Annotated in this window: 40 protein-coding genes, 1 rRNA gene, 1 other RNA gene, 1 pseudogene and 1 riboswitch; of the genes and pseudogenes, 17 read left to right on the forward strand and 26 right to left on the reverse strand. The window is 65.6% G+C overall.

Going from position 1 to position 51951, the window contains the following annotated elements:
- From H582_RS0124345 to rpoE, 15 genes and pseudogenes are all read right to left on the reverse strand, one after another.
- Positions 1-290 (reverse strand): 16S ribosomal RNA (locus tag H582_RS0124345); the annotation flags it as partial.
- A 211-nt stretch (positions 291-501) separates the two neighbouring features.
- Positions 502-765 carry a pro-sigmaK processing inhibitor BofA family protein gene (locus H582_RS0124350; protein WP_028600626.1) on the reverse strand — a complete coding sequence of 88 codons (264 nt, stop codon included), beginning with the start codon at positions 763-765 and terminating at the stop codon, positions 502-504.
- Complete coding sequence (locus H582_RS0124355; protein WP_052333636.1) at positions 762-1052, reverse strand: YaaL family protein; 291 nt, start codon at positions 1050-1052, stop codon at positions 762-764. The genes H582_RS0124350 and H582_RS0124355 overlap by 4 nt, the downstream gene beginning before the upstream one ends.
- A gap of 180 nt (positions 1053-1232) precedes the next feature.
- Complete coding sequence (gene recR, locus H582_RS0124360) at positions 1233-1829, reverse strand: recombination mediator RecR (protein WP_028600628.1); 597 nt, start codon at positions 1827-1829, stop codon at positions 1233-1235.
- A gap of 122 nt (positions 1830-1951) precedes the next feature.
- A complete protein-coding gene (locus tag H582_RS0124365) occupies positions 1952-2263 on the reverse strand; it encodes a YbaB/EbfC family nucleoid-associated protein (protein WP_028600629.1) in 312 nt (103 codons plus the stop codon).
- 77 nt (positions 2264-2340) lie between these two features.
- On the reverse strand, positions 2341-4119 hold the full coding sequence (gene dnaX, locus H582_RS0124370) for a DNA polymerase III subunit gamma/tau (RefSeq protein ID WP_028600630.1): 1779 nt from the start codon (positions 4117-4119) through the stop codon (positions 2341-2343).
- Positions 4120-4423: 304 nt separating this feature from the next.
- An RNA gene (ffs, locus tag H582_RS31495) (signal recognition particle sRNA large type) lies at positions 4424-4689 on the reverse strand.
- A 147-nt stretch (positions 4690-4836) separates the two neighbouring features.
- Positions 4837-5250, reverse strand: coding sequence for a hypothetical protein (locus H582_RS0124375; protein WP_028600631.1), 414 nt, complete (start codon positions 5248-5250; stop codon positions 4837-4839).
- Positions 5251-5327: 77 nt separating this feature from the next.
- Complete coding sequence (rpmE, locus tag H582_RS0124380; RefSeq protein WP_021882051.1) at positions 5328-5525, reverse strand: 50S ribosomal protein L31; 198 nt, start codon at positions 5523-5525, stop codon at positions 5328-5330.
- Positions 5526-5631: 106 nt separating this feature from the next.
- Positions 5632-6888 (reverse strand): radical SAM family protein, encoded by a 1257-nt coding sequence (locus tag H582_RS0124385; RefSeq protein WP_028600632.1) that lies wholly within the window; start codon positions 6886-6888, stop codon positions 5632-5634.
- A gap of 997 nt (positions 6889-7885) precedes the next feature.
- Positions 7886-9170 (reverse strand): annotated as a pseudogene (gene rho, locus H582_RS29470) (transcription termination factor Rho); the annotation flags it as partial.
- Between the two features lie 342 nt (positions 9171-9512).
- A complete protein-coding gene (locus tag H582_RS0124395) occupies positions 9513-10766 on the reverse strand; it encodes a UDP-N-acetylglucosamine 1-carboxyvinyltransferase (RefSeq protein WP_028600633.1) in 1254 nt (417 codons plus the stop codon).
- 203 nt (positions 10767-10969) lie between these two features.
- A complete protein-coding gene (locus H582_RS0124400) occupies positions 10970-11371 on the reverse strand; it encodes a response regulator (RefSeq protein ID WP_028600634.1) in 402 nt (133 codons plus the stop codon).
- 229 nt (positions 11372-11600) lie between these two features.
- Positions 11601-13202 (reverse strand): CTP synthase, encoded by a 1602-nt coding sequence (locus tag H582_RS0124405; protein WP_028600635.1) that lies wholly within the window; start codon positions 13200-13202, stop codon positions 11601-11603.
- A gap of 367 nt (positions 13203-13569) precedes the next feature.
- Complete coding sequence (gene rpoE / locus H582_RS0124410) at positions 13570-14124, reverse strand: DNA-directed RNA polymerase subunit delta (protein ID WP_028600636.1); 555 nt, start codon at positions 14122-14124, stop codon at positions 13570-13572.
- Positions 14125-14524: 400 nt separating this feature from the next.
- On the opposite strand from rpoE, the gene H582_RS0124415 reads away from it, so the two are divergent.
- Complete coding sequence (locus H582_RS0124415) at positions 14525-15643, forward strand: S8 family peptidase (RefSeq protein ID WP_373864138.1); 1119 nt, start codon at positions 14525-14527, stop codon at positions 15641-15643.
- A gap of 44 nt (positions 15644-15687) precedes the next feature.
- On the opposite strand, the gene argS is transcribed toward H582_RS0124415, so the two are convergent.
- The 6 genes from argS to speE all read right to left on the reverse strand — a co-directional run bounded on the left by argS (position 15688) and on the right by speE (position 22006).
- Entirely contained in the window at positions 15688-17364 is a 1677-nt protein-coding gene (gene argS / locus H582_RS0124420) for an arginine--tRNA ligase (protein WP_028600638.1), read from the reverse strand.
- The gene (locus tag H582_RS30570; protein WP_052333637.1) at positions 17361-17909 is read right to left on the reverse strand and encodes a YwiB family protein; all 549 of its coding nucleotides are present in this window, start codon (positions 17907-17909) and stop codon (positions 17361-17363) included. Before H582_RS30570 ends, argS begins: the two co-directional genes overlap by 4 nt.
- A 1429-nt stretch (positions 17910-19338) precedes the next feature.
- On the reverse strand, positions 19339-19869 hold the full coding sequence (locus tag H582_RS0124430) for a DNA-deoxyinosine glycosylase (RefSeq protein WP_028600639.1): 531 nt from the start codon (positions 19867-19869) through the stop codon (positions 19339-19341).
- 47 nt (positions 19870-19916) lie between these two features.
- A complete protein-coding gene (locus H582_RS29480) occupies positions 19917-20180 on the reverse strand; it encodes a DUF7667 family protein (RefSeq protein ID WP_028600640.1) in 264 nt (87 codons plus the stop codon).
- A gap of 128 nt (positions 20181-20308) precedes the next feature.
- Positions 20309-21178, reverse strand: a complete 870-nt coding sequence (gene speB, locus H582_RS0124440; RefSeq protein WP_028600641.1) for an agmatinase — start codon at positions 21176-21178, stop codon at positions 20309-20311.
- The gene (gene speE, locus H582_RS0124445) at positions 21179-22006 is read right to left on the reverse strand and encodes a polyamine aminopropyltransferase (RefSeq protein WP_028600642.1); all 828 of its coding nucleotides are present in this window, start codon (positions 22004-22006) and stop codon (positions 21179-21181) included.
- A gap of 446 nt (positions 22007-22452) precedes the next feature.
- On the opposite strand from speE, the gene H582_RS0124450 reads away from it, so the two are divergent.
- From H582_RS0124450 to H582_RS0124460, 3 genes are all read left to right on the forward strand, one after another.
- Positions 22453-24594: a transglycosylase domain-containing protein gene (locus tag H582_RS0124450; protein ID WP_028600643.1), complete on the forward strand. Its 2142-nt coding sequence runs from the start codon at positions 22453-22455 to the stop codon at positions 24592-24594.
- A gap of 295 nt (positions 24595-24889) precedes the next feature.
- Complete coding sequence (locus tag H582_RS30575) at positions 24890-25375, forward strand: phasin family protein (protein WP_052333639.1); 486 nt, start codon at positions 24890-24892, stop codon at positions 25373-25375.
- Positions 25372-27126 carry an ABC1 kinase family protein gene (locus tag H582_RS0124460; RefSeq protein ID WP_028600644.1) on the forward strand — a complete coding sequence of 585 codons (1755 nt, stop codon included), beginning with the start codon at positions 25372-25374 and terminating at the stop codon, positions 27124-27126. The genes H582_RS30575 and H582_RS0124460 overlap by 4 nt, the downstream gene beginning before the upstream one ends.
- A gap of 94 nt (positions 27127-27220) precedes the next feature.
- Here the strand turns inward: H582_RS0124460 and H582_RS0124465 are convergent, their stop codons facing one another.
- The 3 genes from H582_RS0124465 to H582_RS0124475 form a co-directional block, all read right to left on the reverse strand.
- Entirely contained in the window at positions 27221-28303 is a 1083-nt protein-coding gene (locus H582_RS0124465; RefSeq protein WP_028600645.1) for a glycosyltransferase family 4 protein, read from the reverse strand.
- Positions 28300-29541: a glycosyltransferase family 2 protein gene (locus H582_RS0124470; RefSeq protein ID WP_028600646.1), complete on the reverse strand. Its 1242-nt coding sequence runs from the start codon at positions 29539-29541 to the stop codon at positions 28300-28302. Before H582_RS0124470 ends, H582_RS0124465 begins: the two co-directional genes overlap by 4 nt.
- 98 nt (positions 29542-29639) lie before the next feature.
- The gene (locus H582_RS0124475; protein WP_028600647.1) at positions 29640-30074 is read right to left on the reverse strand and encodes a hypothetical protein; all 435 of its coding nucleotides are present in this window, start codon (positions 30072-30074) and stop codon (positions 29640-29642) included.
- 310 nt (positions 30075-30384) lie between these two features.
- Here H582_RS0124475 and H582_RS29490 point away from each other — a divergent pair, with 310 nt between their 5' ends.
- Positions 30385-33837 carry a discoidin domain-containing protein gene (locus H582_RS29490; protein ID WP_052333640.1) on the forward strand — a complete coding sequence of 1151 codons (3453 nt, stop codon included), beginning with the start codon at positions 30385-30387 and terminating at the stop codon, positions 33835-33837.
- Between the two features lie 182 nt (positions 33838-34019).
- Here H582_RS29490 and H582_RS0124485 read toward each other — a convergent pair whose 3' ends face one another.
- Positions 34020-35774 carry a family 10 glycosylhydrolase gene (locus tag H582_RS0124485; protein ID WP_052333641.1) on the reverse strand — a complete coding sequence of 585 codons (1755 nt, stop codon included), beginning with the start codon at positions 35772-35774 and terminating at the stop codon, positions 34020-34022.
- A 620-nt stretch (positions 35775-36394) separates the two neighbouring features.
- Here H582_RS0124485 and H582_RS0124490 point away from each other — a divergent pair.
- The gene (locus H582_RS0124490) at positions 36395-36982 is read left to right on the forward strand and encodes a GNAT family N-acetyltransferase (protein ID WP_052333642.1); all 588 of its coding nucleotides are present in this window, start codon (positions 36395-36397) and stop codon (positions 36980-36982) included.
- A gap of 1040 nt (positions 36983-38022) precedes the next feature.
- Here the strand turns inward: H582_RS0124490 and H582_RS0124495 are convergent.
- A complete protein-coding gene (locus tag H582_RS0124495) occupies positions 38023-38634 on the reverse strand; it encodes a YwhD family protein (protein WP_084137594.1) in 612 nt (203 codons plus the stop codon).
- A 186-nt stretch (positions 38635-38820) separates the two neighbouring features.
- Between H582_RS0124495 and H582_RS0124500 the strand changes: the two genes are divergently transcribed.
- From H582_RS0124500 to H582_RS0124555, 11 genes are all read left to right on the forward strand, one after another.
- Positions 38821-40773, forward strand: coding sequence for a M1 family metallopeptidase (locus tag H582_RS0124500; RefSeq protein ID WP_028600651.1), 1953 nt, complete (start codon positions 38821-38823; stop codon positions 40771-40773).
- Positions 40774-40801: 28 nt separating this feature from the next.
- Complete coding sequence (locus H582_RS29495; protein ID WP_043112041.1) at positions 40802-41650, forward strand: hypothetical protein; 849 nt, start codon at positions 40802-40804, stop codon at positions 41648-41650.
- A 253-nt stretch (positions 41651-41903) separates the two neighbouring features.
- Positions 41904-42131, forward strand: a complete 228-nt coding sequence (locus H582_RS0124510; RefSeq protein ID WP_028600652.1) for a hypothetical protein — start codon at positions 41904-41906, stop codon at positions 42129-42131.
- A 235-nt stretch (positions 42132-42366) separates the two neighbouring features.
- Positions 42367-42525, forward strand: a riboswitch (cyclic di-AMP (ydaO/yuaA leader).
- Between the two features lie 5 nt (positions 42526-42530).
- A complete protein-coding gene (locus H582_RS0124515) occupies positions 42531-43034 on the forward strand; it encodes a C40 family peptidase (protein ID WP_028600653.1) in 504 nt (167 codons plus the stop codon).
- Positions 43035-43166: 132 nt separating this feature from the next.
- On the forward strand, positions 43167-44678 hold the full coding sequence (locus H582_RS0124520) for a cryptochrome/photolyase family protein (RefSeq protein ID WP_028600654.1): 1512 nt from the start codon (positions 43167-43169) through the stop codon (positions 44676-44678).
- Positions 44679-44731: 53 nt separating this feature from the next.
- Positions 44732-45409 carry a M15 family metallopeptidase gene (locus H582_RS29500; protein ID WP_373864129.1) on the forward strand — a complete coding sequence of 226 codons (678 nt, stop codon included), beginning with the start codon at positions 44732-44734 and terminating at the stop codon, positions 45407-45409.
- A 104-nt stretch (positions 45410-45513) separates the two neighbouring features.
- Positions 45514-47583 carry an alkaline phosphatase gene (locus tag H582_RS0124530; RefSeq protein WP_028600655.1) on the forward strand — a complete coding sequence of 690 codons (2070 nt, stop codon included), beginning with the start codon at positions 45514-45516 and terminating at the stop codon, positions 47581-47583.
- A 14-nt stretch (positions 47584-47597) separates the two neighbouring features.
- Positions 47598-48644: a hypothetical protein gene (locus H582_RS32645; RefSeq protein WP_156876723.1), complete on the forward strand. Its 1047-nt coding sequence runs from the start codon at positions 47598-47600 to the stop codon at positions 48642-48644.
- Positions 48641-49336 (forward strand): ABC transporter ATP-binding protein, encoded by a 696-nt coding sequence (locus H582_RS0124545; RefSeq protein ID WP_174817718.1) that lies wholly within the window; start codon positions 48641-48643, stop codon positions 49334-49336. Before H582_RS32645 ends, H582_RS0124545 begins: the two co-directional genes overlap by 4 nt.
- Before the next feature lie 191 nt (positions 49337-49527).
- Positions 49528-50811 (forward strand): ABC transporter permease, encoded by a 1284-nt coding sequence (locus H582_RS0124550; protein ID WP_028600658.1) that lies wholly within the window; start codon positions 49528-49530, stop codon positions 50809-50811.
- A 262-nt stretch (positions 50812-51073) separates the two neighbouring features.
- Positions 51074-51844: an exodeoxyribonuclease III gene (locus H582_RS0124555; RefSeq protein ID WP_028600659.1), complete on the forward strand. Its 771-nt coding sequence runs from the start codon at positions 51074-51076 to the stop codon at positions 51842-51844.
- The last annotated feature ends 107 nt before the right edge of the window (positions 51845-51951 follow it).

Below are 51951 nucleotides of genomic sequence, written 5' to 3' on the forward strand. Positions count from 1 at the left end.
TACGCATCGTCGCCTTGGTGAGCCGTTACCTCACCAACTAGCTAATGCGCCGCAGGCCCATCCCCGAGTAACAGATTGCTCCGTCTTTCCCGATCTCCCCAGGTGGGAAGATCGCGTATCTGGTATTAGCATCCGTTTCCGGAGGTTATCCCAGTCTCGAGGGCAGGTTGCCTACGTGTTACTCACCCGTCCGCCGCTAACCTCACCCCGAAGGACAAAATCCGCTCGACTTGCATGTATTAGGCACGCCGCCAGCGTTCGTCCTGAGCCAGGATCAAACTCTCCATAAAGGTAGTTCGACTTGCTCATTTATGATGCTGACTTGCTTCACTCGTTGTTCAGTTTTCAAAGAACAAATTCGCTTTGTTTCCGTCCCGCCTCTCAGCGGCGACTTGGATAATATAACACGCCCGCCTAGATGGATGCAAGTCCTTTTTTAAACTTTTTTGATTTTCTTTTTGGACCTCGCCCGAAACGAAAAAGAGCCCCATTGGGGCTGTCTCAAAGAACGACGGCTTGAATGCCGGCCATGACGGCGACCCCCGGCAATCCGAGCACGACAGCCATACCGATCGTTGCTGGATTGAGAGGGATTTCGGCCCCGGGAAGCAAGCCGGAGCCGTTGAGCAGATACAGCCCCGCCGCAGCCGCCGTCAGATGGATGGCGAATCGGCTGAACCACGACCACGACATCTTCGCTCTCAGCAGCGTCAGGACGAGCAGAATCGACGAGAGGCTGAGCATGCTGAGCCAGATCCATTTCATCCCGGCATCCCTCCCTTCATCCACGCCGGCGACACCGCGCCGATCCGCTTCGCCTGACGAAGCAGCATCTCATAGCGCTTCTGCGCCGCCTCGATCGCGAAGACGGCATAATCGATCTGATCTTGGCCGGTCGCCTGCTCGAAATGATACTGCGCGTTCACCCAGTCCCGATGCGCCTCCCGGATCTCGTCAAGCAGCCTGTCCAAGCTGATCTCCGCCGGCTGCTCGGACTCGACGCTCAGCGCCAGAGCCTCGACTCGCCTGCCTTGAAATAGCCTCGCACCCATTCCGCACCTACCCCTTTCGGCTTGTCCTCGCCGCCTGCTTGCCTGCCTGTATTCATTCTATAAACGGGATTCGCCGTTTAGAACGCCGCAGAGGCGATTCGACGGCCGCTCGCGGGACAGCAGGGCCGAAAGCAAAAAGCGACCGGCCGGAAGACCGGCCGATCGCTCTCATTCAAAAACTCAAAGCTCGCGCCGTCCTTCCAGCGCCTTGGACAGCGTCACCTCGTCCGCATACTCCAGATCCCCGCCCACCGGCAAGCCGTGCGCGATGCGGGTGACCTTGATGCCGAACGGCCGAACGAGCCGCGACAGGTACATCGCCGTCGCCTCTCCCTCGATATTAGGATTGGTCGCCAGAATCAGCTCCTGCACCCGCTCGTCCTCCAGGCGCCGCAGCAGCTCCGCGATCCGGATCTCCTCCGGTCCGATGCCTTCGATCGGCGAGATCGCTCCCTGCAGGACGTGGTAGTGGCCGTTGAACTCCTTGGTCCGCTCCATGGCGACGAGATCCCGTGACTCCTGCACGACGCAGATCGAGGAAGGGTCTCGGGACTTGTCCTGGCAAATGCGGCAAGGATCCGTATCGGTAATGTTGCAGCAGATCGAGCAGAAGTGAAGATTGCGCTTGACGCTGACGAGCGCCTTGGCGAAATCGATCACATCGTCTTCCTTCATCTTGAGCACATGGAAGGCCAGCCTCGCGGCCGTCTTGGGACCGATGCCCGGAAGCCGGGTAAAGGAATCGATGAGCTTCGCGATCGGTTCGGGATAATACAAAAGCCCAGCTCCTTCCATAAAAATCGGTACGGCCCCCCGCGAATCGGGAGGCCGTACCGCCACCGCGCGCATCTCGCGCGGCCCAGGGGGCGCCTTATGAGGCGCCTAGGCGTTGATCGGGACTAGAACAGGCCCGGAATCTTCATGCCGCCGGTGAACTTGCTCATGTCCTTGTTGGCGAGCTCGTCGGCTTTGGTGATCGCATCGTTGACCGCGGTCAGAACGAGATCCTGCAGCATCTCGACATCGTCCGGATCGACCGCTTCCGGCTTGATCGCGATGCTGACGAGCTTCTTGTGTCCATTGACGACCGCAGTCACGACGCCGCCTCCGGCCGTGCCTTCGACCTGCTTCGTCTCGAGCTCCTCCTGCGCCTTCATCATCTGCTCCTGCATCTTCTTCACTTGCTTCATCATTTGGTTCATGTTGTTCATATCGGTCACCTCTATTCCGGAATTGGACTTGCACGTACGGTCTGGCTTCTCCCTCTGGAGTTCGAGGCTTCGGCGTCTTACTCCTTCTTGAGCTCAACCAGGTCCTCGCCGAACATCTTGAACGCTTCCTCCACCCATTCCGGCCGTGCCGGAGGGGCGATCGGATCATCATGGGAGAGCTCGAACGGCTCGGCTCCGCTCTCCGCAGCCGGCTCCGAAGCCGCCTGCTGCCAATCCTTCTGCATGACGGTCGCCAGCTGCAGCGGCTTGCCGAACGCCTCCTGCAGCACGCGCTCGATCAGCTCGCGGTTGGCCTGCTTCTCCGTCGTCTCGCGGTGGATCGTATTTTTGAACGCGATGAGCGCCGTGTCGCCCGCCCAGGAGACCGGCTCGCCGTCGACGAGCCAAGCGTGGACGGTGACGCGCGCATCCTTGACGCGCGCGAGCACTTCCGCCCACTTGGCGCGCAGCTGGGCGGTGTCGGGGCTGCCCGCGGCGGAGACGAAGGGATCGAGCTTGACGGTCCGGAGGCTGCCTCCGGACCGCGGGCCGAACCCGCCGCCGCCGCGGGCGGGAGCGCCGCGCGGCGGCGCGGCGGCGGCCGGAGCCGCCGCGACTGCGGCGCCTCCGCTGCGCTGAAGCTGCTCGAGCTTGCGCTCGAGCTGGTCGATCCGCTGCTGCAGCGCGGCGACTTCATGGCCGGAGGGGCCGGGGGCCGCTGCCCCCCGCCGCTCCGCCGCAGGCTGCGCGCCCGCGGCGGGAGCTCCGCTCTCCGGCAGGGTGCAGATCTTGAGCAGCGCGACCTCGAACAGCGTCTGCGGGTGGGCGGCGTGGCGCATTTCGTTTTGATACCGGTTGAGCTCGTCGATCATGCGGAAGATGCGCTCCGCGCTGAACCCCTCCGCCATGTCGCGGAAGACGGCGGGATCGGCGAGCCGCCCCATGCCCTGGGCGCTGTCCGGTGCGAGCTTGAGCACGAGCAGGTCGCGGAAGTAGTAGATCAGGTTCTCGAGGCACTTGTCCGGGCTCTTGCCGGCCTGCATGAGGCCCTCGACGAGCGGCAGCACCGCCGCCGCGTCGGAGTCGCGCACCGCGACGGCGATGCCGGCGAACTGGCGGGCGGCGAGGCCGCCGGTGACGTCGACCGCGCCCTCGAGCGTGATCTTCTCCGCGCCGAAGGCGGCCGCCTGCTCCAGCAGGCTGATCGCGTCGCGCATGCCGCCGTCCGACAGGCGGGCGATGTAGTCGAGCGCCTCCGGCTCGGCCTCGATGCCCTCCTCCTGCGTGATCTCGCGCAGCCGCTCGATCTGCTCCTCCAGCGACACCTGGCGGAAGTCGAAGCGCTGGCAGCGCGAGACGATCGTCGCCGGCAGCTTGTGCGGCTCGGTCGTCGCGAGGATGAAGATGACATGGCTCGGCGGCTCCTCGAGCGTCTTCAGAAGCGCGTTGAACGCTTCCGTCGTGAGCATGTGGACCTCGTCGATGATGTAGACCTTGTAGCGCACCTCGGACGGCGCGTAGCGCACGCTGTCGCGGATCTCCCGAATCTCGTCGATGCCCCGGTTGGAGGCGGCGTCGATCTCCACGACGTCCATCACCGTGCCGGAGGTAATGCCTCGGCAGGCCGCGCATTCGTTGCAGGGCTCGGGCGCAGGTCCGCGCTCGCAGTTGACGGCTTTGGCGAAAACTTTGGCCGCCGTCGTCTTGCCCGTGCCCCTCGGCCCGTTGAACAAGTAAGCATGCGCGATGCGCTGCTCGCGGATCGCGTTCTGCAGCGTCTGCCGAATATGCTGTTGTCCCACCATGTCCTGGAACGTCTGCGGACGCCAGGCACGGTACAAGGCGATATGAGTCAAAGGTCGGCTTCCTTTCGCGCCGCCGGATGGCGGCCGTTATCGTTCTTCCATTATACATGACCGGGCGGCCGGGCAAAAGGGAAACGCTCTCTGCCGAAGGAATCCGCAAAAGGCGCGGCAAGGACGGAAGGCGGGCCGGCAGATGAGCGCGCGAGCAATGGAAAACAGGCTGCGGGGCTCGGCGCCCGGCTTGCGGTCTTACGACTCCATCGACAGCGCGATCTGTCCCTGGACGGCATGAAAAAACGCCGGGCGACGTCTGGAATCAGACAATCGCCCGGCGTGCGGGATTGATCGAGTAGAACCGTGCACCTGCCCTCGATCCATGCGTCCCAGCCGGCACTCCTGCTCCCAGCTCGGGCCAGGCGTCCCTCCGGCACATGAACGGACTTGCTTACGGCTGCTTCCTTCCGGACCTGACCGGGTTCACAAGCGTCCATTGCGGAGGACCCGTCCGTCAACACTGTTCCTAGGCGCCAAACGCTGCAACGCATAACCTACGGCAGGAATTCAACCTCGCTATAGCGGATTGCGAGTTACAGGGCACCGCTACCTCCCCGTCTAGCACGGCAGGGTTTCAGTATAGCCGATTTGCGGGGCTTGCGCAACCGGACGAGACGAGCCTGAAGCGCGCGGCGCCGAGCCGAAGGAGCGAGCGGCCAGCCGCTGCGGAGCCTGCGCTGCGGCGAAGGGTCTTCTGCGGCGGCGGAGCCGCCTTTACGGCGCCAGCTCCGTCACGACATCGTAGCGAGGCATGTTGAAGGCGAGCTGGGACTGGACGCGGGCGCGCATCTCCTCGCGCTGAGCGGAGTTCATGCCGGGGCGCGGCTTCACATAGGCGCGCATCGTCGCGCCGTCGATGACGAGCCGGACGGAGCCGACGCCCTTGACCTCCTTCGCCTTCTGCTCGGCAAAGTTCGCGTCCTGCTGGATGTTCTGCGCATGCGGCGTATTGATGAGATGCGGATTCGTATTGGTCAGGCCGAGCTGGCCGTCGCGGCCGTAGCTCTTGCCTTTCATGGAGTTCGGGCTGCCTCCGCAGCCGGACAGCAAGGCGGCGCCAAGCAGAAGGGCGCCGGCGGACAGCGCGATGCGGCGGGCAAGCGGACGGATCGTAACCATGTGGTGCATGCAAAAAACCTCCCTTTGGCCATAGGATGGCGAAGGGAGGTTTTTCTATACTGCCAATGGCTGGCAGCTGAAGTCGATTAGATGCCGTATTTCTTTTTGAAACGGTCTACGCGGCCGCCGGCGTCCAGGAACTTCTGCTTGCCCGTGAAGAACGGGTGGCAAGCGGAGCAGATCTCCACGCGCAGGTTCGGTTTTACGGAACCGGTCTCGAACGTGTTGCCGCAAGCGCAAGTAGCCGTTGTCACGTGGTATTTCGGATGAATAGCCTCTTTCATCGTCTTTCACCTCTTTTGCCCTGAGCTTCATGCGAGCCCAGAGTTATCGCAATACTTGAATACTATATCATGCATGCCCGTACCGCGCAATGCCCTTCGGCAGCTCTCAGCGGCGGCGGGCCAGCTCGGCCGGAGGCACATGCGTGTACGAGCCGATGACGACATCCGGCAGCTCCTCGCGGAAGATTTCCAGCATCTGCTTCATGCCGTAAATCTCTCCGCGCGCCTTGGGGATGAGGTTCAGGTAGCTCTCCGGGTCGATGTTGAGGTTGCGCATCTGGATGAGCCGCAGGCCGGTCCGGCGCACGAACTCGATCATCGCCTCCATCTCCTCCTCGCGGTCGGTGACGCCCGGGAAGATGAGGTAGTTGATGGACGTGTAGACGCCTTGGTCGGCGGCGTAGCGGAGCGATCTCTCGACATTTTTCAGCGTGTAGGCCCGAGGCTTGTAGTAGGCGTTGTAATGGTCGTCGAGCGCGCTGATCGTGCTGACGCGCATCAGATCGAGGCCCGAGTCGACGATTGCCCGCATGAAGTCGGTCAGGCCGGCGTTGGTGTTGATGTTGATGTAGCCCATCGAGGTCTGCTCGCGCACGCGGCGGATCGCCTCGACGATGATCTTGACCTGCGTGGACGGCTCGCCCTCGCAGCCCTGTCCGAAGCTGATGATCGACTCCGGCGTGCGCAGCTGCTCCAGCATGATCTGCACGACCTCGTCGACGGTCGGCTTGAAGTTCATGCGCGTCTGCGGAGCCGGGAACGCGCTGTCCTCCGGCTGCTCGGAGATGCAGCCGAAGCAGCCGGCGTTGCAGGAATAGGAGACGGGAACCGCTCCTTCCCAGCGCTGCAGGAACGTATTGGAAGCGGTCAGGCATTCGTAGCCGAGCGCGCAATGGGACAGATGCTCGTACAGCCGGTTGTCCGGATACTTGGCCAGCAGCTCCTCCACCTTGACGTTCAGCTCGGTCCGGTCGCAGTTCAGCGGGTTCCATCGCTCGGGATCGTCGCAGGGCTCGGCGGCGGCCCAGAAGCGGCCGTCCTTCCAGACGACGGCGGTATAGCCGAACAGCGGCAGCACGGCCGTCTTGTCCGACTTGGCGTAGCCCGGCAGCGCGAGGCGGGTGAAGCCCTGCGGCAGCAGCGCCCCGACCGCCTGATACGGCCCCGGCAGCAGCTCCATCTTGCCGCTCGGGCCGATGCCGATCGGACGCGTGCCCGGCAGCCCCACCAGCGTGGCGCCCTCCGGCAGAGGAATCAGCTCCTCCTCCATCAGCTCGATGACGATGTCCCCGCCGCGGCCGAGGCCGGTCCAGTCGGGATGGTCGAACAATTGGCCTTGTTCGTCGGCATATACAAGATTCATGATGTCCTCCTAAAGTCTGTACGAAGCGCCGGCGGTCATTCGGCCGGCGGCGTATCGGTCGGCGCGGCCTTGGCGCGCGTCGTGCGGCGGGCCGGCGCGGCCGGCTTGTCGCCGGCCGCCGGTGCGGCTGCGCGCGCGGCGGATGCGGCGCGCGTGCGCTTCGCCGGCGCGGCTTCGGCCGCCGGCGCATCGGGAGCGGCCGCGGATGCGGCGGCCGCCTTGCTGCCGCGCGGCGAGCGCGGCGCGGCGCTGGCGCCGGCATCCGCGGCGGCTGCGCGCGTGCGCTTCGCCGGCGCGGCCGGAGCCTCCGCGGCTGCGCCGGCATCCGGCGCGGCGGCGACTCGCGCCGCCGCCGTACGCGCCGAGGCGGCGCGCACGCGCGGCTGCGGCGCTGCGGCAGCCGGCTCGGCCGCCGCCGGCGTGCCGGCGCTGGCCGCGACGCGCGGCGCCTCCGCCGCAGGCGCTGCCTGCGGCGCGGCTGCGCTCGCCCGCGGCAGCGCTGCAGCCGGCTCGGCCGCGGCGTTGCCGGCCTCGGCGGCACGCGCCGCCGGGCGCTCGCCGCCTGCCGGCTGCTCCGGCTGCGGAGCGGCGCCTGCGCCCGGACGCTGCGCCGGGCTGTACCCGCCCGCGCGCGCGCCGGCTGCCGACGCGGCCGGACGAGCGCCGGACGCGCCCGGACGCGATGCTGCGCCCGGACGAGCGCCCGTGCCGCTGCGGCCCGCGTAGGAGCCGCCGGCGGAAGCGCTCGGCCGCGATGCGCCGTAGCTGCCGGTCTCGCCCCGGCTGGCGTAGCCGCTCTCGGAGCGGGCCGAGCTGTTGGAGAAGCCGCCGGCGGAAGAGCTGGCCGCGCCATTGCCGCTGCCAGCAGCCGTTCCGCCGCTCCCGGAAGCGTAGCTGCGGTAGCCTTGTCCCGTCGCGCCATGGTTGCGGTAAGCGGACGTGTTGGAAACGATCGGGCTGCCGCCGGCCGGCGTGCCCGGAGCTTGTCCGCCGGAGCCGCTGCCGCCTGCGGAAGACTGGCTCGGCCGCTGGCCGTTCTTGGACTCCAGCGTCGTCAGGAATTCCGCGTTCGTCTTGGACTCGCCGAGCTTCTTGAGGAAGTTGTCGACAAACTCCATCGAGTCGTTCATGTTCTTGCGGATGACCCAGATCTTGTCCAGCTCCTCCTTGCTCAGCAGCAGATCCTCGCGGCGCGTGCCGGAGCGGCGGATGTCGAGAGCCGGGAAGATCCGGCGCTCGGCGAGCTTGCGGTCCAGGTGCAGCTCCATGTTGCCGGTCCCTTTGAACTCCTCGTAGATGATGTCGTCCATGCGCGAGCCGGTGTCGATCAGCGCCGTGGCGAGGATCGTCAGGCTGCCGCCTTCCTCGATGTTGCGCGCCGAGCCGAAGAAGCGCTTCGGCCGGTGGAACGCCGCCGGATCGATGCCGCCGCTGAGCGTCCGCCCGGACGGCGGGATGACGAGGTTGTAGGCGCGCGCCAAGCGGGTGATGCTGTCGAGCAGGATGACGACATCCTTTTTATGCTCGACCATGCGCAGCGCCCGCTCCAGCACGAGCTCCGCCACCTTGATATGGTTTTCCGGCAGCTCGTCGAACGTCGACGCCACGACCTCGCCCCGCACGGAGCGCTGCATGTCGGTCACTTCCTCCGGACGCTCGTCGATGAGCAGCACGAACAGCTCGATCTCCGGGTTGTTCTCGGAGATGCTGTTGGCGATCTCCTTGAGCAGCAGCGTCTTGCCCGCCTTCGGCGGCGCGACGATCAGCCCCCGCTGGCCGAGGCCGACGGGCGCGAGCAGATCCATGATGCGGGCCGACAAGCGATGCGGGGTCGTTTCCAGGACGAGCTTCTTTTGTGGGAAAAGGGGGGTCAGCGCCGGGAAATGTAGGCGGTCGGCTGCCGTTTCCGGACTCATGCCGTTGACGGCGTTCACTTGCAGCAAGCCGAAATAACGTTCGTTTTCTTTCGGAGGACGGCATTTGCCGGAGACGAGGTCGCCGCTGCGCAGGTCGAACCGGCGGATCTGGGACGACGAGATGTAGATGTCCTCGTTGCTCGGCAAATAGTTGATCGGACGGAGGAAGCCGAAGCCTTCCGGCAGGATGTCCAACACGCCCTGCATGAACAGCAGCCCTCCGCGCTCCGCCTGCGCCCGCAGGACGGCGAAGACCAGCTCTTTCTTCTTCATCTGGTTGAAGCTCGGCACCTCGAACTGCTTGGCGAGCTTGTACAGATCATTCAATGACATTGCTTCCAGATCGGCGATCTGAAATTCGCTCATGATCTCACCACTTTATTCAGTTTTCGCACCTTAATCCTTACCTCATGTCGGGACGATCCGAATCTATGACTTCGATTCTCTTATTGTGTCCGGGCGGGCTTCGCCCTAACCTTCGAATCAGGATGGCAGAGGAATCGCATTAGCTCTAGGAAGGTCTGGAAGAGGGCTTGAAGGCGGGTGCAGGGGAAAAGAAAGCGCCCTGGCCCGCGGGAGCGGGCCAGTCGACGTCTGGATAGAGATAGGCAAGCCGAAGGCAGGCGCGGCTCGCGGCCGCCGCCTCGGGCGGTTCAAGCAAAAGGCCTCATCCGCAGCCGGTGCCGGCGCGGATAGAAGGCAGGCGGCTTACTCCTGCTCCCGCCATACGTCGGCGCCGAGCCGCCGCAGGTTCTCGACCAAATTGTCGTAGCCGCGGTCGATGTACTCGACGCCGGTAATTTCGGTGACGCCCTCGGGCACGGTCAGTCCGGCGACGACAAGCGCCGCTCCGGCGCGCAGGTCGGCGGCGCGCACCTTGGCCGCGTTGAGCGGGCCGCCCTCGATGATCGCCGAGCGCCCCTCCACGCGGATGCCCGCGCCCATGCGCACGAGCTCCGGCACATGCTTGAACCGGTTGCTGTAGACGTAATCCGTCAGGATGCTGACGCCGGAAGCTTGCGTGAGCAGGCTCGTCATCGGCGACTGCAGGTCTGTCGCGAAGCCGGGATAGACGAGCGCCCGCACGTCGATCGGCTCATAGGCCGGCGCGCCGACGATGCGGATGGACTCGTCCATCTCGATCACCTGCACGCCCATCTCCACGAGCTTGGCGCTCATCGCTTCCATATGCTTGGGGATGACGCCGTCGATGACGACGTCGCCGCGGGTCGCGGCGGCCGCGATCATGTAGGTCCCGGCCTGGATGCGGTCCGGGATGATGGAGTGGCGGCAGCCGTGCATCGCCTCCACGCCCTCGATCCGGATCGTCTCCGTGCCGGCGCCCTTGATGCGGGCTCCCATAGCGTTGAGCAGCGTCGCTACATCTATGATTTCAGGCTCCTTGGCCGCGTTCTCGATCGTCGTGACGCCCTTGGCCCTGGAGGCGGCCAGCATGATGTTGATCGTCGCTCCGACGCTGACGACGTCCAGGTAGATCTTGGCGCCGCGCAGCTCGCGGGCGAAGATGCGGATCGAGCCGTGCTCGTTGGACACTTCCGCGCCGAGCGCCTCGAAGCCCTTGATATGCTGGTCGATCGGACGAGGCTCGAAGTTGCATCCGCCGGGCAGGCCGATGACCGCTTCGCCGAAGCGGCCGAGCAGCGCTCCCATCAAATAATAGGAAGCCCGCAGCAGCTTCACCTTGCCGTCCGGCATCGGCGCCGACCGCAGGCGGGAAGGATCGATCCGCATCGTGTCGCCGCTCCAGGATACGCCGGCCCCGAGCTGCTCCAGGATCTCCCCGTACACCGCCACGTCGCTCAGCTGCGGCAGGTTGTCCAGAACGACTTCAGATTCCGCCAGAATGGCGGCGGGCAGCAGCGCGACCGCGCTGTTCTTGGCACCGCTGATCTGCACCGTGCCTCGCAGCGGACGTCCGCCGCGAACCATTAGTTTCTCCATTAATGCTGTATCCTCCCCGGGAAGAAGCAGGCCGCGCCGCGCGCTGACGCGCGACGCCCTGCAGCTGAAAACAACGCAGCGCGCGCCGGCAATGCAGCTGCAAGGGCGCGCGCTCATCGTTTGTGGTTGGTTCAGTCCAATGAAGCGGGTCATTCTGGGCTATTATATCATACTTGTCCGGGCATAAAAACAGGCCCTGCTGCTCAGGACCCGATCGCGTATTTGCTGTTGTTCTCGTCGTCGCGGCGCAGCTGCATGTTGACCGCGAGCCTCATCTCGTCGATGTCGAACGGCTTGGTGAAGTGCATGACCGCGCCGAGATCGGTCGCTTCCTTGATCATGTCCAGCTCGCCGTAAGCCGTCATCATGATCACCTTGATGCTGCGGTCGATCGTCTTGACATGCTTGAGGATCTCCAGTCCGTCCATGCCGGGAATCTTCATGTCCAGCAGGACCAGATCCGGACTTTCGTTGCGGACGATCTCCAGGGCCAGCTTGCCGTTGGAAGCCTGAAAGGTCGTATATCCCTCGCTCGTAAATACCTCCATTAGCAGCACGCGGATTCCGTTCTGGTCATCCACGATGAGTACCTTCTTCTTGTCCAACTTCTCTACCTCCCGTTAGGTTCTCTCTTCGACAGATCTAGCTGCTCTATGTGTCGGATCGTTGGCGTCTGCGGCGATGAGACGGTAAGGCAACGGCTTTCGGATTTTGCCCACCCCCTATATTCGCCCTGCCCCTTCTATCTCCTTCTCTAAATTGGAAAAAAGCCGCCAGCATCGCGAAAGGCGATGCCAGACGGCCAAATAAGAGGGAGCCGGGCTCCTGCGCCGACTACTCGGACAGCTGGAGGGAGGCGTTGACGAAGCCGCGGAACAGCGCCTGCGGGCGGTTCGGGCGAGAGGTGAATTCCGGATGGAACTGGACGGCCAGGAACCACGGGTGCTCCGGCAGCTCGACCATTTCGACGAGGCGTCCGTCCGGCGAGGTGCCGGAGATGCGCAGGCCTGCCTGCTCCACTTGCTCGCGGTACTCGTTGTTGAACTCATACCGGTGACGATGGCGCTCGTAGACGAGCTCGTCGTCGTACTCGCGCGCGGCGAGCGAGCCTTCGGCCAGCTTGCACGGATAGAGGCCAAGGCGCATCGTGCCGCCGAGATCCTCGATATCCTTTTGCTCCGGCAGCAGGTCGATGACCGGATACGGCGTCGTCGGGTTGATCTCGGAGCTGTTGGCCCCGGTCAGGCCGAGCACGTTGCGCGCATACTCGATGACCGCTACCTGCATGCCGAGGCAAATGCCGAAGAACGGCGTGCGGCTCTCGCGGGCGTAGCGGATCGCCGCCACCTTGCCCTCGATGCCGCGGTCGCCGAAGCCGCCCGGCACGAGGATGCCGTTCACGCCGGCGAGCGTCTCGGCCGCGTTGGCGTCGGAGAGCTCCTCGGCGTCGACCCAGCGGATGCTCACTTCGGAGTCGGCCTCGATGCCCGCATGAGCGAGCGACTCGACGATGCTGAGGTAGGCGTCATGCAGCGCCACGTACTTGCCGACGATGGCGATCTCGGTCTTGCGCTTCAGGTTCTTGACGCGGTCGACCAGCTTCGTCCACTCGGCCATGTCGGCTTGCGGAGCCTGCAGCTTGAGATGGTCGACGACGTACTGGTCGAGGCCCTGCTCCTGGAGCATGAGCGGCACCTCGTACAGCGTGGACGCGTCGCGGCATTCGACGACGGCGTTCGGATCGATGTCGCAGAACAGCGCCAGCTTGTTTTTCAGGTCCTCGGAGATCGCTTTCTCGGTCCGGCAGACGATGACGTTCGGCTGGATGCCGATGCTGCGCAGCTCCTTGACGCTATGCTGGGTCGGCTTGGTCTTCACCTCGCCGGCGGCCTTGATGTACGGGATCAGCGTCACATGCACGTACATGACGTTGTCGCGGCCGATGTCGCTCTTGATCTGGCGGATCGCCTCGAGGAACGGCAGGCTCTCGATGTCGCCGACCGTGCCGCCGATCTCCGTGATGACGACGTCGGAGCCGGCTTCGCGGCCGGCGCGGAAGACGCGTTCCTTGATCTCGTTCGTAATATGCGGGATGACCTGGACCGTGCCGCCGAGGTATTCGCCGCGGCGCTCCTTGGTGATGACGGACGAATAGATCTTGCCGGTCGTCACGTTGCTGTTTTTGGACAGGTTGATGTCGATGAAGCGCTCATAGTGGCCGAGGTCGAGATCCGTCTCCGCCCCGTCGTCCGTGACAAAAACTTCTCCGTGCTGGTACGGGCTCATCGTCCCCGGATCCACGTTGATGTACGGATCGAACTTCTGGATCGTAACCTTCAGGCCGCGGTTCTTGAGCAGCCTGCCGAGCGAAGCCGCGGTGATGCCTTTGCCGAGAGACGACACCACACCGCCCGTTACAAAGATATATTTCGTCACTGTTGAATACCCTCCATGCTCCTATGGTTAGTTAAAGGTTGCCCAGGCCGGCCCTGAAACATGGCGCGGACCCCATATAAAAACAAAAAAAGTGTCACCCATATAAAGGGGGCACTTTCTACGATCACCCATGCAAATATGCAGGCATAACGCTCCGCGGCTTCCTGTCGGAATGAGCGCGAAGCAGCCTTGAGCTGATGATGGTTTCACTAAAAGCTTCAAAAAGCCCATGCAATAGTTTATCTCACCGCAATCCGCCCTGTCAAGGACAAGCCGGACCTTTGCGAAAGGCCCCTCGAATGGTAAAAGGCCCCGAAAACGGGGCCTCGAAACGGCCCGCCGCCAGCCGGCGGGAACCGAAGATACCTTACTTGCCGCCTTGCTCTTCGTCGGAGTCCTCGTCCTCGAAGTCTTCCTCGTCCTCGTCGTCGGATTCCTCGGCCTCGGCGTCGTCCTCTTCGATCGTCTCGTCGACCGCCTCGGCGTCGTCCTCTTCGCTCTCGTCGAACTCGCGGTCCTCGTCGAATAGGTCGAAGTCCTCCTCGCCCTCGGCGTAGGTGTCTTCCTCCTCCGCCTCGAACGGCTCCTCGTCCTCGAGATCGTCATCGTCGTTGATGATGCGCGGACGCTTGGCGTTCGTGATCGGATCCTCGTTCTTCTCGACCGGATACCAGCGCTTCAGGCCCCAGGTGTTGGAGCCGACGCAGGCGAAGCGGCCGTCGATGTTGATCTCCGTGTAGACCTGGGCGATGACGTTGTTGACTTCCTCTTCCGTCAGGCCGCGGTACTTGGCGATCTCTTTCATCAAGTCGCGATAATAGTAGGGCGTATTGGCCGCTTTCAGCACTTCGAAGGCCAGATCGACCATCGGCATCTCGCGCAGCCGCTCCGCATCGAATTTTTGGGACAGGTTCGTGCTCATCTAATCCAGACACATCCTCTCGGATAATCGTACGCAGCTCATTACGGTTCCATCTTGTCCACAGTCAACCTTTAGTAAAACCTATTTGCCTCAAAAAATCAAGGCGCTCCTCGAGCAGCTTGTCCGCTTCCAAAAGGGACACGCGGCCTCATAAAGGAAGAACGAAGGGCTCCCCCTTCGCTCCTGACTGTATCCTTCCGCCTGGAGCGCCTTTCCGAAAAGGAGCGGCGGATTCCCGGCTGCAAGAGTCCGACGACTCTTACTTGCATTGTATGAAGAGCGGAGGGCGATTGACACGAGCCGCGGCCCAAATTGCCGCAAAACGGGCCGATGGCTCTATCGGGCGGAGGGCGGCCCCTCATACACTATCCAAGCATTGTCCGTCAGGAGGGACTTCATCTTGGATCATCTGCTCCGCTGGCTGCGCGACCTCCCCGCCTCCGCCGGCTCTCCGGCAAAACGGCTCATGCTTACCTTCCGCCATCCCGACGACTACCGGGTCTTCCTGCATGCTTGCGGCGAAGCCCTTCTTCCGTCTGAACGGCTCGTTCCCTTGCCTCTCGTCCAGGCGGTCAGCGTGGCGCTGCCCGCCCGGCAGCCTCTGCCCCCTCCGACCGCCGGCGTCATGGCCGAGGAGGACCGCCGGATTACGATGAAAGCGTCCGGCCTGCCCAAGACGATGCCCGAAAAAGGCCTGCCCTGGGGCGTGCAGCAGATCCGCGCCCCGCTCGCCTGGAACCGGACGACGGGCCACCGGATCAAGATCGGCGTCATCGACACCGGCGTCGACCACAGCCATCCCGATCTCAAAGCCTCGCTCGGCCGCGGCATCAACCTGATCGACCGCGGCCAGCTGCCCCATGACGACAACGGGCACGGCACCCATATCGCGGGCACGATCGCCGCGGCCAACCAGCCGGGCGGCATGATCGGCGTCGCCCCGCGCTCCATCGTCTATCCCGTCAAGGCGTTCGACCAGAACGGCAGCGCCTATGTGTCGGACATCATCCTCGGCATCGAGTGGTGCGTCCGCAGCGGCATGAACATCATCAACATGAGCTTCGGCATGAAGTCGCGCAGCAAGTCGCTGCACAACGCCGTCATCAACGCCACGAACGCCGGCGTCGTCATCATCGCTTCCTCGGGCAACGACGGCCGCCGGCGCTCGGTCGACTACCCGGCCCGCTATCCGCAGACGATCTCGGTCGGCGCGACGAACCGGCTGCGCCGCATCGCGGCGTTCAGCAACCGCGGCCCCTACATCGACATTTATGCCCCGGGCGACCGGATCCATTCGGCCTGGCTGAAGGGCAAATACCACGAGATGAGCGGCACGTCGATGGCGACCTCGCATGTGAGCGGCGCGGTGGCGCTGCTGCTGGCCCATCAGCCCGGGCTCGATCCGGGCGAGATCCGTGCGATCCTCAAGCGCTCGATGGTGCCGCTTCGCGGAGCGAAGGAAGGGCGCACCCCGGGCGAGCTCGACGTCCTGAAAATGATGAAAGCCGCCGAGGCCTGATGGCTTCGGCGGCTTTCCTTTTGGCGGGGAAGAAACGCTGGCGGCTACATGCGCTCCGGCGCGGATACGCCGATGAGGCGCAGCGCGCTGGCGATGACGGTGCGGACGGCCGCCAGCAGGGCGAGGCGCGCCTGCGTCTGCGCCGCATCCTCGGTGATGGCGCGCTCCGCGCGATAGTAGCTGTGCAGCTGCGATGCCAACTCGTACACATAGCGCACGAGGCGATGCGGCGCATGCTGCTCGGCCGCCTGGCGGATCTCCTGCGGATACTCGGCGAGCTTGAGCAGCAGGTCGTATTCATGCTCGCTCGTCAGGCGCGAGAGCTCGACCTGCTCCAGCGGCAGCCGGCTGACGCCCTGCTCCTCGGCCTGGCGCAGGATGCTGCAGATGCGCGCGTGGGCGTACTGCACGTAGTAGACCGGGTTCTCGTTGGAGGTGGAGACGGCCAGGTCCATGTCGAAGTCCAGATGCGAGTCCATGCTGCGCATCGTGAAGAAGTAGCGGATCGCGTCGACGCCGACCTCGTCCATCAGATCCTCCATCGTGACGGCTTTTCCGGTGCGCTTGGACATCTTGACCTTCTCGCCGTTCTGGAACAGGCTGACCATCTGGGCGATCAGCACGACAAGCTTGTCCGGATCGTTGCCGAGCGCCTCCATGGCGGCCTTCATGCGCGGGATGTAGCCGTGATGGTCCGCGCCCCAGATGTTGATCATCGTATCGTAGCCGCGGCCGTACTTGTCGCGGTGGTAGGCGATGTCCGGCGTCAGGTACGTATAGGAGCCGTCGTTCTTGATGAGGACGCGGTTCTTGTCGTCGCCGTAGGCGGTCGTGTTCAGCCACGTCGCGCCTTCTTCCTCGTACACCTGGCCCTTCTCGCGCAGCGCGTCGAGCGCCTGGACGACGAGTCCCTTTTCGTAAAGGGACGTCTCGCTGTACCACAGGTCGAACGGCACGCGGAAGCGCTCGAGGTCGCGCTTGATCTTGCCGAGCTCGCGCTCGAGGCCGTACGCCTTGAAGAACGCGAAGCGCTCTTCGTCCGTCAGCGAGAGCAGGCCGTCGCCCTTCTCCGCGGCCAGCTCCTTGGCGAAGCCGACGATGTCCTCGCCGTGGTAGCCGTCCTCCGGCAGCTCCGCCTGCTGGCCGAGCTGCTGGCGGTAGCGCGCCTCGATCGACCTCGCGAGGTTGTTCACCTGCGCGCCGGCGTCGTTGATGTAGTACTCGCGCGTCACTTCGTTGCCCGCGAAGTCGAGCACGTTGCACAGCGCGTCGCCGACGGCCGCGCCGCGGGCATGGCCCAGGTGCAGGCTGCCGGTCGGGTTGGCGCTGACGAACTCGACCTCCACGCGCTTGCCGGTGGCGGCGCCGCGTCCGTAGTTCTCGCCGGCGGCCTCGACCTGGCCGACGACCGGATACAGATACGCGCGGTCCAGGCGGAAGTTGATGAAGCCCGGTCCGGCGATTTCCGCCGACAGGATGGACGCCTTGCCTTTGTCCAGATGCTCCAGGATCGCCTCGGCGATCTGGCGCGGGTTTTTGCGGGCGAGCTTGGTCAGCTGCATCGCGGCGTTCGTCGCGAGGTCGCCGTGCGACTTGTCGCGGGGCACCTCCAGCACGAATACCGGCAGCTCCTCGCGGGGCGCCAGGCCGGCGGCGACGACGGCATCGGCGATGCCCTCGCGGATGGCGGTATAGACTTGCTCCAGCACGTTCTGACTCATGATTGATTAGCCTCCTGTATCGTAAGCCGCAGTTGGAAGCGGCCGCTTGACTCGTCTTCGATGCGCAGCCGGTACGTCCACGACAGCGTCAGCGGCAGCAGCCCCTCGCCGGGGGAAGATGCCGCCAGCTCCTCGGTCTCGGTGACGAGCGGGAACGACAGATGCGGCGACGCATAGCGCCCGCCGCGAGACTGCCCGGCCGCGAACGTCTGGTCGGACTCCACACCGCCGCGCCGCGTGAGCGTCAGCTCCTCGCCGTTCCAGCGAAGCGTCGTGCGCACGACGCCGTGCAGCTCGTCCCGCTCCTCGTACCGCAGGTAAAGAGAACGCCCCTTGGGGATGAGCTCGCCCTGGTGGCGCGCGGCGGGCGCGCGCTTGCCGTCCTGCATGCTGCTGACGGCGATGTCGACGGCAAGCTTGCCGGGACCGGGCCGGGCGACCGGCCCCCCCTCGGCAGAGCCGCCGGCCCGGCCGGCCGATCCAGCGGGGCCGGCGCTGTCCGCGTGGCGATCCGGCTTGGCGGGGGCTCGATCGTTCCGTTCCATGGCGTTCTCCTCCTTTGGCGCTTCCTGTCGATTGTTCCTATTTACTATATACATGGCGGGCGAAAGTTTCAATGATTGTCCGCCGCGAAAGCTCCAGCGGGCCGGCCGCTCCTCGGGCAGCCGGACAGCGGGCCGGCCGCTCGCCGCGCGCGGCGAAGCAGCGATTCTTGAAAGGGCGCCGCTCGGGGAGGAAACCCGGCAAGAGGCGACAAGGCCAAGCCCGAATAGCCGGCTCGATCAGGGAACTTTGAGTTCCCTCATGCGTCCGATTCGCGCCTGTTGGCTCGACCAGGGAACTTTGAGTTCCCTCATGCGTCCGATTCGCGCTCGCTGGCTCGATCAGGGAACTTTGAGTTCCCTCATGTGTCCGTTTCGCGCTCGTTGGCCCGACCAGGGAACTTTGAGTTCCCTCATGGGTCTGAATTGCGCTCGTTGGCCCGATCAGGGAAGTTTGAGTTCCCTCATGCGTCCGATTCGCGCTCGTCGGCTCGACCAGGGAACTTTGAGTTCCCTCATGCGTCCGATTCGCACTCGTTGGCTCGACCAGGGAATTTTGAGTTCCCTCGTGCATCCGATTCGCGCTCGTTGGCTCGACCAGGGAACTTTGAGTTCCCTCATGGGTCTGAATTGCGCTCGTCGGCTCGATCAGGGAACTTTGAGTTCCCTCATGTGTCCGTTTCGCGCTCGTTGGTCCGATCAGGGAACTTTTAGTTCCCTCATGTGCCCGGATCGCACTCGCTGGCTCGATCAGGGAACTTTGAGTTCCCTCATGCGTCTGAATCGCGCTCGTTGGTCCGATCAGGGAACTTTGAGTTCCCTCATCCGTCCGATTCGCGCTCGCCGGCTCGATCAGGGAACTTTGAGTTCCCTCATGCGTCCGATTCGCGCTTGTCGGCTCGATCAGGGAACTTTGAGTTCCCTCGTGCGTCCGATTCGCGCTCGTCGGCTCGATCAGGGAACTTTGAGTTCCCTCATGCGTCTGAATCGCGCTCGTTGGCACGACCAGGGAAGTTTGAGTTCCCTCATGTGTCCGCTTTGCGCTCGCTGGCTCGATCAGGGAACTTTGAGTTCCCTCATGCGTCCGATTCGCGCTCGTGGCTCGATCAGGGAACTTTGAGTTCCCTCGTGTGCCCGATTCGCGCTCGCTGGCTTGATCAGGGAACTTTGAGTTCCCTCATGCGTCTGAATCGCGCTCGTCGGCTCGACCAGGGAAGTTTGAGTTCCCTCATGCTTCCGATTCGCGCTCGTGGCCCGATCAGGGCGCGCCGGGCTCCCTCGTTCGTACTGCCATCCCGGCAAGGCCATGCATCGCCGTGCGCGACTTGACGAACGAATGCCAAAAAGCCGCCCTAGCTGCAAAGACAGCAAGGCGGCGTGGAGGGAAGCCTCCTGGGAGGCTGGCTGCCGGAGGGCAGCCTCCTCGTGAAGGCTAGCTCCCGGCGGGAATCCGCAAGTACGGCTTCAGCCCCTCCCACACCTGCAGCCGGTCCTCCAGCGTGCGCATCGCCGGAGTCGGCACGGGGCTCGTCGACGGCATCCGCAGCAGATCGAGGCCCGCCAGAGCCGGATGGTCCTTGAAATGCTTCACATAGATCGAATGCGACTTCGTGCCGTTGAAGGCGAGCGCACGCAGCGTCGGATGCGCCTCGACCAGTTCCGGCAGATCGTTCGGCTCCGCGTCGCGGATATTCATGTCGAGGCTGCCCGGCCGGACGCATGAGCCGATCATGTCCCACATGCCGACGCCGATGCGGGCGGCGTAGCGGACGCGCTCCTCGTACGTCTCGTCCGGCTCGCGGCCGGACAGGGCGTACAGGATGCGCCATAGAAAATTGCGGTCGTTCGCATAGTAGCGCTGCGCCTGCAGCGACTTGACGCCGGGCATGCTGCCCAGCACGAGCACGGTCGCCCCCGGCTCGATGAGCGGCGGGAACGAGTAGACTTTGGTCGGCTCCGACAAGCGGATCCCTCCTCGGGACGGCAAGTCGAGACGGGCCGGCGCCAGCTCTATATCTGGCCGTTCTTGCCCCGGAAGGCCGGCGGCGTGCCGTCGAGCTTCTCGATCTTGCCGCAGATTTCGTGATGCCACTCCGTATCGTCGGTCATCGACGCCAGCAGCGACATATTGTACAGATTGGCCAGACGCCGGCAATGCGAGGCGTTCACCGCCAGGCAATGCTCGAAGTCCGCTTGCTCCTCGTCCGTCAGCGCGCGGCGCTCGCGGATCGTCCACAGCTCCGCCAGATGCTCATGAATCGGCAGCAGTCCCATGTTTCAAGCACCTCCTTGGATTCTATCAGCCAGTATGGCCAAAGAAGAAGAGGTTCAAGCAGCCGGCGCCGCCGAAAGCGAAAAATCCCCGCCCTTCCAAAGGAAGCGGCGGGGAACGAAAAAGCCCTTTACTTGATGAAGCCGAGCAGCATCTCGCGAATGACCTTGGAAGCGACGATCTGCGTCTGCTCCGTCGGGTCGTAGGCCGGCGCGACCTCCACGAGATCGCAGCCGACGACGTTCACGCCGGAGCGCGCGATCGCGTGCACCGCTTCGAGCAGCTCCTTGCTCGTAATGCCGCCCGCTTCGGCGGTGCCGGTGCCCGGCGCGGCCGACGGATCCAGCACGTCGATGTCGATCGTCAGGTAGACCGGACGTCCTTCCAGCTCCGGCAGCGCCTTCTTGAGCGGCTCGAGCACCTCGAACGGGTGGAAGTTGATGTTCTCGCGGGCGAACTGCCACTCCTCGCGGGAGCCGGAGCGGATGCCGAACTGGTAGACGTTCTGGCCGCCGATCAGGCCGGCCGCCTTGCGCAGCGGCGTCGAGTGGGACAGCGGCTCGCCTTCGTACGATTCGCGCAGGTCCGCGTGGGCGTCGAAGTGGATGATCGCGAGGTCCGGGTACTTCTTGTAGACCTCCTGGAAGATCGGCCAGCTGACGAGATGCTCGCCGCCGATGCCGACCGGCATCTTGCCGTCCGCCAGCACGCCGGCGACGAACTCGCCGATGATGTCGAGCGAGCGGGCCGCGTTGCCGAACGGCAGCAGCAGGTCGCCGGCGTCGAAGTACTCGATGTCCTCGAGGCTGCGGTCGAGGTACGGGCTGTACTCCTCGAGGCCGATCGACACCTCGCGGACGCGGGCCGGGCCGAAGCGGGAGCCGGGACGGAAGCTCACGGTGAAGTCCATCGGCATGCCGTAGATGACGGCGCGCGACGCTTCATAGTTCTCGGAGCTCAGGATGAAGACGTTGCCGGAGTATTTCTGGTCGATTTTCATTTATTTCACCAGATCCTCGACGAACTTCGGCAGCACGAACGCGGCCTTGTGCAGGCGCGGCGTGTAGTACTTCGTCTCGCGCTCCGGAATCGCCGTCTCGTCGACCGCGAGCGGATCATGCTGCTTGGAGCCCATCGTGAACGTCCAGAGGCCGGACGGATACGTCGGCACGTTGGCCCAGAACACGCGCACGACCGGGAACACTTCCTTGACGTCGCGGTTGACGCTCTGGATGAGGTCGGCCTTGAACCAAGGGTTGTCCGTCTGCGCCACGAACAGGCCGTCTTCCTTGAGCGCCTCGTAGATGCCCTGGTAGAAGCCGCGCGTGAACAGGTTGGCCGCCGGGCCGACCGGCTCGGTGGAGTCGACCATGATGACGTCGTATTCGTTCTTGTGGTCGTGGATATGCATGAAGCCGTCGTTCACATGCACCTCGACGCGCGCGTCGTCCAGGCCGGATGCGATGTTCGGCAGATACTTCTTGGAGTATTCGATGACCTTGCCGTCGATGTCGACGAGCACGACGCGCTTGACCTTCTCATGCTTGAGGATCTCGCGCACGACGCCGCCGTCTCCGCCGCCGACGACGAGCACCTGCTCCGGGTTCGGATGCGTGTTGAGCGCCGGGTGGGCGACCATCTCATGATAGACAAACTCGTCCTTGTCGGTCGTCATGACCATGCCGTCGAGCACGAGCATCGTGCCGAACTCCTCGGTCTCGATCATGGCGAGCTGCTGGAAGTCCGTCTGCTCGTGGACGTAGGTTTCCTTTACTTTGGCGGTGATGCCGTACGACTCGGTCTGTTTCTCGGTATACCACAATTCCATGGTAAGAGTCCCTTCTTTCTTCTTCAGGTTTGGGGACGGGAAACCCGTCCATCGGAAGACCGCCCCGGCCTGCCGGCTGGCCCAAGCGGCACGCTCCTTCGTCCTCGGACGAAGGCGTGCGCGGCGGAGCGGCCAGAATCTATATCGGATACCAGATATATTCAGGCGCGAGAACTCGAAGCGCAGGGATGCCCCCGAAGGCTCTTACGCATACATTTCTCCCATTCGAAAGGCTGCGGCAAAAGCATATCCTGCCGAATCAGCCCCCTTAAGGTCGACGGTTCAACCTGTATTATAGTCAAAAGCCCCCCTCAATACAAACCCTTTCCGCATGGCTTTACAGCGGTTTTAAAGAGCGGAACGGCCCTCTCGCCGGGCTCGTATATTCATGCCTCCCGATATCCATACTATGGAAAACCATGTCGAATCCTCGGGAGGAACCGCTCGTGACCAAACGTCCCGCCTGGCGCCGGAAAAAGAAGGCCGAAAGCTCGCCAAAGGCCGCCCGGCCGCCTCTCGCCGAAGGCCGCTCCGGCCATCGCTCGCGCAGCCCGCTGCGCTGGCTGGCGCTGCTCGCCGGCACCGGCTTCTCGCTCGCGCTGCTGCTGCTCGCGGCCGTGCTGCTGACGCTGCGCCTGCAGTCGCTGCCCGTCTCGTCCGCGTCGGAGGTGACGCAGATCTACGACGCCTCCGGCAATCTGCTCGACTCCTTCCACGCCGGACAGACGCGAGAAAGCGTGCCCCTCTCCCGCATCTCTCCCGATCTGGTCGAGGCGACGATCGCCATCGAGGACCGCCGCTTCTACAGCCATGGCGGCTTCGACCTGCGCGGCATGGCCCGCGCCGCGCTCGTCAACCTCGAGAGCGGCCGCGCCCGCCAAGGGGCGAGCACGATCACGCAGCAGCTCGCCCGAAACCTCTATCTCACCCATGAGCGCACGTGGAAGCGCAAGCTCAAGGAGGCGGCGTACACCGCCCAGCTGGAGATGAACCTGTCCAAGGAGCAGATCCTCGGCCAGTATTTCAACCAGATCTACTACGGGCATGGCGCGTACGGCATCGAGCGGGCGTCCAAGATGTACTACGGCAAGCACGCTTCCGAGCTGACGCTGGCGGAGGCCGCGATGCTCGCCGGCGTGCCGAAGGGGCCGAAATACTACTCGCCCTATCTGAACGAAGCGAACGCCTATCGCCGGCAGAAGCTCGTGCTCGCCGCGATGGTCGAGACCGGCGCGATCACCGCCGAGCAGGCGGCTGCCGCCCGCGCGGAAAAGCTGGAGCTGAAGCCGCTGCAGCCGGCCGGCAGCGGGGGCGGCGCGCCGTACTTCCGCGACTATGTGCGGCAGACGGCAGTCGACCAGCTCGGCCTCGACGAAGGGCTGATCAGCGAGGGCGGCGCGCGCATCTATACGACGCTCGATCCGGCCATGCAGCAAGCGGCGGAAGCCGCCGTCAAGGAAGGGCTGCCCGCCAGCTCGCAGCAGCAGGCGGCGCTTGTCGCGATCGAGCCGTCGACCGGCTATATCCGCGCGATGGTCGGCGGCCGCGACTACCGCACCGGTCCGTTCAACCGGGCGCTGTCGCGCCGCCAGCCCGGCTCGTCGTTCAAGCCGATCCTGTACCTGGCCGCTCTCCAGAACGGGCTGACCCCGGTGACGCCGTTCACGAGCGCGCCGACGATCTTCAGCTACGACGGCGGCCGCAAGACGTACGCGCCGCACAACTACCACGACCGCTACGCCGGCGGCGACATCACGATGCGCGAGGCGATCGCGAGCTCCGACAACACGTACGCGGTCAACACGATCCTGCGCATCGGCGCCGACAAGGTCGTCTCCGTCGCCCGGCAGCTCGGGCTTGCCGGCGACATGCAGCCGCTGCCCTCGCTCGCGCTCGGCACGTACCCGGCGAGCCCGCTGGAGATGGCATCTGCGTTCGGCGCGCTTGCCGCGGGAGGCGTGCGCGCCGAGCCGACGGCGATCCTGCGCGTCGAGGACAGCAAGGGCGAGGTGCTGTACCGCGCCGAGCCGCGCTTGTCGAGGGTGTCCGACCCCGCTCATGCGTACGTGCTCACCAGCCTGATGGAGAGCGTATTCGAGACCGGCGGCACCGGCAGCCGCGTCTCCGCGATGATCCGCCGCCCTGTCGCCGGCAAGACCGGCACGACGGCCGACGACGCCTGGCTCGTCGGCTATACGCCCGACCTGGCCGCAGCCGTCTGGACCGGCTATGACAAGGGCCGCAGCCTGACGGCATCGGAAGCCCACCGCGCGGCGCCGATTTTCGCCTCCTTCACCGAGAACGCGCTGAGCGGCCGGCCCGCGCGGCCGTTCCAAGTGCCGGACGGCGTCGTCAGCGTCGCCGTCGATCCGGCGAGCGGCCTGCGCTACGGCCCCGGCTGCTCCGGCTGGCGGATGGAGCTGTTCGTCGCCGGCACGGAGCCGGTCGGCGCCTGCGACGGCAGCTCGGCCTCCGGCGCAGAGGCCGTCGCGAATCCCGCTGCCGCCGATCCGTCCGCCAAGCCGGCCCGGGCGGACCAGGAGCGCGGCTGGCTCGGCGGCCTCTCCCGCTGGTGGCGCAAGCGCTAGGGCGTGCTTGCAATCTCCGAAGGAAGCAGATAGGCCCGAATTTTTGTTCCCTGGGAGGAACGTAGACGAAGGCGTACCGGGAGTACGTCGAGTCTGCGTGACGAAGCAGGGGGCAAAAAGGCGGCGATAGATGCCCCTGAGCGGGTTTGCAAACACGCGCTAGCTTCATCGGCCGGGCCTCGGGCCTGCCGCCTGGAGCCGAAGCGGGTGATTAACCCCGATGCGTCGAGTATAATGAAGAAGCAAGGATGGAAAATGTTGACGATAGACTCGAAAAGAAGGCAGGTGTCGATTCATGAAAGACCTCTTGAACAAAGCATTCTCGCTGGGGCTCGGCCTCGCCGCTTCGACGAAGGAGCAGGCGGAGAAGCTGGCGCAGGAGCTGTCGGCCCGAAGCGACATGAGCAAGGCCGACTCGCAGCAGTTTGTCAGCAGCATGATCTCGCGCGGACAGGAAGCCCGCAGCGGCTTGGAGACGTTCATCCGCGAGCGGGTCAAGGACGTCACGGATGAGCTGGAGCTCGTTCATCGCAGCGAGCTGGCGCGGCTCGAGGCTCGCGTCGCGGAGCTGGAAGCGCGGCTCGGCGCCGCCTCTAGCCATGCGCCGTCCGCGCCCGCGGGCGATGCGCCGGCGGCGCTTCCCCATGGAGCGGCCGGCGAAGACGGCGCCTATGAGGGGACCGGCAAGGCCGGCCCCGGCGTGCCGCCGGCCGTCCAGCCGTCCGCAGACGCAGGCGCCGGCCCGGAGCCGGGCGGAGAGCCGGACGGCCACGGCCGATGACGGCCATCCGCCGGCTGCGCCATCTGCAGCGCTATCGCGAGATCGCGCTCGCCTTTGCCCGCAACGGCTTCGGCTATTTCGTCCGGGAGCTCGGCCTCACCCGGCTCATCCCGCATTGGCGCAGCGTCGAGAGCCAGCATCATCAGCCTACCCGCACGACCGGAGAACGCCTCCGGTCTTTTTTGCAGGAGCTCGGCCCGACGTTCGTCAAGATGGGCCAGATCGCCAGCACCCGGCATGACATGTTTCCGCCGGACATCATCGAGGAGCTGCAGCGGCTGCAGGACAAGGTGCCTCCGTTTCCGTTCGAGGAAGTCCGCCGCGTCGTCGAGGAGGAGCTCGGCTCGCCGCTGGAGTCCGTCTATCGCAGCTTCGAGCCGGAGCCCGTAGCCGCCGCCTCGATCGGGCAGGTGCACCGCGCACGACTGCGCTCCGGCGAGGAGGTCGCCGTCAAGGTGCAGCGCCCCGGCATCCTAAAGACGGTCGAGACCGACCTCGACATCCTGCGCCATCTCGCGCGGATGGCCGAGCATCGGCTGCAGTGGGCGCGGCAGTACGGCGCCTCCGAGCTCGTCGAGGAGCTGGCCGCCTCGCTCGGCGCGGAGCTCGACTACACGCACGAAGGCCGCAGCTCCGAGCGGATCGCCGCGCACTTCGAGGGCCGCAAGGATATCCGCATCCCGCGCATCTGGTGGGATCTGAGCAGCCGCCGCGTGCTGACGATGGAATTCATCCCCGGCATCCAGCTCCATGACGCCGCCGCGCTCGAGCAGGCGGGCTTCGACCGCACCGAGATCGCCGAGGCGGTATGCCGCGTCATTCTGGAGCAGGTGTTCCTGTCCGGGCATTTCCACGCCGATCCGCATCCCGGCAACGTGCTCATCCTCCCGGCGGCGGAAGGCAAGCGGACCGGACCTCGGTCCGCCTCTGCCGCGGAGGGCGGAGCAGACGATTCGGACCCGAGACCGCGGCCGGTCATCGGGCTGCTCGACTTCGGCATGACCGGACGGCTGACCCCGGGCATGAAGGAGCATTTCGCCTCGCTCATCATCGCCCTGCGCCGCCAGAGCACCGACGGCGTCATCCAGGCGATCGAGGCGATGGGGCTCATCCCGGAGAGCGCCGACTGGCAGGAGCTGCGGCGCGACGTGGACCGGCTGCGGGAAAAGTATTACCTGATCTCCTTCGCCGACATCAGTCTCGGCGAAGCGGTCACCGACCTGTTCCAGGTGTCGTACCGCCACCGCATCCGCATGCCCGCCGACTTCATGCTGCTCGGCAAGACGCTGCTGACGCTCGAAGGCGTCATCTCCTCGCTCGATCCCGACTTCAGCGTCGTCACCGTAGCCGAGCCGTTCGGCAAAAAGCTGCTGCTCGACCGGCTGAAGCCGGCCCGCCTCGCCGAGGCGGCCGCCGGCTACGCCGCGGAATACGTCGACCTGCTGGGCGAGCTTCCCTCGCGCCTGCGCAGCCTCGGACGATTCGTCGCGCGCGGCAAGCTGCCGCTCGAGCTGTCGGTGAAGGACGTCGACCGCATGATGAAAAAGCTGGACCGCATCAGCGGACGGCTCAGCTTCAGCATCGTGCTGCTCAGCTTCAGCATCATCATGGCCGGACTCGTCGTCGGCTCCTCGATCGGCCGCCAGCCGGGCCTGCTCTCGCGCTTCCCGGTGCTGGAGATCGGCTTCACGATCGCCGCCGTCATGTTCCTTTATATGCTCGTCTCGATTTTCCGATCCGGTCGAAAATGAATCGGCCCGGCCTCCCCGACCGCGCGGGATGCCGGGCTTTTCCATGCTCCGCCCTGCCGAATCGCTCCGTCAGGATTTTTTTGCTTCCCGTCCGTCATCTCCGCGGCGGCGCCGCCATCACCTTCTTCAGCATGCCGCCGAACCGCTTGGCGTACGCCTCCTTGGAAAATGTCGCCCGGATATGCGCCTGGCCGCGCTCGCGTATCCGCTCCCGCCGCTGCCGGTCGTTCATCAGCTCCAGCGCCCTGCGGACCGCGATGTCGACCTGCCCGACCGGGTACAGCATGCCGGTGGCCTCCGGCTGCACGAAGCGGCGGATGCCGTCCGAATCGCTGGACAGCACCGGGCAGCGGCACAGCATCGCCTCGGCGACCGCGTAGCCGAAGCCCTCGAGATGGGACGTCGAGCAGAGCAGGCCGCCCGAATCCCCGATCAGGCTCAAATAATCGGCCATCTGCCCGTGCGGCACGTTGGAATGGCGGATGAGCCGCTCCGCATAAGGCGAGGAGGCGAGCCAGAGCTCGAACGCCTCCTGCTCCAGCGGCTCGAACAGCGTCGCGTCGCCGAACATCCACAAATAAATCGACGGATTCGCCGCCAGCAGCCGCTCGCCGATGGCGATGAACTCCCGCCAGTTCTTGTTGGCGGTAATCCGTCCGATCCAGCCGACGATCGGGTACGGCTTGGGCGGATAGGCGACATAGCCGAAGCCGGACGTGTCGAGCGGATTGTCGAAGCAGAACTGCGGCACATCGGGCAGATGCTGCTTCATCAAGGCGACGAGATGATCCGTGCGGGGGAACAGCAGCCCGTCGGCATGGCGGCGGATGTGCCCGCTGAACTCCGCCATCACCGCCCGCGCCTCCTCGATCCGCCCGAGTCCCTGCACTTCGAAGACGATGCGGCCGCGGTAACCGGCCTCTCGAATATGCTCCATCGTCCAGATGTCCGTGCAGACGACGATGGCGTCGTAGCCTCCGGCGAGGACATGCTGCCCGATCGCCGCGGGATCGGACAGGATATGGACGGGCAGGTCGGTGATGTTCTTCCTCCCTTCCCCGCCGCTCGTATAGAGCAGATGCACCTCATGCCCCGCCTCCGTCAGCGCCTGGCCGCGAATCCGGTTCAACGTCTCCATGCCTCCGCTCGGGTTGAAAAACGTGAACAGCAGCTTCACGGCGGCCCCTCCGTTCCGAGAATCGCGCCGAGCAGGCGGACGAGGCCGTCCGTGCGGAACAGCTCGTGGAACAGGTTCGGCTTGCCCGGCGGCTCGGCCGCATCCGTGCCGCGCCGGATCGAGATCGGCGCCGGCGCAGGGCCGTCTCCGTAGAACCAGGACAGCTCGCCCGGCTTGCCGTTCGCATCCGCGTAGTCGATCAGCTGCTGGAGATCGACCACCTCGCGGAACCGGCCCGGACCGAGCACCAGCACATAAGGCGTCGTCACATGCTGCGCCGCGTACAGAATCGCGGGCGACACCCCCATGCCGGGACACCATTTGAAGCTCGTCGTCGGGTGGGAGATGGCGCCGAGCGCCGACGTCGGCTGCTGAGACTCGGACAGATCGAGCACGATGCAGCTGTAGTTGCTGAACGACTGCTCGTAAAGATCCTCCAGCACCTCGATCTCGTTGTCCAAAGCAAGCCCGAGCGGGAACAGCACGGTCAGCTGGGCCGGAATTCCCCGCCGCAGCCGGGCCTGGTGGCGGACGAGATGATAGGCATAGCGCCATCGCCGATGCTCCTGCGGGCCGCGCAGCTGGGCGGAGATGCTGTGCGCCGAGTCGACCCGGTAGTCCATCAGCTCCACCGGCAGATGCTTCATGCGGCAGGTCTCGCTCAGGCGGAGCCAGTAGTCGTAATCCTCGACTGGCTGCATGCCGTAGCCGGCGATCTGGCGGGCGTACTGCGCTTTGTACATGAACGAGACGCCGACCATGGAATAATCGAGCAGCCGCTCCTCCGGCTGGGCCTGGTAGACGCGCAACGCCGCCAGCTCGGCCTCCGAGCGCAGCTGCCGCCCCTCGTCGTCGATGCTGCGGAACGAGCTGAAGACGAGGCCGAGCTCCGGCGGGCCTTGGACGAGCGCCGAGCGCAGCACGCCGACATAGTCGGGGCCGTACACATTGTCCGTCGAGACCCAGGTCAGGTACAGGATCGCCGGATCGGCGAGCAGCGCCTCGAAGCCCGTATTCAATGCGGCTGCGACGCCTCTGTTGTCCGGATAGGCGATGATCTCCGCCCGCGGATCTCCCGCCGTCAGCTCCTGGACGAGCGGCTCCATCTCCGGCGCTCCGTCGATGACGAGCACGAAGCGGAAGCCGCGATGCGTCTGCGCGAGCACCGACTGTACGGCCGCCGTCAGGAACTCTCTTTTCTGCCTGTAGACCGGCATGACGATTCCAACATCGGTCAATGCTGTCCCTCCTCGCCCGAATTGCCTTCCCTTCTTGCCTCTCCTTCTTTCATCTATATGTAAGGCGCCTCTGCTTGATGAAGAGGCGCCCCGGCCTTTCAGCTGCTGTAGCCGGTAAAGTTGAAGCTTTCCGGTCCGACGCGCAGGATGCCCGCCACGCTGGAGGTGACGAAGACCGAATAGGGAGCGGACGATGCGTTCGGCGCTCCGGAATCGGAGCCGGTGAAGCTGATCGCGCGCGGACCGACCTCCGTCGCGAGCAGATCCTGATCCAGCGTGTAGACGACGGTGCCGGCGAACGGAGTCAGCCCGCGAATGACGTAGAACGAGATGACCGCATCAGCGGCAGCGGTCGGCTGCTGGACCGTGACGGTGCCTGAAAACTCCACTACCGTACCGCCCGCCGTTCCAAGAGACAGATCGAGCGTCTGCTGGGCGACCAGCTGCAGGGAGCCTCCCGATGCAAGCGGAATCGAGATCGAGCTGCCGTAGCTCGCATTCTGCGAGGCTTTGGCATCAAGCCATTGAGACATGAGAATCCCTCCTCGTGCGGTTGATGCCGTAGTATATGCCGGACAAGCGGGGCGGCAACGGACAAGCGCCGAGGGACCGAGGGGCGCTCCGCCTCTGCCGTGAAGCGCCTCTCGGTCCGCACGGCATAGAAACGCACCTGATCCTCGTAGGAACGCATCTTCAAGGCTTGTCCATCGCTGGCTTAAAATGACAGCAGGACCGGCCGGAACGGTCCGGAGGGAGGCGAAGACAGACAAGGCGGGGCATGACCGGAAATGATGAAAGCGTTTTATATCATTGAAGCACTCCAATTGAACGAGGAGGTACATGATGTCCACGAACCTTCAAGCGAAACGAAAGGCTCCGGTTCGAAATCGCTATGTCTCCTGGCTGCTCGCGTGCATGGTGCTGCTCTCGCAGCTGTCGCTGGCGCCTGCGCCGGCGGATGCCGCGGGAGGCCCGAACCTTGCGCTCGGCAAGGCGGCGACCGCGAGCGGCTACGCCGACGTCTACGGCGCCGGCAACGTCAACGACGGCAATGCGGGCACGTACTGGGAAAGCGTCAACAACGCCTTTCCGCAATGGATCCAGATCGACCTCGGAGCGAGCGCCAGCATCGACCAGATCGTGCTGAAGCTGCCGTCCGGCTGGGAAACGCGCTCGCAGACGCTGTCCGTGCAGGGCAGCGCGAACGGTAGCACGTTCTCGACGCTCGTCGGCTCGGCGAGCTATACGTTCAATCCGACCGGCGGCAACGCCGTGACCATCGGATTCTCGGCCGCCTCGGCGCGTTATGTCCGCCTCAGCTTCACCGCCAATACGGGCTGGCCGGCGGGCCAGCTGTCGGAATTCGAGATTTACGGCGCTTCCGCGCCGACTCCGACTCCGACCGCGACGCCGACGGCCACGCCAACCGCGACGCCAACCGCGACTCCGACTCCGACTCCGACGGCCACGCCGACGGCAACGCCTACCCCGACCCCGACGGCGCCTCCGACGGGGAGCAACGTCGCGCTGAACAAGCCAATCACGGCCTCGTCCGTCGTCCATACGTTCGTCGCGACGAACGCCAATGACGGCAGCGCGACGACGTACTGGGAAGGCGGCGGCAATCCAAGCCAGCTGACCGTCGATCTCGGCACGAACCACAGCCTGAGCTCGATCGTCCTGAAGCTTGACCCGTCGAGCGCGTGGGGCACGCGCACGCAGACGATTCAGGTGCTGGGCAATACGCAGGCCAGCTCCTCGTTCACGAGCCTCGTCTCCTCCCAGTCCTACACGTTCAACCCCGCCACCGGCAACAAGATCACGATTCCGGTGACGGCGACGGCCAAGCAGGTGCAGCTGAACATCACCGCCAACTCCGGCGCTCCGGCCGGCCAAGTGGCGGAGTTCGAAGTGTACGGCACGCCGGCGGCCAATCCCGACCTGAAGGTGACGGGCATGTCCTGGACGCCGTCCTCGCCGGTCGAGAACAACGCCATCACGCTGAGCGCCACGGTGCAGAACAGCGGCACGCTCGCCTCCGGCGCGACGACGGTCGCGTTCCTGCTCGGGACCGAGCAGGTCGGCACCGCCGCGGTCGGCGCGCTTGCAGCCGGCGCATCGACGACCGTCTCGCTGAACATCGGCGCCCGCAACGCCGGTACGTACGCGCCCGGCGCCAACGTCGATCCGAACAATACGGTCGTCGAGCAGAACGAGTCGAACAACAGCTACACGCACTCCTCCTCCCTCGTCGTCGCGCCGGTGACGAGCTCCGACCTGATCGCCACGACGTCGTGGACGCCGGGCAATCCGAGCGCGGGCAACACCGTCACCTTCTCCGTCAACCTGAAGAACCAGGGCAACGCGGCCTCCGCCGCAGGCGCCCATCCGATTACGGTCGTGCTGAAAAACGCCGCCGGAGCGACCGTGCAGACGTGGAACGCGTCCTACGCCGGCTCGCTCGCCGCCGGCGCTTCCGCGAACGTCACGGCCGGCACCTGGACCGCCGTCAACGGCAGCTACAGCGTCACGACGACCGTAGCGGCCGACGGCAACGAGGTCGCGGTCAAGCAGCAGAACAATACGAGCACCTCCAGCCTCTATTCCGGCCGCGGCGCCAACATGCCGTTCACGATCCTCGAGGCCGAGGCGGCGGGCAACGCCACGAACGGCACGCGCCTGGCGCCGAACTTCAAGCCCGGCGACTATGCCGGCGAAGCGTCGGGACGCTCTGCCGTCCAGCTGGATGCCAGCGGCGAATACGTCGAGTTCACGCTGACCTCGCCGGCCAACGCCTTCGTGCTGCGCAGCTCCGTCGCCGAGAGCACGAGCGGCACGATCACGCTGTACGCGAACGGCGTCTCCAAGGGCAAGTTCAACGTCACGTCCAAGTTCTCGCATGTGTACGCCACGCCGAACACGCTCGGACGGCTCGGCTATGACAACGCGCCGGGCTCCGGCCTGACCGCCTACTGGCTGTACGAGGACGCGCAGCTGCTGCTCGACACCGTCTACCCGGCGGGCACGAAGATCAAGATCCAGAAGGATGCCGGCGACGTGCCGTGGATCTACGTGGACATGCTCGAGACGGAGCAGGTCGCTCCGGCCGCCTCCAACCCCGATCCGAGCAAGTACGTGCAGGTGTCCGCCTCCAAGTCGATCGAGCAGGCGCTGAACGAGTTCCGCCAGGACTCGACCAAGAAGGGCATCTTCATCCCGGCGGGCCAGTGGGAGCTCGGCAGCAAGATCTATCTGTACGGACGCGCGACGGAAATTATCGGCGCCGGGCCATGGCACACGAAGCTCGTCGCTCCGGCCTCCCAGACCAACACGGATATCGGCTTCAACATCAGCTCGACGGCCAACGGCTCGACGATCCGCGACCTGTCGGCATGGGGCAACTACGTCTACCGCACCGACGGCCCGGGCAAGTTCATCGACGGCAACGGCATGCAGAACGTGACCGTCCAGAACATCTGGGTCGAGCATTTCATCTGCCTGTACTGGGGCGTAAACTCCTCGAACAACACGTTCAAGGACAACCGGATCAAAAACACGTTCGCCGACGGCATCAACATGACGAACGGCTCGTCGTACAACGTCATCGACAACAACTACTCCCGCGGAGCGGGCGACGACGCGTTCGCGCTGTTCAGCGCCGTCGACGCCGGCGGCTCCTACAACGTCGGCAACAAGTACAGTAACCTGACCGCGACCTGCGTGCGCCGCGCCGCCGCGTTCGCCGTGTACGGCGGCTCGGACAACCTGTACCAGAACCTGTACGGCGCGGACACGCTCACCTATCCGGGCCTGACGATCAGCAGCCTGAGCTTCGGCTACAACACGCTCGGCTTCGGCGACAAGGATACGGTCATCGACGGCGTCACGCTCGACCGCACCGGCGGCGACTTCTGGACGAGCGTCGGCGCGGACGACAAGATCAACGACTACCAGAACTTCGGCGCCATCTGGTTCTTCGGCGGCGACCGCACGTTCAAGAACATCCTCGTGAAAAACGTCGACATCAACAACCCGGTCTACTTCGGCCTGATGTTCCAGTCCAAGTCTCCGGAAAATCTGCCGATGCAGAACGTTCGCGTCGAAAACGTCACGATCAACAACCCGTCCCGTTACGGCATCAAGCTCGTCGCCAGCGCGGAGCAGGGCCAAGGGCCGGTCTACGGCCAAGCCAGCTTCACCAACGTGAAGGTGAACAACCCGGGCGTGCAGGCCATCTACGGCGAGAGCAAGAGCCCGAGCTTCACCGTGACGCGCGTAAGCGGCAACAACTGGTAGGGTAGAACAAGAAGAGGCTGCCTCGACTCCCGCAAGCGGAGTCGAGGCAGCCTCTTTTTCATGTCGTGGTCCTATGCCGGGCGTACGGGCACGGCTGCTTCGCCGTCGGCCGGCACAGGCAAAACCATCCGCTGGCCTGCACCGGTCGTCAGCTCAGCCCCGGCGGCTCGCAGCCGCTCGCCTCACTGCGCTCCGGCGTAGTAGGAGCGCAGCGCGTCGGCGATGCCGAGCGGGTTGCGCCGCAGATCCTTGGCGCTGAAGAACAGCTCGCCCGTCACGGAGCCGGCCAGCTGGTTGTAGTCGAGCTGGCGGACGATCTCCGACGACGACTGCCAGCCGGCCTCGGTCGTGCCGAGCTTGTACGGCGAGTGGCCGATGTACAGGTCGACGCCGGTGCCGCGCACCGTGCGCTGCCACCAGTCCGCCACCTTGCCGTACGGCACGGTCGGGTGGGCGAAGCTCCAGTAGATCTGCGGCGCGACGTAGTCGAGCCAGCCTTTCTGCACCCACAGGCGGACGTCGGCGTACATGCTGTCGTAGGCGGTCACGCCCGCCTTCGTCTCGGAGCCGGATGGATCGGTCGACTGGTTGCGCCAGACGCCGAACGGGCTGATGCCGAACCGGATCGAGGGCTTCGCCGCGTGGACCGCCCGGTCGAGCTGCTCGACAAAGGCGTTGATGTTGCCGCGCCGCCAGTCGCCCTTGGACAGGAGCGTCCCGGCGCTGTACAGCTTGTACGTCGCTTCGTCGTCGAACGCCGAGCCGGACGGGTAGAAGTAGTCGTCCAGATGGATTCCGTCCACGTCATATCGCGCCGCCACCTCCACGATCGCGTCGATGACCGCCTGGCGCGCCGCCGGGATGCCGGGGTTGACGTACAGCTTGCCGCCGGAGTTCACGATCCACTCCGGATGCTGGCGCACGATGCTGCCCGCATCGAGCTGGGCCGGATCGGCCGTGCTGGCCGCGCGGAACGGATTGAACCAGGCATGCAGCTCCATGCCGCGCCGATGGGCCTCGTCGATCATGAACGCCAGCGGATCGTAGTCCGCCTTGAGCCCCTGCTTGCCGGTGAGAAACGCGGACCACGGGCTGAGCAGCGTCGGATACAAGGCGTCGCCCGCCGGACGCACCTGCACGAACGCCGCGTTCATGCCCATCGCCTGCAGCTCGTCGAGCAGCGCCGTGAACTCAAGCTTCTGCTTGGCGCTGTCGTTGCTCTTGGCGGAGGCGGCGCTCGGCCAGTCGAGGTTGTAGACGGTCGACACCCATGTCCCGCGCAGCTTGGCCGGGGCGCCCGGGCCCGGCACGACCTGGCCGGGGGTCGGCGACGGCGTCGCGCTCGGGACGGGACTCGTTCCCGGCGTCGCGCTCGGCGCCGGCGTGGCGCTCGGATTCGGACTTGGGCTCGGCGTGGCGCCCGGGCTCGGCGTCGTGCCGGGGGTCGCACTAGGCTCGCCGCCGGGCGAGGTCAGCTTGACGGTCCGGTCGGCGCTGCTCCAGGCGACGCCGAGCCCGAGCTGCTCGCCGACGAAGCGCAGCGGCACCATCGTGCGGCTCTGCTTCATCTGCACGGAAGCGTCCAGCTTCACGCGGGCTCCGTTCACGGTCGCGTAGCTTTGTCCCATGACGAGCGAAATTTCGCTGCCGGACATCGCGATGTCCGCCCGGCGCTCCTTGGCCGACCAGCTTACGGATGCGCCGAGCCCTTCGCTGACGACGCGCAGCGGCACCATCGTCACGTCCGCCTTGGGCACGATATAAGGAGGCGCCTCCGAGACAAGCGCCTGCCCGTCCAGGTACAGCCGGATCTGCGCCGCCGCTTCGGCCTGGCCGGGCACGGCCGCCGCGCCCGTTCCGAGCAGGGCCGCCAGCGACAGCGCGAGCCGCCTGCGGGCGGCGCCGGACGTCCGGTCCGGTTTCCTTGCTTGCTTCACATTCTCATTCCTTCCCCGATAGCATGCTGAATCTTGCGTCATGGCAACGCTTAGTTAGACGCCGTCTCCGAAGAGGAAGTTGCTGGATAAGCCTCGATAGGCGCGAGCGGAAGAGAAACTGCTTAATTTCGCAAGAAGATGCGGAAAGGCGGCGCCTGATGCCGAAGAAGGCGGAATCCGCCCGATTTCTGATCTTTTCATAATATTCTGATTATTTAATCAATTGTAAAGATGAGCTATAATGAAGGCACTCCTCACAGGAAGGGGATAGTCCATTGGAGACGGTAAGCGAAGCATGTCCCCGGCTGGAAGGCAACACGTTCCGGTCGGTGAAGCTGGCTCCCCGTGCAGGGCCGAGCGGACATGCGGGTACAGAAGCTGAAATCTGTTGCGCACACGAACCTGTGGTACATTCTGTATGGAGGAAACGAAATCTGAGACGGAAGCAAGCGTTAGGCTACGCAAGCTGCTGGGAATGGAGTGTCAGTGTCTAATTGAATAGGAACCGGTTTTGCAGGAGATAGGGCTTCTGGTTGTCAGCCGACAAGCAGAGGCCCTATTAGCGTTTTCAGGGCCGTCCGGGAAGGGTATACTGAGGGCACGAAAAGGAGGCTCTCCGCATGCCGCTGCACATTCTCGACCGTCTCGACCATCCTCTCTGGCCCGCCGCGCGGGCCATCTACGAACGCTCCTTCCCGCCTCACGGGCGCAAGCCGGAGGCGCTGCTGCGCCGCATGCTGGAGCGCGGCCAGGGGTATGTGTTCGTGCTGGCACACGAGGACTCGCAGGCGCGCCTTCCCCCGGCAGCCGCGATGGCGCTAGCCGGCCCGGGCGGGAGCGGGCTTATCGTCGACTACCTCGCCGTCGACCCGGCGCTGCGCGGGCAGGGACTCGGCAGCCGGCTGCTGGACGAGCTGGAGCTCTGGGCGCTGGAGCGGACGTCCGCGAGCGCGCTCGTCATCGAGACGGAGGCCGGAGCAGGCAAAAAGAACGAGGGTCGACGCGTATTTTGGGAGCAAGCCGGCTTTATTGCCCCGGACGGGTATGTGCATCGCTACATCTGGGTGCCGGAGCCGTATGCGGCGATGTACCGGCCGCTGCCCGGACGCGAAGGCGGCCTGCTGCCTCCTCCAAGCGGCAGGCAGCTGTTCCACTGGATAGAGGGATTTCATGCTCGGGCCTACCGCGGGTTCCGCGAGGAGGAGTAGACGAGGCTTTAGCCGGCGGGCTGGGCAGCCGAGCCGGGCAAGTCGAGTCGGGGGCGTCGGGCTGGGGCTGTCCGGCTGGGGCCGTCGGGCTGGGGCATTCCGACTGGGGCATTCCGGCTGGGGCCGTCGGGCTGGGACCGTCGGGCTGGGGCCGGCGGGCTGGGCAGCCGAGCTGGGCAAGTCGAGTCGGGGCAGTCCGGATAGGGCAGTCCGGATGGGGCCGTCGGGCTGGGGCAGTCCGGCTGCTCAGAGGCCTCGGCAAAGAGCCGCTCTTTGGCCTGGAAAGGGACGTCGCCGGCAGGCTTGTCAGGCATCCGCTTCACCGTGAATTCTAACGACGCGTCATCTCGTTAGACGCCATAAAACAGACCTTCGAAAAACGTAACGACTCCTCAACTTGTTAAAATCGAATTCGGGCCCAGAATCAGAGCGAAATAGACCTGACTTGGCGTCTAACGAGCTGATTCGTCGCAAGAAATCGCGAAACCCTCTCAAACCTCTTCTTACGATCTGATTCGTCGTTAGGCAAGCTCATGCTTGACGCCAGGCGGTCCAGATTGGCCCTGAGCCCCTGTCGCCCGCCTTCTGGCACGACAACAAAAAGAGGCTGACCGGAGACATCCACCTCGGTGGACGTTCCGGCCAGCCTCTTTGCATGCGGTGCAGCAGCGCCATGCTCGGCACTGGCGGGCAATCCGTCAGCTGCCAGCTGCTCAGGCAGCGCAAGCTGAGCCGCAGCTCCCGAGCTTGCGTTGCATCGGCAGCACTTGCGATACATCAGCAACGCCCGCGCTTGCGTTGCATCGGCGGCACTTGCGATACATCAACAACGCCCGCGCTTGCGTTGCATCCGCAGCGCCTGCCGCTTCCCCTGGCTTCGCCGCTCTACCCGTTATCCCGGCTCCCGCCGCTCCATCATCCGGCTCCCGCCGGTCACCCTGGTCCGGCATCCGGCTCCCGCTGCCGGTCATGCCGCTCCATCATCCGGCCGCCGGCCGGTCGCCCTGGTCCGTCAGCCGACGCGCCTCCGGCCGGTCCTGCTACTCCGCCAGATGATCCTTGAGCGCCTGCGGCGAATGCTCCCACCACTCGGCGTTGTGGGAGATCAGCAGCTCGCGCAGCACGGCCTTCTCCTCCGCCGACAGCTCGTCCAGCACGAAGCGGCGCTTGATCGCATAGTCGAGGTTGTTGACATGCTGGGCGAGAATCTTCCAGCCGCGGCGCGCCTCGGTGTCGACGAGCATCGGACAGGCGGTCGCTCCCGCATAGAAGGAGCCCTCCTCGTCGCGGTCGACCGCGACCCAGACGATCCACACCGGACGGCCGTTCGGCACGTTCGCCTTGTCGGGGCTGAACTTGATCCCCTTCTCCACCTTGCTCTTGGCGTGCATCGCGCCGTTGTCGATGTAAGCCTCTCCGCCGTCGATGATGACGGAGGAGACGCGGCTGAGGTCGATCGTGCCCGCGCCGAAGCCGCGATGCTCCTTGTTGCTGACGACGTTCAGCGACAGCGAGCGCTTGCCCTTGGCCGGCTGCGCGTCCGCGGCCGGCGTTCCTTGCGCGCCGTCCGGACGGCCTGCTCCGGCATCGCCCTCCGCAGACGCCGCTTCCGCCGCGCCCTCCGGACGCTTCGCTTCCTTATTCTCTTCCATGCCCCGCTCCCTTCCATGACTTTCCGTGTCCAAAGACAAGCCATCTATGGTCCGAGCCCCCGCCCGCACGCCGCTCCCGGCGTACAAGCAGGGGCTTGTATTCGATATTTTTCATTTTAGCTAATAATCCGGCAAAAGCAAACATATAGATGGCTTACAAGCTTGTCAACGGGAGGGAACCGGTTCATGACCTGTCGCCGATCATACAAACCTTTTCTGCATGCAGCCCTGCTGCTCGCCCTCTTGCCGCTGCCGTGGGCCGGAACGGGACTGGCCTACGCGGAGCCTGCCGCCGGACAGGCCGCCACGCCCGCAGTCGAAGCCTCCCCGGCTCCCGCCCCCGTGTCGCAGCCGCTGTCCCAGCGCGTCACGGACTACCAGATCCAGGTCAAGCTGAGCGGCAAGACGCTGACCGGCACCGAGACCGTCACGTGGAAAAATCCCGGCAAGAAGACCGTGTCGGACATGTACCTTCATCTGTATCCGAACGCCTTTCTGTCGGACGAGACGACGTTCATGAAGGAGTCGGGCGGACGGCTCCGCGAGGACAAGGCGACCGAGGCGAGCCGCGGCTACATGCGGCTGGAGTCGCTCAAGACCGAGGACGGCGCGAGCCTGATGCCGCGCGTGCACTTCGTCCAGCCGGACGACGGCAACGAGAGCGACTACACGCTGGCCAAGCTCAAGCTCCCGCAGCCGGTCGCGCCCGGCGAGGAAGTGACGCTGCACATCGGCTTCAGCGTCGGCCTGCCGGAGGTGTTCGCGCGCATGGGCTACTCCGGCAGCTTCGTCATGGCCGGCCAGTGGTTCCCGAAGATCGCCGCCTACAACACCGCGTCCGGCTCGCGCCCCGAGGGCTGGAACGCCCATCAGTACCACGGCAACTCCGAGTTCTACAGCGACTTCGGCCTCTACTCGGTCAAGATCGACGTGCCGGCCGGCTACAAGGTGGCGGCGACCGGCGTGCAGACGAAGCCCGCCGAGGCGTCCAAGGACGGCCAGACGTTCACGTTCTACGCCGAGGACGTGCATGACTTCGCCTGGTCGGCCTCGCCGGACTTCCTCTACAGCGAGGAGGCGTTCTCCGCGCCGGGCGTGCCCGGCGTGCGCATCAAGCTTTACCTCGACCCGCTCCACAAGAAGCTGGCCGAGCGCTACATGCATGCGGCCAAGTCGGCTCTCGCCAAGTACTCGCAGTGGTACGGCGCCTATCCCTACAGCACGCTGTCGATCGTCGTCCCTCCCGCGGCCGCGAACGGCGCCGGAGGCATGGAATATCCGACCCTCGTGACCGCCTTCGGCGCCGAGACGGACAATCCCGGCTACAGCCTCGAGCGCACCGTCGTGCATGAGATCGGGCATCAGTACTGGTACGGCATGGTCGCGTCCAATGAATTCGAGGAAGCCTGGCTCGACGAGGGCTTCACCTCCTACTCGGAGGACAAGATCATGGAAAGCGAGTACGGCGTCGAGCCGCGCACCGCGCTGGAGGCGAGCTACGTCACCGATCCCGCTCCGCTCAAGCTGCTGTCCTGGTCGTACGGCTCCCATGGCCGCTACGCCGACAACGTCTACAGCCGGGCGAAGCTCGTGCTGACCGGCATCGAGCAGCGGACGGGACCGACGATGATGAACAAGATCCTGCGGACGTATTTCAACCAGTACAAATTCAAGCATCCGACGACGGCCGACTTCAAGCGGGTCGTGGAGCAGGTGACCAAGGACAGCTGGGACGACTACTTCAGCCAGTTCGTCTATGGCGGCCAGACGGCCGACTACGCGGTCGACTCGATCCGCGTCTCCCCGCTGGAAAGCGGCGGCGGCAAGCCCGGCTACGAGTCGCAGGTCGTCATCCGCCGCCTCGACGGCGTATACGGCCCGGTGAACATCCGCTTCCGCTTCGCCGACGGACGAACGATCGAGCGCATGTGGGACGGCGTGGAGGCCGACACGAGCTTCAAGCTGACCTCCTCCTCCCCGCTGCTGTGGGCGGCGGTCGATCCGGATCGGCTCAACGTGCTGGACAACCGGCAGATCAACAACTTCCTGCGCGCCGAGGCGCCGGCGGACCAGCGGGTGCGGATCAGCCTCGGCATCGTCAAGGCGCTGGAATGGCTCGCAGGAGCGTTCGCCTGGTGAGGGCGGCGGAAGAAAGGAGCGTGATCCCGTGTCCACCTATCTCAAGCAAGGCTGGGGGCTGACTGTCAAGCATCTGCCGATCGCCGCCTTCCTGTTCCTGTACCGGCTGCTGTGGGGCTTCTTCCTGTACCGGCTCGTCGACTCCGTCGTGCGCCCGCTCGTGCAGCGCTATCCCGGGGCGGACGGAGCCGCCTCCGGCGCAGACGCGATCTTCTGGGCGGAGTCGCAGTTCCGGCTGCTCAAGACGGATCTGGCCCATCCGTATCTATGGCTGCTGGGCGGACTGCTGCTCGCCCGCCTGCTGCTCGGTCCGCTGCTGAGCGCCGGACTCGCCTACTCCGTGCGGCATGCCGCGGAGTCCGGAGCCGAAGGAGGCACGCGCTTCCTCGAGGGCATCCGCGTCTGCTGGAAGCCGTTCATCCTGCTCGCTGCCGCCGAGCTGACGCTCGCGCTCGCTCCGGCCGTCTGGCTTGCGCGGGAGGGCTTCCAACGCTTCCAGCACTACAGCTCGCTGCCGCAGCTGGCCGCGGACGCGCTGCCCTGGGCCGGAGCGTGGCTGCTCTGGATCGGACTGCTCCATGTGCTGATCCTCAGCCTGCAGTTCGGCGCGGCAAGCGGCCTGGGCGCAGGGGCGAGCTTCCGCCAGGCGCTGCGCCGCCTGCTGCCGCTGGCAGGCGTCAGCCTCGTCCTGCTGCTGCTGTCGGGCCTGCTGCAAGCCGGCGTCAGCGCTGGGGCGATGGCCTGGGCCGGCCTTGCCGCCATCGTCATCCAGCAAGGGTATCATTTCGTCCGCACGCTGATCGACGTCTGGATCCTCTCCGCGCAGTACAGCTGCTGGTCCGACAAGCCAGATGCCGGAGGACGTCAGGTTAGTTGACAAATCCGAATGTCCATCCTATAATTGTGTAAATTCTCTGACAATTTTGTCTTGTTTTTCGGACCCGAATGCGGTGTATATAACATCCAGGCCGGCCGCGCAGCGCCGCCCCGGCACCGCCCCGCGAACACCAAACCTTCATCTGCCGATGATCGTACGATCATCATCCGCAGCTTTAATGGAGCATAGAAGCCATCGAATGCAGGACATGCTAGAGGAGAGTTTCATTTTAGAGAGAGAGGAAAGATTGACCATGACCGAAAAAATCTACGCCTACTACGAGCAGCTGCATCAAGCGACCGGCGATCTGCTGGACCGCGCCGGCGCCTACCGGAACGCGCAGGAGCTGGAAGCCCTGCAGAGCGAGCACGCCCGCCTGCGCCCGGAAGGGCTCGATCTCAGCGAGGCCGCGCTGACCCGCCTGATGGGCATGCGCACGAAGCTGCTCACGTTGATGGAAAACTCGCTGTACACGGCCTGATCCCCCGATTCGGATCGCTCCGGCGCGAACGACGCGCCGACCGCAAAAGCGCCCCTCGCGGGGGGCGCTTTTTTTCGATGCGGCAGAGCCGAAGCGGCCCGCCGGCAGAGGCGTCGATTCGACTCGAGCCCCCGAAGCAAGCGCTGTCATTTGTCTCTTTCAACATGAGAATTATGAGAAAATGTCGGGAAAGGGAGGAAAATAGCTTAAAGAAAAGAATACCACTTCCAGAAGCAGTTCAAACATGCCGAGTTCCATGACTATGGAAACGGGGGAACCATCTCAGGGTGAATTGATTTCGCCCTCCTCGCCGCAAGGCAGGAAGGCCGAGAAATCATAGGGAACCTTCAACCGAACCCCACAGCTAACCTCGTAGGCTCTGGAAGGAGCACTTCAGCTTTGAAGAAGAAAGCCGCAGCAATCGCACTCGGACTTGCCCTGCTGTTCTCGGCAGGCGCGCAAAGCGCATCGGCAGGATCCAAAATGGACGGCGTCATCAGCGACGTCATCGGCACGCCGTACAAGTCGGCGGGCACCACCTCGAAAGGCTTCGACTGCTCGGGCTTCACGTCCTACGTGTTCAAGCAGTTCAAGATCACGCTCCCCCACTCGTCCGCGGCTCAATCGGCCATGGGCAAGAAGGTCGCCAAAGACGACCTGAAGGCGGGAGATCTCGTGTTCTTCAATACGAGCGGCAAGGGCGTCTCCCATGTGGGCGTCTACGTCGGCGACGGCAAGTTCGCTCACGCTTCCTCAAGCCGAGGCGTGACGATCAGCGAGCTGAGCGAGTCCTACTACGCCAAGCGCTATATGTCCGCCCGCCGCGTCATGGACGACAAGACGTTCGAGAAGTACGCGGACGACGCTGCCGACCAGCCGGACGGCGGTCCGGACGTCGATTAAAAGCCTTTCGAAGCCGGACGAGCAGACCGCAGCAAGCCTCCCCTCGGAGCGCCTGCTGCGGTTTGTTTGCATTCCGGCAGGGTAGTACGGAAAGAGCATGATCGGCCGCGGCCGATCCAAGGAGGCAAGGACATGTATCTGTTCATCCACCGCAAGGATCTCCGAGCGGGCGATCTGCGCGCGTTCGACTACGCCGCCAGCCTCGGCATGCCGGGCATCCATGCGCTGATCCTCGATCCGGCGCAGCTCGGGAACGGCCGCGCCGAGTCCCATCCCGGACGGCATTTCCTGCGGGCAGCCGGGATGCTGCAGCGGGATTATGCGGCGCAAGGGGCCGAGCTGCAGCTGCTGCACGGCGATCCCGCCGACGTGCTGGACGACCTGCTCGAGCGGGAGCCGATCCGCGAGGTCGTCGTCACCGCCGACCATACGCCTTATGCGCGGCGGCGGGACGAGCGGCTCGCCGCCGTCTGCCGCAGCCGGGGCGTGCGCTGGACGGCGCTGGAGGACGTGCCTCTCGCCGATCTGGACGCGTTCCAGGAGCAGACGGGAAGAAAAGAGCCGTACCGCGTGTTCACGCCGTTCTACCGGGCGTGGAACGGTTATGTCCGCTCGCGGCTCGCGCCGCCTCCGGCCGTCGCTGCCGGCGGCCTGCCGACCGCCCGGCTCTCCGGCGGCGGCAGCTGGAGCGTGCCGGGCGAGCTGATCGGACTGCTCGCGGCCGCCGTGCCGGAGGACGAGCGCCCCGAGCGGCAGCTGGAGCGGTTCCTCGGCGGCAGCCTGCAGGCGTACGAGGAGCTGCGCGACCGCTACGCGCTGGATGCCGGGAGCGGCCTCTCGCGCTGGCTGAACGTCGGCGCGCTGTCGGCCCAGCGCGCCTACGGCCTCGCTCTGGATGCCGCCCGGACCGAGGACGGGCGCGAGCCGCTTGCCTTCGGCGGAGCGGCCGGCTGGCGGGCGGACGCCGCGAGCCAGCTCGAGCTGGCGCTGCCGGGCAGCGGCGAAGGCCCTGGCTCCGCGCCGCGCGATCCGTCGGCCGCGGCGGCGCGCTCCGGCGCGGAGAGCTGGATCCGCCAGCTCGCCTGGCGGGAGTTCTACCTGTACCAGGCGCGGTTCGACGCGGACTTTTTCCGCTATGAGGAGCAGGTCGACCTGTCCGGCCTGACGGAGCGGCATGCGGAGGCATGGCGGCAAGGCCGCACCGGCATCCCGCTCATCGACGCGGCGATGACGCAGCTGCGGACGACCGGCGAGCTGCCGAACCGGCTGCGCATGATCGCGGCGATGTTCCTGTGCAAAAACCTGCTGGCGCCGTTCACGGCGGGAGAGCGATGGTTCCGCGAGCAGCTGCTCGACTACGACGCTACGCTGAACCGCGGCGGCTGGCTGTGGAGCAGCTCGCTCGGCTTCGACGCCGCTCCGTACTTCCGCATCATGAATCCGGTCGTCCAGTCCAAGCGCTGGGATCCGGACGGCGCCTACATCCGGCGCTGGCTGCCCGAGCGGGCCGGATGGTCCGCCGCCGCCGTGCACGAGCCTTCGCCGCAGGCGGTCGTCGACCTCAAGGCGTCGCGCGCCCGCGCCATCGAGACGTACAAGCGGCTGCTCGCGAAGCCTTCCCGCCCGCTCGATCGTCTTCATTAGAACATAGACAAGGCGCAACCAAGACTACGCCAGCGAAGGAGACGCACATGGGAATGCCTCGACCGACACACGCCCCCGCCCGGGCAGACGCCCGCGCCGCCGTCCGGCGCAAGCCGCGGCGCAAGCGGAGCCCGCTGGGCGGGCTGCTCATCGTCGCCGGACTGGCCGCCGGGACGCTCGCCCTGCTCAAGCTGGAGCTGCCGCGGGCGTTCGACAAGATCGTGCCGCAAGGCCTGTACCGCGACGTGCCGCCCGTCGCCGGCCTGCATCCCGAAGTGCGGGCGGCGAGCGAGCGGCTCGCCGCCCAGGCGAAGGCCGCCGGCATCGCCGTCGTGTTCACCGACGGCTTCCGCAGCGAGGCCGAGCAGGACGAGATCTACGCCCAGGGACGGGATCGCGAGGGCCGCATCGTCACCCATGCCAAGGGCGGCGAGTCGTTCCACAACTACGGGCTCGCGATCGACTTCGCCCTGAAGGACCGCTCCGGCGACATCATCTGGGACATGGAGTACGACGGCAACAAAAACGGCCGGGCCGACTGGCTTGAGGTCGCCGACATGGCCAAGCGGCTCGGCTTCAGCTGGGGCGGCGACTGGGAAGGCTTCAAGGACAACCCTCATCTGCAGATGGATTTCGGCTACTCGATCCGCGAGCTGCAGCTCGGCAACCGTCCGGACGGCTCGCTGCTCGCAGACGGCACGGCGAGCGGGCCGCCAGAGAAGACGGAATAATTTACAAATAAACTATTTGCCGATAAACATCCCCGCATAAAGCCCTCTTAAGATAACGGATGAGCACTCGTTCATACCTAATTCTCTTGGGAGGGTTTTTTGAGATGAGAAAATCAAGCAAGACGAGCCGCATCCTGCTCGGGGCGATGCTGGCCGCCGCGACGGCCGTCGGCGGAGCCGGACTCGCCGAGCTCGGCCCGCAGCCCGCCGCGGCCGCGGAAGCTGCGGAGACGGCGAATGCCGCCGCCCCGTCCATCTACATTGCCCCGATCCACCAGGCCAAGTTCCTCGCCGGCGCGAAGTTCGATTTCCGCGTCGAGCTGAACGACTGGACGGGCGACGCCTCGGCCGTCCGCATCACGATCAACGGCAAGGGCCCCGAAGCCGTCTTCGGCAAAAAGCTCGAGCTGACCTCCACCGCCAAGAGCCGCGAATTCACCGTCCGCGACGTCTCCTTCCCCAAGGCCGGACCCGTCTCCGTCTCCGTCCAGGCCGGCAGCCTGAAGCGCACCGTGCAGTATGAAGTCGTGAATACGGAGCAGGCCGGCCGCAAGGCGAAAAATGTCATCCTGTTCGTCGGCGACGGCATGGCCCAGCCGAGCATTACGATCGCCCGCGTCATGTCCAAGGGACTGACCGAGGGCAAGTACAACGGCCTGCTCGAGCTGGACAAGCTGGAGCAGCGCGCCGTCGTGACGACGTCGGGCATGGACTCCCTCGTCACCGACTCCGCCAACAGCGCGAGCGCCTACAACACCGGCCACAAATCGGCGGTGAACGCGCTCGGCATCTACCCCGACAATACGGAGAACTCGCTCGACGATCCGAAGGTCGAGACGCTGGCCGAGATGCTCAAGCGCTCGCGCGGCATGTCCGTCGGCATCGTGACGACGTCCGAGATCGAGGACGCCACGCCGGCCGCGGTCGTCTCCCATACGCGCCGCCGCGCCGACAAGGCCGAGATCGCCGACATGATGCTGCAGCTGCAGCCGGAGGTCGTGATGGGCGGAGGCTCGGCGTACTTCCTGCCGAAGTCCGTGCCGGGCTCCAAGCGCAAGGACGAGAAGGACCTGATCGGCGGCTTTGAAAAGGCGGGCTATACGTTCGTCGAGAGCGCGGCCGGCCTGAAAAGCTCCGGCACGCCGGACAAGCTGCTCGGCCTGTTCCATACCGGCGACATGAATGTGTACTACGACCGCTCCACGGGCAACGCGGCGGCGCTCAAGTCGTTCACCGACCAGCCGACGCTCTGGGACATGACGAAAAAGGCGATCGACGTGCTGAAGAAGAACGACAACGGCTTCTTCCTCGTCGTCGAGGGCGCGAGCATCGACAAGCAGCTGCACACGATGGACTGGGAGCGCTCCGCCTACGACACGATCGAGATGGACAAGGCGATCGGCCTCGCCCGCGCCTATGCCGACGCCAGCGGCGACACGCTCGTCGTGGCGACGGCCGACCATGCCCACTCCACGAGCATCGCCGGCACATACTGGGAAGGCGACGGCAAGACCGGCCGCGAGGCGGTGCGCACGTACGAGCAGTCGAAGTTCCCGACGTACGTCGATGCCGACAAGGACGGCTTCCCGGACTCGCCGGACGTGGACCGCAAGCTGGCCGTCGTCTTCGGCGCGACGCCGGACTACTATGAGGACTACAAGTTCAGCGCCGTGCCGCAGGCTCCGGCCGTGCTGTCGGGCGACGCCTACATCGCCAATCCCGGCACGCTCGCCGATCCGAAGGCCGAGGACAAGGACAAGTACCTGCACACCGGCACGCTGCCGAAGTCCGAGGGCACCGAGGTGCATTCGGCCGACGACGTTCCGCTGATGGCGCATGGTCCCGGAGCGGAGTACTTCAAGGGCACGCTCGACAATACCGACGTATTCTTCGGCATGGCCCAGGCGCTCGGGCTGCGCCTCGACGGCAGCAAGCTCGACGCCAAGCAGAACTGGATCGAGCTGGACGGGTTCCTGCGCTCGTTCGGCGGCAGCCGCACATACGATGCCAAAACGGCCGTCTCGACCGTCAAGGCCGACGGAACGACGCTCGTGCTCGATCACGGAAAAGGCATCGCCAAAAAGGGCAGCCAGACGGTTCCCCTGAAGTTCAAGACCGAGAACGGCAAATTGATCGTCTCCAGCGACTCGCTGCTGGCTTCCCTCAGCCGATGAGGAGCCGCAGCGCAGTGCTTGGCGCCTGCAGCCTCGTGCCGCGCCGCGCCTCCGCCATCGTGGCGGGGCTCGCGGCGGCCGGGCTGCTGCTGGGCGGCTGCGGAGCCCCGGCTCTCCCTCTAGAGGGAGAGCCGATGGCCGTTGCCGGGGCGCAGCCGGGCGCAGCCGGCGAGCCGCAGGCTGCGGCGGCGCAGAGCGGAGACGGCTCGCTCGCGGCGGGCGGCGAGGTGCGCGGCAGCGAGGCGCGCGGCGGCGCGAACGGCTCTGAGGCGGCAGCGGCGCCGGCAGCGGCCGGAGCGGCAGCGGCGGGCAGCGAAGCGGCTGGAGCGGGCGGCGAGGCGGCCGCGAGCGGCTCCTCCGCAGACGCTTCGCCGAATGGCGGAGCCTCGGCGCCGGGCGCCTCGGCGAAGCCGGCGGCCAGCGCTTCGCCGGACGCTCCGTCCGCCGCGAGCGCCGCTCCTGCGGGCACGGCGTCGAAGCCGTCGCCGCACGCCGCCGCGAGTGGCGCGCCGGCTGCCGCTCCCGCCTCGGCGGGAGCGGCTTCCGCTTCGCCCGCAGCCCCTTCCTCCGTCCCGTCTTTCGCTCCGTCGCAGGCTCCGGCCATGTCCGCCTCGCCGACTGCAAGCCCGCTGCGGACCGCTGCTCCTTCTCCTGCCGTCAAGCCAACGGTTCGGCAGAGCCTGGACGGCCCGGCGACGATCCGCTTCTCCGAGCTGTACGGCAAGGAGAGCGTGCGCGGCCTCGCCTTCTCCGACAAGCTCAAGGAGCTGGACGGCATGAAGGTGGAAATGACCGGCTACATGGCTCCTCCGCTGACGGCGACCGTCCGCTTTTTCGTCCTCACCCGCATCCCGCTGGCCGTCTGTCCGTTCTGCTCCTCGGATGCGGACTGGCCGTCGGACATCGTCGTCATCCAGCTGCCCGAGGGCAAGGAGCTGACTCCGACCGAGCATCAGGTGAAGGTGACCGGGACACTCAGCATCGGCTCGCAGACCGACGAGGAGACCGGCTTCGTCAGCCTAATCCGCATCGTCGCCGACAAGACGGAGGTGCTGTCATGACGCTGCTTCGCCTGGAGAATGTCGTCAAGCGCTACCGCGCTCCGGACGGAACGGAGCTGACCGTGCTGGAGGTGCCCTGGTGGGAGCTCGATCGAGGCGAGCGCGTGGCGCTCGTCGGTCCGAGCGGGTCCGGCAAGAGCACGCTGCTCCATCTGCTGTGCGGCATCGTCCGTCCGAGCTCCGGCTCGATCACGCTGCTCGGCGAGCGGCTGGAGACGATGAAGGAAAGCGCGCTCGACCGCCTGCGCGCCTCCCAGGTCGGCTATGTCCACCAAAGCTTTCAGCTGCTGCCCGGCTTCACCGCGCTGGAGAACGTGCTTGCCGCGGCCGCCTTCGGCAGCTCCCTGAGCAAGCGGCGGCAGCGCGAGCGCGCGGCCGAGCTGCTCGAGCGGGCCGGTCTCGGCGACCGCCTGGACCATCTGCCCCGCCAGCTCAGCCAGGGCCAGCAGCAGCGCGTCGCGATCGCCCGCGCGCTCGTCAACGAGCCGGCGCTGCTGCTGGCGGACGAGCCGACGGCGAGCCTCGATCCCGAGACGGCGGCCCGCGTCATGGAGCTGCTGATCGGCTCGGCCGCCGCTTCCGGAGCGGCGCTGCTGCTGTGCACGCACGATCCGGAGATGGCCGCGCGCATGGAGCGGTCCGTATCCATCAAGGAGCTGGCGGCGCGGCCCGCCGCCGTTCGGCTCGCCTGACGGACTCTGGTGCGCGGAGCCGCTGCAGACCGCGATCTGGCCCGCATGGAGCGTCTGGAGACCGCGCGCCGTTCGCTGCGCTCCGTCCTCGCCTGCGCGGTTCGCCGGAAGGACAGGACAGCGACATGCGGCCCCTTCCGGCCTCCACGCATCGCCTCATCCTTTCGACCGCATAAGGAGGTCCGATCGACATGTCCCTCTTCTCCATGGCCTGGCGCGGCCTGATGGCCCGCCGGGCGCAGACGCTGATTACCGCCGCCGTCGTCATGATCGGCCTGTCGGTGACGCTCGCCGTGCTCCTGCTCTCCAGCGGAGCGCGGCAAGGCATCGAGCGGGCGAGCGAGCCGTTCGGGCTGCTCATCGGCTCCAAGGGCAGCGCCAACCAGCTCGTATTCAATACGATTTTCCTCATGGACAAACCGCTGGCCAACCTGAGCTATGCCTACTACGAACGTCTCGCCGCCGATCCCGAGATTCGGACGGCCGTGCCGTTCGCGCTCGGCGACCAGTACCGGGGCCGCAGGCTCGTCGGCACGACGCCGGCCTTTTTCGGCCTGAGCGCCCGGCCGGCCGATCCGCCTTATTTCAAGCTGCGCGAGGGCCGGCTGTTCGACCAGCCGTTCGAGGCGGTCGTCGGCGCGGAAGTCGCCGCCCGCGACGGCTTGCGCATCGGCGACACGTTCGTGTCGGAGCATGGCGTCGCGGCATCGGCCGAACCGGACGAGCACGGCGAGCATCCGTATACGGTCGTCGGCATCCTGGAGCGGCTGCACGCCCCGTCCGATCAGGGCATCTACGTGAGCATGGAAAGCTATTGGCAAAGCCATGATCATGGCGCGGACGAGGCGGCGGCAGGCGGCGAGGCTCATGTGGTCGAGAATGCCGTTGGCGGCGGCGAGGCCCATGCGGACGAGTCGCCGGAAGACGAGGCGGCTCACGGCGTGACAGCGATCCTCGTCAAGCCGAACAGCTACATCGGCCTGATGAAGCTGTACCAGCAGACGAACGCCGGCGAGGAAGCGCAGGCCGTCCTGCCCGGCCAGACGCTCGCCATGCTGTTCGACATGATGGGCAGCGGGGAGCAGGCGCTGCGCGGCATCGGCTGGGTGCTGCTCGGCATGGCCGGCCTGACCGTATGCCTCTCGCTGTACAGCTCGGCGGTCGAGCGCAGGCGCAGCGTCGCTATCCTGCGCTCGCTCGGAGCCGGGCGGCGGCAGGTGATGGCCATCGTGCTGCTCGAATCCGCGCTCATGACCGGGCTCGGCTGCGCGCTCGGCGTGCTCGGCGCCTACGGGCTCGCTGCCGCGCTGGCCGGCTACGCCCGCTCTCACGTATCCATCGCTTTACCCTTGGGCTTCGACTGGTCCTCGATCGGCCTCGCGGCGCTCGTACTCGCCGCCGGCATCGTATCCGGCCTCGCTCCCGCCATCGGAGCTTACCGGACCGAGACGGCCCGCCACCTGAGTCCATCCTGACCGCCAAGCGAAAGCCCGCGAGCAAGGGCGTTTTTGTCCTTGCTCGCGGGCTTTCGCACGGGCTGGCGCTCCGGCCGCTGCCAGCTCGGACCTGCTGCTCCGCCAATGCCCGCCACCGTCGTCCTGGCGCGGGCTTTTCGGCCGCATTGCAGCGGCTTTTCGTCTCGGAGCCTTGCGGCCGCTTCCTTTCCCTTCCGCTGACAACGCTCGTCCCCCCGTGCTACACTGGACGGACGATCACGACAGCAGGGAGAGAAGCGAATTGAAGCTCGTATCATGGAACGTCAACGGCCTGCGAGCCTGCGTGAAAAAAGGCTTCGCCGACTACTTCGAGGCGATGGACGCCGACGTCTTCTGCGTGCAGGAGACGAAGCTGCAAGAGGGGCAGATCGAGCTGGAGCACGGCGAGGGCTACCATCTGTTCTGGAATTATGCCGCGCGCAAGGGCTACTCCGGCACGGCGGTCTGGACGCGCAAGCTGCCGCTGTCCGTGCGGTACGGGCTGGAGGACGACTTCGAGGAGGAAGGACGCATCCTGACGCTGGAGTTCGACGGCTGGTACCTCGTCAACGTCTACACGCCCAACTCGCGGCGCGATCTGTCGCGGCTGCCCTACCGGCTGGAATGGGAAGCCCGCATGCTGGCATATCTCAAAGGACTGGACGCCGTCAAGCCGGTCATCCTGTGCGGCGATCTGAACGTCGCCCACCAGGACATCGACCTCAAGAACGCCAAGCCGAACCGCGGCAACTCGGGCTTCACCGACGAGGAGCGGGGCTGCACGAGCGCCTTGCTGGAGAGCGGCTTCACGGACACGTTCCGCCATCTGCATCCGGACCGGACGGACGCCTATACCTGGTGGTCGTTCATGCCCAAGGTGCGGGAGCGGAACATCGGCTGGCGCATCGACTATTTCCTCGTATCGGACCGGCTGCGCCCGCTGCTCGCCGCTGCGGAGATCGACAGCGCGGTGCTCGGCAGCGACCATTGCCCGGTCGTGCTGGAGCTGACGGAGGAGCCGGCCGCAGGTTGAGGCTGAGCCATGAGCGATCGGATGGCTCCGGAGACGGAGCCTTGCGGCCGCGGCCGGCCGCTGGGCGCCGCTCTACCCGAGCTGCTCGGTTTTTCCGCGCAACTCCG

Source organism: Paenibacillus pasadenensis DSM 19293 (assembly GCF_000422485.1).
Classification (GTDB): domain Bacteria; phylum Bacillota; class Bacilli; order Paenibacillales; family Paenibacillaceae; genus Paenibacillus_O; species Paenibacillus_O pasadenensis.

Excerpts from the sequence above, each read along its gene's own strand:
- H582_RS0124350 (WP_028600626.1), bottom strand. The coding sequence starts at position 765 with ATGAAATGGATCTGGCTCAGCATGCTCAGCCTCTCGTCGATTCTGCTC.
- H582_RS0124355 (WP_052333636.1), bottom strand. The coding sequence starts at position 1,052 with ATGGGTGCGAGGCTATTTCAAGGCAGGCGAGTCGAGGCTCTGGCGCTG.
- H582_RS0124365 (WP_028600629.1), bottom strand. The coding sequence starts at position 2,263 with ATGAACAACATGAACCAAATGATGAAGCAAGTGAAGAAGATGCAGGAG.
- H582_RS0124375 (WP_028600631.1), bottom strand. The coding sequence starts at position 5,250 with ATGCACCACATGGTTACGATCCGTCCGCTTGCCCGCCGCATCGCGCTG.
- rpmE (WP_021882051.1), bottom strand. The coding sequence starts at position 5,525 with ATGAAAGAGGCTATTCATCCGAAATACCACGTGACAACGGCTACTTGC.
- H582_RS0124385 (WP_028600632.1), bottom strand. The coding sequence starts at position 6,888 with ATGAATCTTGTATATGCCGACGAACAAGGCCAATTGTTCGACCATCCC.
- H582_RS0124395 (WP_028600633.1), bottom strand. The coding sequence starts at position 10,766 with ATGGAGAAACTAATGGTTCGCGGCGGACGTCCGCTGCGAGGCACGGTG.
- rpoE (WP_028600636.1), bottom strand. The coding sequence starts at position 14,124 with ATGAGCACGAACCTGTCCCAAAAATTCGATGCGGAGCGGCTGCGCGAG.
- argS (WP_028600638.1), bottom strand. The coding sequence starts at position 17,364 with ATGAGTCAGAACGTGCTGGAGCAAGTCTATACCGCCATCCGCGAGGGC.
- H582_RS30570 (WP_052333637.1), bottom strand. The coding sequence starts at position 17,909 with ATGGAACGGAACGATCGAGCCCCCGCCAAGCCGGATCGCCACGCGGAC.
- H582_RS29480 (WP_028600640.1), bottom strand. The coding sequence starts at position 20,180 with ATGGGACTGCTGCCGATTCATGAGCATCTGGCGGAGCTGTGGACGATC.
- speB (WP_028600641.1), bottom strand. The coding sequence starts at position 21,178 with ATGAAAATCGACCAGAAATACTCCGGCAACGTCTTCATCCTGAGCTCC.
- speE (WP_028600642.1), bottom strand. The coding sequence starts at position 22,006 with ATGGAATTGTGGTATACCGAGAAACAGACCGAGTCGTACGGCATCACC.
- H582_RS30575 (WP_052333639.1), top strand. The coding sequence starts at position 24,890 with ATGAAAGACCTCTTGAACAAAGCATTCTCGCTGGGGCTCGGCCTCGCC.
- H582_RS0124460 (WP_028600644.1), top strand. The coding sequence starts at position 25,372 with ATGACGGCCATCCGCCGGCTGCGCCATCTGCAGCGCTATCGCGAGATC.
- H582_RS0124475 (WP_028600647.1), bottom strand. The coding sequence starts at position 30,074 with ATGTCTCAATGGCTTGATGCCAAAGCCTCGCAGAATGCGAGCTACGGC.
- H582_RS29490 (WP_052333640.1), top strand. The coding sequence starts at position 30,385 with ATGTCCACGAACCTTCAAGCGAAACGAAAGGCTCCGGTTCGAAATCGC.
- H582_RS0124490 (WP_052333642.1), top strand. The coding sequence starts at position 36,395 with ATGCCGCTGCACATTCTCGACCGTCTCGACCATCCTCTCTGGCCCGCC.
- H582_RS0124495 (WP_084137594.1), bottom strand. The coding sequence starts at position 38,634 with ATGGAAGAGAATAAGGAAGCGAAGCGTCCGGAGGGCGCGGCGGAAGCG.
- H582_RS0124500 (WP_028600651.1), top strand. The coding sequence starts at position 38,821 with ATGACCTGTCGCCGATCATACAAACCTTTTCTGCATGCAGCCCTGCTG.
- H582_RS0124510 (WP_028600652.1), top strand. The coding sequence starts at position 41,904 with ATGACCGAAAAAATCTACGCCTACTACGAGCAGCTGCATCAAGCGACC.
- H582_RS0124520 (WP_028600654.1), top strand. The coding sequence starts at position 43,167 with ATGTATCTGTTCATCCACCGCAAGGATCTCCGAGCGGGCGATCTGCGC.
- H582_RS29500 (WP_373864129.1), top strand. The coding sequence starts at position 44,732 with ATGCCTCGACCGACACACGCCCCCGCCCGGGCAGACGCCCGCGCCGCC.
- H582_RS0124530 (WP_028600655.1), top strand. The coding sequence starts at position 45,514 with ATGAGAAAATCAAGCAAGACGAGCCGCATCCTGCTCGGGGCGATGCTG.
- H582_RS0124545 (WP_174817718.1), top strand. The coding sequence starts at position 48,641 with ATGACGCTGCTTCGCCTGGAGAATGTCGTCAAGCGCTACCGCGCTCCG.
- H582_RS0124550 (WP_028600658.1), top strand. The coding sequence starts at position 49,528 with ATGTCCCTCTTCTCCATGGCCTGGCGCGGCCTGATGGCCCGCCGGGCG.